We start from the raw sequence: 57,671 nt of genomic DNA on the forward strand, positions 1-57,671 counted from the left end.
ACCATTTTTGCAGACCTTGATATAAGAGCTGGTATGTGCTATACTTTAAAAAAGAACATATGTTCTTAGAAAGGGGGCTTTATGGAAAAAAAGGTATTTTTTCATGTTGATGTGAATTCAGCCTATCTCAGTTGGGAAGCTGTAAGAAGGTTGAAAATTGACCCAAAATCTCAGGATATAAGACAAATACCATCTGTTATAGGAGGGGACCCCAATAGGAGGAGCGGAATAGTTCTTGCAAAGAGTTCACCTGCCAAGGATTTTGGTATAAAGACTGGTGAAAACTTATGCACTGCTTTTAGGAAGTGTCCCCATCTAAAGGTCTATCCTGCTGACTTTGACCTTTATATAGAGTGTTCTAAAAATATGATAGGCCTACTTAAGGAATTTTCCCCAGATGTTTATCAGTACTCCATAGATGAAGCTTTCGTGGACATGACTGGTATGGAGAGGCTTTTTGGAGAGCCATGTTTTGCTGCTGATTTGATAAGACATAGGATGAAAGAAGATTTGGGATTTACAGTTAATGTAGGTGTATCAGATAGTATGGTATTGGCCAAGATGGCGGGGGATTTTTCCAAGCCTGACAAGACTCATATTATGTATAGGAATGAAATTCAAGAAAAAATGTGGCCTCTTCCTATAAATAATCTATTCTTTGTAGGCAGAAAAACTAGCAACAAGTTGAAGAGATTAGGTGTGTATACTATAGGCGATTTGGCCACTCTTGAAGAAAAATTTGTATATAGACATCTTAAAAAACAAGGCTTGATTATCCATAGACATGCTAATGGATTGGATGGATATGATTTTTTTCATATAAAGCAAAAAGACAAGTCTATAGGTAACTCAACAACGACATCCTATGATATATGCGATTATGAAAATGCCAGACACCTAATACTATCGCTTACTGAGACTGTTTGTGCTAGGCTCAGACACAAAAAGCTAAAGGCGGGCCTTGTATCCATAGAACTTGTAGATATGAATTTTAATAGGAAGTCAAGTCAGAAGAAACTAGTTTATAAGACTGATTGTGTCAGCAAGATTTATGAATGTGCCTGTCAGATATTTTTGGATATTTGGGACAATGTTCCTATTAGACACATAGGAGTAAGTCTTGCCAAGGTGTCTAAGGATGACCATATGCAGTTATCCTTGTTTGAGGAAAATAAGTCTAAAGAAATCCTCCTATATTCTGCTATAGATGATATCAGGGACAAGTATGGAGAGGATTCAATAAAAAGGGCAGGATTTTTGTGTGGGAATATATCCCATATGGAGGGTGGTACCTCCAAAAACAAAAAGAATGGCATAGTATACCTATAATTTATAGTTAGCCATATTTTTGATTACAATAAAGTCACTCTATGTTTATATTCTATCATTAATGGTATAATAATTATATAAATAGGAATAGACGTATATAGTATTATATTGACGATATGTGTATACTACTATTGAATATAGGGATCTTAGAAAATAAAGAACCAATTTAAGAATTAAGTATTAAATAGTAAAATTAAGGAGGACAAAATGAGCGAAAGACAGGTACAAGATATAGTTATAATAGGTGGTGGTCCAGGTGGTATGACAGCTGGTGTATATGGAGGTAGAGCAGAATTGAAGACTCTTATCCTAGAAAAAAACTTCCACGGTGGTCAGATGGTTTCAACTGCTGAAATAGAGAATTATCCAGCCCTACCAGACACAAACGGTGTTGAACTATCCAACTTGATGTTAGAGCATGCAAAGAAGTTTGGTGCAAAGATAGATTATAAGGGTGTAGAAAAGATAGATATTGAAGAAGACGGAATAAAGAAGCTTACTCTAACAGGAGGAGACGAGATATATACTAAGGCAGTAATCCTATCTATGGGTTCTACTCCAAGAAAGTTAGGTCTTGATAAGGAAGACAAGTTTACAGGAAGAGGTCTTGGTTATTGTGCTATCTGTGATGGTGGATTTTATAGAAACAAGGTAGTAGCGGTAAATGGTGGTGGAGATACTGCTGTTGAAGATGCCCTATACCTATCTAGAATAGCTTCAAAGGTATACCTAATCCATAGAAGAGATGAGCTAAGAGCCAACAAGACTCTTCAGACAAGGATAAAGGAGTCTAATGTTGAGATTGTTTGGAACTCTACTATCAAGGAAATACTAGGAGATGACAAGTTAACAGGAGTTATAACTGTTGATAAGACTGATGGTTCAGAGAGACAGATAGATTTAGATGGTCTGTTTGTAGCTATAGGCGGAATACCTCAGTCAAGTCTAGTTGAGGGGATGGTAGAATTAGATAAGGGATATATTGTAGCCAATGAAAACTGCGAGACTAGTCAGCCAGGTATATATGCTGTCGGTGATATAAGAGTCAAGTCTCTAAGACAGGTTATAACTGCAGCTGCAGATGGTGCCATAGCGGTACATGCTGCAGAAAAATATATATTAGAACATTAATTCTTAACATATTTAAGAAAATTTGTTGTTTAGACTATCTATAGTAGGGTATATAAACAGTAAACCAAAATTAATTAAAATTTCAAGCCCACGAATCAAACTGCAAATTGGTTCGTGGGCTTTTTACATTATTTTGAGTTGTTTGTATAAGCAATTTTTTAGCTAGAATGATTATAGATATAATGTAAGTGGTTTAGAACAATCTAAAAAACAAGTGCTGAATATTTATGATTTAAATGTAAAAATAAAAGTTACATTTAAATGTTTGAATATATTATCAAAGGGTATCTATATAGTAATATAAAAATTCGGAAAATTAAAACTAAAATTTGGTTATATTTGAATAAAGAAATTCAATTAAGATAAGGAGAAAAATTATGTCAAAAAAATTATTGTTCGTAGTAGGATCATTACGTAAGGAGTCTTTTAATAGACAGTTAGCAAATAAGGTAAAAGAAATATTGGGAGACAAGGCAAAAGTGTCTTTCCTAGAATATAGTGATGTTCCATTTTTTAATCAGGATATAGAGTATCCAGCTCCATCTAGTGTATCTAGGATTAGAGATGAAATAAAGGCTGCTGATGGAATATGGTTCTTTACACCTGAGTACAATGGAAGTTATTCATCAGTTCTAAAGAATATTATAGACTGGGCCTCTAGATCACTTGACCAGACTAACCCGGCAGGCGCTTCAGCTATAGGAGACAAGAAGGTAGCTGTATCTGGCATAGGTGGATCGGGATATGTACAGGGAGTTCTAGAAAAGACAAAAGAACTCTTAAAGTTCATTCGTACAGATGTTTTAGACAACTCAGTTGGACTTGCTGCCAATCCGGAAGCATGGGCAACAAATGTTATAACTTTTTCTGATGATCAGATAAAGCAATTGGACAAGCAGGTTGAAGACTTACTAGCCTTCTTAGTATAATAAAATAAAAAACTACAATACCTGGCCAATTTAGGCTAGGTATTTTTTCTTTGATTGTATAGTAATTGAATATGCCAAAGTAGGTATGGGATGCCAGTGGCATTATGACTTATCAAAGAGAAAGACAGTCAAACTATTATTTAAAATACTGAAAAAAACAAAAATTTTGAGAGGTTATTATATGGTTTATATTTACTATATAACTAGTATATAGCCTCTTTTTATTTTTTTTATTGAGGATATTAAAATTACTTATTTGCAAGTGAAAAATATTATTATGTAATTTATTTGATAATATTGTTGGTGTTTTTTTCTTGTGATATAATATTTTTGTGATTGGGTAAATTGTAAAAAGAGGAGTTGAAAATATGGAAGCAGTTTATGTAAAAGAAGAACAGTTAAGGTCTTATTGTGAAAGAGCCTTTAAAAAGTATGGTTTTAATGAACAAGACTCAAAGACTATTACTGATGTTTTGGTAGCAGCTGATATGTATGGTATAGAAACTCATGGTTCTCAGAGACTTGAAATGTATCGTCAGCATATACAGAAGGGATATATAGAGGTTGGTGCACAGCCATCTGTAGCATTTGAAACAGGTATATCTGCAGTTGTTGATGGAAATAGGGCTATGGGTCAGGTTGTATCAAAGTATGCGATGGACATAGCTATAGAAAAGGCAAAGAAATCTGGAATAGGAATGGTTACTGTAAGAAATTCTAACCATTATGGAATAGCAGGTTATTACAGTAATATGGCTTCTGAACAAGGAATGATAGGTATATCAATGACAAACTCATTCCCTGTTGTAGTTCCTACTTTTGGTAGAAAGCCTATGATGGGTACTAATCCTATAGCTGTATCAATACCAGCAAAGCCAAATACATTCTACTTTGATGTTGCAACATCAGTAGCAGCTTTAGGTAAGGTTGAAGTTAGAAATAAAAAAGGCGTAGATCTTCCAGTAGGTTGGGGAGTAAATGAAGAAGGTAAGGATGAGGTAAATCCTCAGCACTTATTTGATAATGTTATGAACAGAGAAGGTGGTATGCATCCAGTTGGTGGATCAAGCCAGTTATTTGGTAGTCATAAGGGATATGGATTCTCTTTATTGGTTGAGTTCTTAACTGGTGTCCTATCAAACGGTGTTACATCAAATCATACTGAAGAAGATGGTATAATGGGAGTTTGCCACTATTTCATGGCAATTGATCCAAAAGTATTCGGTGATCCAGAAGCTATCACTGAAAAGTGGTCTACTTACCTACAGGAATTGAGAGATTCTGAAAAGGCTTATGGCCAAGACAGAATATACACTCATGGTGAAAAAGAAGCTGAAAAGGAAGAAGCATATAAAAAGTCAGGTGTCCCAATATTACCAAAGACTATAGAAGAAATGAAGAACCTTGCAAATCAGTTGGGTATGGATTTTGGAATTGATGCATAGCCAGATCATTAATAGCAAAATTAATTAGAGCCTAACCTGATTAAACTATCTTGATTAAACTATTTTGATTAGTTGAATACAATTAGATAATGATATACGGGAGACCTTGCATTTTATAACATAAATGTGAGTCTCCCTTTTTATGGTATAGCATTATAAGTTTTAGTGATTTAACTATTAAAAGAGCATACTTTTATAGCAAAAGACTTATAATAATGTTATAATTATTATAATAATCTTATATAGGAATATAGTAAAAGACCTATAATAATGTTAAAATTATTATAATAATTTTATATGGGAAATATTTACCATATAGATTGATTAGTCAATATAAAATGAATGGCAGTAGGTTGGCCTATTGTAATAGAGCAGTAGCCTAATGGAAGGGAACCAAGCTCTAAGTCAAAACAATTGAGAATATAAAACATTGAAAAATCGATATTTTTATGAAAATTTTATTTGTAATTGAGAATTAAATATGCTATAATTATATATAAACATTATAAAGTATTAAATTTATTAATAACAGAGGAGGTAGTGGATATGGTATTTAATAACAGATTACACATAGTGTATTTGGGATTAATTTTAGCTAATCTGGCATCTAAGGCTGGCAAGAAAAAAAATAAAAATAGGTTGTCGCTTCCATCTTTTAAGCATGCAATAGAAGTAAAGAGCTCAATACCTGGTAGGGTTAGGTTTTATGTTCCAAGCCTAGAAAGTAATATAGAGGCAGCAAATGACCTTGTTGAACAGATGGGTAAGATACCAGTAATAAAATCTTGTAAGGTCAATCTTGTAACAGCGACTGTCTTGGTAGAGTACGACCACGAAAACTTAGATCCTAATACTTTAGAAGGTGCGATAATAAAATTATTGGGTATAGATAAGACTATACTTGAAAAGAGAGTATCACGCATGAGGGCTGAAGGTTCAAAGTTACTTGATACAGCGAATAATGCTATCTATGACTTTACAAATGGAATTTTGGACCTTAAGACACTTGTAGCCACTATATTTGTTATCTACGGTATAAAGGATTATAGGAAGAATCGTGGTAATTGTGCACCAGGAGCTGCAAATCTATTCTGGTGGGGATCACAGGTACTACTATAAAGGAGATATTTATGTTTAATATAAAAACAGCTATGTTTAATTTATTTTTTAAGTTTGACCTAGTCTCAGACCTACCAGGTAGGATGAGGTTGAAGGTTGCCCATTACAAGAAATTACCAAAGGAGACTCAACAATATCAGCAGTACGGAATTCAGGTCATAAAGAGGCTGGATGGTATTGATAAGGTGACTTTTAACTTTGTAACGGGAACTGTTCTGATAGAGTATGACAAGTACAAGTTGACGTCTTCAGAAATACTTGCTTATTTGGACCTTATAAAGAAACTTGTAAATGATAATATGGGACTAATAAAGAACTTGGACGGAAAGAGTGAGAAGGAAATAGTGGATATACTATTCTCAGTCTTAGATGCCTATAGGTCAAAACATGATTTTAAATAATTTGGCGTCAAAAATAATATGTTCTATTTGAAAGGAGGGAAGATACTTGATGAATATGGGAAACAGATCTTTCAAGTTAAAATGTGAAAACCTAGCAGCTATAAGTGGAAGAATAAGACTAAGATATAGGGGAATATGTCATATAACTAGCCATTACAATCAATTGATGGAAGATATATATGATGTATACTATGTGAAATATGTAAAGATAAATTCTATTACAGAGACGATTTTAGTAGAATATGACAGCAGTAAAAATGTAGAAATTGATGAAGTAATAGATGTAATAAATAACATAGTAGCTAAGTACTCTCTTGAGGTATATAAGGGCTATATTGAGTCTAAGATGATAGAGGGTGCAGGAAAGTATGAAAATGTAAATGAGTCATCTAGAAAGCTATTGGTTAGGCTCTTGATAAATGGAGGGGTAATACTTGGAACCAGACTCCTGCCATCTGCAAGATTACCACTATATCCTATGTCTAGGCTAGCTAACTTTACGACAGTGCCAGCATTGACATCACTAGCTCTGACGTCTCCACTCCTAAAGACATCATGGGATGGATTAGTTGAGACAAAGAGACCTAATGCTGACTTTTTGACAGTAACTTCAATTGTTGCAAGTATAATGTTGGGCAATTCAATATCAGCCCTTACAATAATAGCCCTGTCTGATATAGCGGAGTTTATGACTTCATATACTGTTGAGAGGACTAGAAACTCAATCAAGAAGCTACTGAGTGTTGAAGAAGATACTGCATGGAAACTAAATGAGGATGGAAAGATAGAACAGTGTGGAGTTGACAAGCTAAGAAAAGACGACAAGGTAGTCATCCATGCTGGTGAGAAGATATGTGTCGATGGTGAGATAGTATCAGGCGAGGCCATAGTTGACTTGAGTTCAGTGTCAGGTGAGTATATGCCTGTCATCAAAAAAGAAGGAGAGAAGGTCTTTGCAGGTGGACTGATCAAAAACGGTACTATAACTGTTAGGGCTGAAAAGGTAGGCGATGATACTGTAATATCTAGGATTATAGACCTAGTTGAAAACAGTGCCAACCAGCAAGCACCGATACAGAAGTATGCAGACAAGTTTTCAAACTATTTGGTGCCATTAAACCTACTTCTTAGTATAGTTGTCTACGGTGCTACTAGGTCTACAACAAAGGCTCTTAATATGCTTGTTATAGACTACTCATGTGGCATAAAGCTTTCTACGGCTACAGCTTTTTCTGCAGCAATTAATAACTCTGTAAAAAATGGGGTATTGATAAAGGGAGGAGCTTTTATAGAGCAGCTGAGCATGACAGATACTATTGTACTTGATAAGACTGGTACAATAACTGAAGGTAAGCCTAGGATAAAGGGCGTACATATAGAAAATGAAAACTACAGCGAAAAAGACCTAGTAAGGTTGGCGTGTGCAGCAGAGGAATCTTCTTCACATCCACTATCCTACTGTGTACTAGAATACGGTAAGCTACTAGGTGTAGATATACCTATTCACACTGCTATAGAAACAGCTGTCGGCAGGGGTACATATACAAGCGTAGATGACAAGATAGTCAGGGTAGGTAACCTTAAATTTATGAATGAAAACGGCATAGAACCAAGCTACGAATCTATAGAATTTGCAAATGGAGCAACTCCTATATTCGTATCTTATGGGGATGAATTTATAGGTGTTATCTCAGCCTATGACAAGCCTAGAAACCATATCAAGAGGTCCATAAATATGATGAGGTCTAATGGTATAAACGAGGTTGTAATCCTTACTGGAGACATGAAAAAACAGGCTCAGGAAGTAGCCAACAAGGTCAATGCAGATAGCTTTAGGTATGAACTATTGCCTGAAGATAAGGCCAATGAGATCTTAAAGATGAAGTCTGAGGGTACAGGTGTGATAATGGTTGGAGACGGTATTAATGATGCACCAGCTCTATCCTATGCAAATGTCGGTATATCTCTTGGGTCAAAGTCTACAGATGTAGCTATGGAAACATCAGACATAGTGATCAACTCAGATGACCCTCTAATGATACCAAAGGTTATAGACCTATCAAATAAGACAATGGAAGTTGTAAAACAGAATTTCGCCTTGGTTGTAGGTATAAATACAGTCGGCTTGGTCCTAGGTGCAGTCAGCAATATATCAGTATTTTGGTCAGCTGTAATGCACAATATGAGTACAATCTTTGTGGTTGGTAACTCAGTTAGGATGCTCTTCTATAATATGCAATCTAATTACTTAGAATAGTGGAGGTAGCCAATGAAAAAAATAAAGAAATCAGAGTATAGAGAAGTAGATGTAGTTTTTTCCATACCTGGTAGATTGAGGTTAAGGGTTGACGGTTCTTCTAATGACCCTCTCAAGATCTTAAACAATATAAAAAATGAGTCAAATATTACAAGTGGGTCTTATAATAGTATAACTAATACATTTGTATTGGAGTATGACCACGAGCGTACAGACCTAAACAAGTTGATATTAAACTTTTGTGGAGAATATTCAAGGGATATGTCTATAACAAGAGTAAAGGTCAATTACAAGATAGGCAAGAGGGCAGGACTTGGATATAGCTCTGCTGTATCTATGGCATTTATCATTCTAGACCTAGGAATCAATCTTATGGGAATAGGTACTGGATCTAGGTATAAGAGCTTCGTAAGATGGTCAGCCTTAGTTACTACAATGGGAGCTATATTTGAGCACGGTTACAAGGAACTTAATGAAAATGGTGCCTTTGACCCTGAAGTAATGTCTATTATGTACTTGTTTAACTCTATCAACAAGGGTACAGCTACAAATACCACTACAGGACTTTATTCACCTGCAATTGCTTGGTTGTTGACGTTTGGACGTCATATATTAACTAAGAGACGTAGGTCTGTAATGATGAACGCAGTCTCTAGAAATGGCAAGATGACTATATGCGAAGAGGAAAACAAGTCTATGTTCTATAATCAGTTTATAGAGTCTTGCTTTGATATGTACCAAAATGTAAATATGAAAAAGAGTCTATCAAGGATATAATAAAATATATAAGAGAAATAGACAGCAAAAGACATAAAAAGATAATAATTGGGCATGAGCCTAGTGATTTATATAACTAATAATTAGGAGGTAATACTATGTTTGAATGGAGAAGAAATACAGAATTAGTAAAGGGAATAGCTATAGGTGTTGGAGTGTGTGCAGCGGGATACGTAGTTTATAAGAAGAACGAGGATGCTGTAAATGCATTTTTGAATGACCACGGATTCAATATAGACACTAAGACATCAAATGACTACTACTCAATGTCATTAGAAAAGTTGATGGAAGCTAGAGAAACTATTGATGATATAATAGCTGAAAAAGACTTAACAGGTGTTGTAGTAGTATCAACTGACGACGAAGAAAATTAGTAACAAGTAATTAGGATGAATGACTTGACAATAAAAATTAAATATGTTAATTTAGTATTGTAAAAGTTAATAAAAGTCTTCAGGGCAGGGTGAGATTCCCTACCGGCGGTATAGCCCGCGAGCCATTATGGCATGATTTGGTGAGATTCCAAAGCCGACAGTAAAGTCTGGATGAAAGAAGATAGTGAATTTATGTAATATCTAAGCTCTGGAATGTTTTCATTTCAGAGCTTTAATTTTTCTGATAATAGTTTAGGATTATCAATGAGCCCTGAATCGCATATACGGTTTGGGGTTATTTTATTTTGAGAAGGTGATATTTTGCAGGAAATAGACAGGTTAGAAAAAGACCAGCACTACATGAAAATAGCCTTGGATTTAGCTAAGAGAGGGATTGCTAGAGTGAGTCCCAATCCTTTGGTAGGAGCTGTGATTGTCAAGGATGACCAGATTATAGGCAAAGGTTATCATGAAAAGTATGGAGGACTACACGCTGAGAGAAATGCCATCAAGGACTACAAAAATAGGGCGATTAATGACCCAAACCTTACAATAGAGGGGGCAACAATGTACGTTACCCTAGAGCCTTGTTGTCATTATGGTAAGACACCGCCTTGTACAGAAGCCATCATAGAAAACAAGATAAAAAGAGTTGTTGTAGCATCTCTTGATCCAAACCCACTAGTTGCCGGCAAGGGAGTCAAAATACTAGAAGAGGTTGGTATAGAGGTTGATATCGGAGTGTTGAAGGATGAAGCTGACAGGCAAAACAGGATATTTAGGCATTATATAATAAATAAAAGACCGCTAGTAACTATGAAGTATGCTATGACAATGGATGGCAAGCTAGCAACCCATACAGGAAAGTCAAAGTGGATTACAGGCCATGATGCCAGAAGGAGGGTTCACCTAGACAGGTTGAGAAATATGGCTATTATGGTGGGTGTGGGTACAGTCTTGGCTGATGACCCAAGTCTTAACTGTAGGCTTGAAGACTTTGATGGGTTTGACAAGATAAAAAAAGACTACTCTATAGAGGGTTTAAGAAATCCTATAAGGGTAGTTGTGGATTCTAGCCTAAGAACTCCATTTAATTCAAAAATAGTAACTAGTGCCAAGGATATAAAAACGATTATATTTACAATTTCTGAAGATATGGAAAAGATAAGAGCCTATGAAGACAGGGATTGTATTGTCATAAAAACCAAGAAAAAACTCTACAGGTCCATAGGGAAAAAGCAAGTACAGATAGGACAAGAAATACAGATGGACCAAGATGGTCATAAATACCAGGAGTACCAAGTATATCAAGAAAGACAGGGCGAGAGGTTTGTAGTAGACCTAGAGGACCTTGTGGAAATACTGGGACAAATGGGGATAGATTCCATACTTTTAGAGGGTGGGAGTCAGCTTAATTTTTCTGCCCTAGAGTCAGGTATAGTAGACAGGGTCCAGGCCTATATAGGACCAAAGATATTCGGTGGAGAAAAGGCCAAGAGTCCAATCGGAGGTATAGGAGTAGACTTGCCAGAAGATGCCTATATGCTTGAAAATATTGAATTTGATAGTGTAGGCAAGGATATATTGCTAGAGGGGGATTTAGTGAAATGTTCACAGGGATAGTTGAAGAAATAGGCAGCATCAAAAAGATTAGCAAGGGACAAAAGTCTGCTGTACTTACAATAGCTGCAAAAAAGATAATGGAAGATGTAAGACTAGGGGATTCAATAGCTGTCAATGGAGTATGCCTGACAGTGACTGAGTTCACTAGGAGTGAATTTTCGGTAGATGTCATGCATGAAACCCTTGATAGGTCATCATTATCATCACTTAAGATTGGCTCCAAGGTCAATATGGAAAGGGCCATGCCAGCAGATGGAAGGTTTGGAGGTCATATAGTATCTGGCCATATAGATGGAACAGGAAGGATTGTAGATATAAAAAAAGATGACAATGCCATCTGGTATAAGATTGAAGCAGGACAAAATATACTAAAGTATATAATAGAAAAAGGGTCTATAACTATAGATGGAATCAGCCTTACAGTTGCAAGGATAAGCGACAGGGACTTTTCGGTATCTATTATACCCCATACTCTGGCAAATACAATACTGGCCTACAAGGGTCTAGGGGATATCGTAAATCTAGAAAACGACTGCATAGGAAAGTATGTCGAGAAACTCTTGGGCCTAAAGAAGTTTGAAGACGAGATGGGTCAAACAGAAGGCAAGCAATCCAGAATAACAGAAGACTTTTTGTTGAAACATGGATTTTAGGAACAAAATAAAGGATGGTTTTTAGGGACAAAATAAAGTATGTTTTTTAAAACCAAAATAAAGTATGTATTTTTAGGTCCTAAAGAATGCAATTTAGAAAAAATGCACTTTTTAAGGAATAATCAAAATAAATTAATCAGTAAAGCTATAATATTTGGAGGTTTGATATGTTTAAATTTAACACAATTGAGGAAGTAGTAGAAGATTTAAGAGCAGGTAAGTTGATCCTTGTAACTGATGATGAAGATAGGGAAAATGAGGGAGACCTAATATGTGCAGCTGAATTTGCAACTACTGAAAACGTAACATTTATGGCACGTGAAGGTATGGGTCTAATATGTATGCCTATGAGCGCTGAATACTGTAAAAAGCTAGGACTTTCTCAGATGGTTACGAACAATACAGACAATCACGAAACAGCATTTACAGTGTCTATAGACCATGTTGACACAACTACTGGTATATCAGCAGTTGAAAGAGGTCTTACAGCTAGAAAGTGTGTAGAGGAAGGAGCAAGACCAGAAGACTTTAGAAGACCAGGTCATATGTTCCCCCTAAAGGCAAAGGATGCTGGTGTCTTGGTAAGAAATGGCCATACAGAGGCTACAGTAGACCTTTTGAAGATAGCTGGTCTTAAAGAGGTAGGCCTATGCTGTGAAGTGATGAAGACTGACGGTACTATGATGAGAACTCCAGACCTTATAGAGATGGCTGAAAAATACGACATAAAATTTACAACTATAAAGCATATACAGGAATATAGAAAAAGACATGACAAGCTAGTTGTGTGCTCTAGCATAGTGAGGATGCCTACTAAGTATGGTGAATCTACAGCCCATGCCTATGTAAATACCATAAATGGAGAGCACCATGTTGCCCTAGTAAAGGGTGATATAGGAGATGGAAAGGATGTACTGTGTAGGGTTCATTCAGAATGCTTGACTGGTGATGTATTTGGTTCTGAACGTTGTGACTGTGGAGACCAGTTTGCAGCGGCTATGAGACAGATTCAAGAAGAAGGAAGGGGAATCCTCCTATACATGAGACAGGAAGGAAGAGGTATAGGCCTAGTAAACAAACTAAAGGCATATGCCCTACAGGATACAGGTTTGGATACATTAGAAGCCAACCTAGCACTTGGATTTGAAGGAGATATGAGAGAGTACTACACAGGAGCTCAGATCCTAAAGGACTTGGGTGCCAAGACTCTTAGACTACTTACAAACAATCCAGACAAGATATACCAGCTAAGCGATTATGGTATGGAGATAGTAGAGAGGGTTCCTATTCAGATAGCTTGTACAGAGCATGATGAAAGATACCTACATACAAAGAAGGACAAGATGGGTCACCTACTAGACTTTGAAAAATAGACACGTATTTAGATTAGATAATATAAGAGCAATAATATATATAAAAAGATGAGGAGATAAAAAGATGAGAGTATTAGAAGGTTCATTAGTAGCAAAGCAGGCAAGAATAGGTATAGTAGCAGGAAGATTTAACGAATTTATAACATCAAAGCTAATAGCTGGTGCAGTTGATGCCCTAAAGAGACATGATGTAGATGAAGACAAGATAGACCTAGCTTGGGTACCGGGGGCATTTGAAATACCTCTTATAGCATCTAAAATGGCAAAGTCAGGAAACTATGATGCAGTATTATGCCTAGGAGCTGTAATAAGGGGCAACACTAGTCACTATGACTATGTGTGTGCAGAGGTATCAAAGGGGATTGCCCATGTTTCACTTGAAACTGGAATACCAGTTATGTTCGGTGTTGTAACTACAGAAAATATCGAACAGGCTATTGAAAGGGCTGGTACAAAGGCTGGTAACAAGGGATATGATGTAGCAGTTGGGGCAATTGAGATGATAAACCTTATAAAGGGTGAATTCTAATAAGGATCTTAAAATGGTGGTAGTATCTTTGGTCTACTACCATTTTTTTATTATTAGTGTTATTATATACTCATAAATAAGTCTTGAATTATGAAAGGATATATAGATTATGGAAGATTCAAAGAAATGGGCGATAGTGACTGGTGCCAGTTCGGGCATAGGAAGTGAGTTTGCCAAAATACTGGCTCAAAAGGGATATTCATTGATCCTCCTTGCGAGAAGGTTGGATAGACTAAGAGACCTTGAAGCAGATTTGAGGTCAAATCCTAGCAAGGGTCTAGATATCAAGATTATGAGTATGGATATAAGAAATACTAGTGATATAGCTAGGCTTATAGAAGAGACTAGTAATCTAGATGTAGAAGTTGTGATAAACAATGCGGGATTTGGAGACTTGGGAGATTTTGACCAAACCGATATAGAAAAAGAGATGGCTATGATAGATACCAACATCAAGGGTCTTCATATGCTGACCAAAGAATATCTAAAGGTCTTTCTTGAAAAGGACAAGGGTTATATCCTAAATGTGTCCTCAAGTGCTGGTCTGATGCCAGCTGGTCCTTATATGGCTACCTATTATGCTACAAAGGCCTATGTGACTAGTCTAACATCTGCTATAGCAGGTGAGCTAAGGGCCAAGAATAGCAAGGTGTATATAGGTCAGTTGTGCCCAGGACCTGTTGATACAGAATTCAATGATGTTGCAAACTGTAGCTTTTCATTGAAGGGAATACCAGCTAAGTACTGTGCAAAATACGCTATAGAATCCATGTTTAAATCTAAGGAGGTTATAGTACCGACTAGTAAAATGAAGTCAGCAGTATTCTTTTCAAAATTTTTACCTAGAAAAATCATAGTGGACATATGTGGTAGACAGCAAAAAAAGAAAAATGGTTCACCTACTGATTAGTAGGTAAACCAAAATGCTTGTCTAGTGAGTTCACATTCTATGTGGTAGCAGTCTTTTTCCTTGTCCTCACCATCCACCTGCATATATTGAGGGTCTCTTAAGACTATTTCAAACTTGTCTGAACCAAGTCTTTTGACATTATCTGTACATTCAAGATGACTTGCGTTTTTGATTAGTTTTGTAAGTAGTCTCAAAAATACAGGAAGGTTGATGTGGTGGGCAATTACAAGACCAATCTCGTGGTTATTTTGACTTGATAGGGGGTCTAGTTTGATACCAGAACCGAGGTAGGGATGGTTGGTAACAGAGGCTAGAATGATCTTGTCAAAATTATGAGCCTTTCCATTTTCAATCACAGTCATAGAAAACTTGCTATGTAGCTTAAAAGCCTCAACTACATGGTGGAGGTAGGAAAGCTTGCTAAGACCTATTTTGTTGAGCAATGCCTTTGAAGACTTAGTTGAGCTAAGGTGCACTATTAGCGAGTCAAAGCCAAAACCAAGGCTGTTGACAGCATAGTTAATAGACCCATCTTTTAGGCTTGTATATTTTATTATTTCAAGTTGGCCTGATTCCTTGCTATTAATTAGGGAATCAAGAAATGGTTCTGGTTCTGTCTGTATCTTTACAGCCCTATTAAAATCATTGCCAGTACCAGCTGAAAGATAGGCAATTGGTGTCTGAGATGATATTGACTGTAGACCGTTGATGGCTTCATGTAGGGTACCATCTCCTCCTATAACTACCAATCTTTTTTCGGGGTCATTTTCTATTTGTCTGTCTATTTCCTGTACTAGGCTAATAGCATGGCCCTTGTATTCAGTGACAAATACGCTCGTAACTATATTTTTTTTGAACAGGCATCCAATAACTTAGCTAAAACCTTAGTCCCTCTAGAAGATCCAGATCCCTTGTGGACTAGTATATATATATGCATTTGATTTTTCTCCTTGTCGATATAGATATGTATGATTTATTTCCTATCTCAAGCTATATTATATAGGACTTTTGAATATAATGCTATATATTATATTTTATAGCTACAAAGATTTTTAAAAGAGTGGTACTATTAGAATATATAATGAAATAAAATATGTTCACATATAAAGTATGTGTAACTATATATAAAGCATATATAGAGTATTCAAATTAGGCTTGTGCCGAATACTTGAATGAGGAGTGAGTGATATGATACAAAGTGACATTGAAATAAAGGTGGATAAGAGGGTGATTAGGGGGATAGTCACTAGACCACCTACAGAACAAAAAAAATATCCTATGGCCATTATCAGCCATGCCCTTATGTCGGATATGAGTAAGGATTTTTATATAGACCTTGAAAAATCCCTCAACGAGATGGGATTTGCAAGTATAAGGTTTGACTTTAATGGGCATGGGACAAGTGACGGAAGGCTTATTGATATGACCCTATACAATGAAGTTGAAGACCTAGAAGCTGTATTTGACTATGCAATAAAGCTTGATTTTGTGGATAGGCTGGGACTTATAGGTCATTCACAGGGGGGAGTTATTTCGAGTTTGCTAGCAGCCAAAAGAAATAAGCAAGTAGATTTTCTAGTGCTTTTGTCACCATCTGGAATCATGGAAGAATCTTGTAGGGCAGGTCTATTTATAAAGAAGATGTTTGACCCTGCTAATATACCACCAGTGCTTGGATATGGTAAAAAGGCAGTTGGTGGAGCCTACTTAAAATCATCCCAGGATATGGATATATATGTAAAGGCGAGAGGATATAAGGGACCTGTATGTATAATACACTCTAGAGAAGATGAGATGGTCCCAATTTACTATTCTGAAAAGTACCTTAGACTATATGAAAATTGTATGCTAAAGATAATAGATGCTGCTGACCATATGTTTTTGACTGGTGGTCAAGAAGCAATCAAAAGAATCAGTGGATTTTTAGGAGAGATGGACAAGAAGTTCGTCAAGGTAAGAAACCTACTAATAGGTAAGGGAAGGCCAAAAGTATGCATACCAATATTGGAAAATACATACTCAGAAACCCTAGCAGAGGCAAGGCGAATACTTAAGCGTTTTAAACCAGACATGATAGAGTGGAGGGTTGACTACCTAGAGGACTTATACAGTACTGATGATATGATATCCACACTCAAGGAGTTGAGAAGTATTATAGGCCATATGCCACTTATCTTTACATTGAGGACGAGGCATGAGGGTGGCATGGTAGATATTACCTATGAGAAGTATTCATCTATAAATAGGATGGTAGCAGCATCTGGATATGTTGACCTCTTGGATATTGAAATGCTAAATGATGACCAGAAGCCCAAATCTTTGGCAGGTGATATACATGAACTAGGTGGGCTTGTAGTAGGCTCTTACCACTATATTGATGGTAATGACCAGATGCTAAAGATAGACAAATTTGGTGATACTAAAGATGGACTCAGTGTAGACCAGATAAAGAGGATCATGTACAGGATGAAAGATCTAGGAGCGGACATAGGAAAGCTTGCTATTATGCCAAAGTCTAGAAAAAATGTCTTTGATTTACTAGAGGCCAACTACCAGTTGGATGAAGAGGATATAGGTATGCCTATAATTACTATGTCAATGGGTAAGGAAGGTATAGTATCTAGAATTGCTGGTCAGGTATATGGTTCATCAGTTACCTTTGCTACTGCTGGTAAAAATTCAGCACCAGGTCAGTTAGATGCCAATGATACTCTCAAGATATTGGACTATATAGATAGGAACCTATAAGATTTCCAAAAATACAAAAGAAAATACAAATAATTTTTAATTAATAACGAATATTAATATGATATACTCCTATTATATCCTAGTAAGATCTGTATGGATTTTAATATTGACTTACAAGGGTATGAGATTTGCATTAAATTATAAGATTCGAATTTTTATTAGGATAAGCTTATTAAGAATTACTATATTAAAATAGGAGGAATAGATGAGATACATATATGTAGTGTTAGGTTTTATATCACTTGGTCTTGGTATGGTTGGAATAGCCTTACCGGTTTTACCGACAGTTCCATTTTTGCTACTTGCTTCATTCTTTTTTGCCAAGGGTTCAGAAAGATTTGATAGGTGGTTTAAGGCGAGTAAAATATACAAAAACCATTTAGAATCGTTCGACAGGGACAGGTCTATGACATTAAAAACCAAGCTTACCATATTGATACCAGTATCCCTGATGCTTTTATTTGCATTTTTTAGGTATGATATTCTACCTATGAGAATTACAATTGCAGTTTTAATAGCTTTTAAATACTACTATTTCTTGAAGGTTATAAAGACAATAGAAGCTTAGAACTAAATAATATAACAATAAACAGGTATATAGTCCAAGTGATTATATACCTGTTTATTGTTATTGGTTACAAATATAAAGAAATACTAAAAATAGATGAATTTATTTTTTTATAGTGATAAAATAAAGTAAAATAGCAATTTAAAATAAAGATTGACCTTGATCACTTGTACAATTAGTTAGTCCTTTATATAAGGGTCATTGAGCGGTGATTAAAGTTATTTATTTCAGGAGAATAATATGAAAAGATACTTACATATCTTATCTTTTGATGGCCTATCAAAGGTGGATATTGAAAAAATGAAGAGTTTGCCAAATTTTGGTGAATACTATAAGAAGGCTTCTGGCTGTATATCTGTGAGCAGTGTATACCCTAGCCTTACATATTGTGCTCATACTTCGATAGCTACAGGTTGCTATCCTAGTAGGCATGGAATAATTAATAATACAAAACTACAGATGGATAGGAAGAGTCCTGATTGGTATTGGCACGACAAGGATATAAGGGTGGATACCTTCCAAAATGTAGCTGCCAAGTCCGGCTATGACATACTGTCCATATTCTGGCCTGTTACTGCAGGTGCCAAGCATATTAAATACAATATGCCTGAGATATTTGCCAATAGAAAATGGCAGTCGCAGATTCTTGTATCGCTTAAAAACGGTAGCCCATATTTCCAGTACAAGCTAAATTCGATGTTTGGCAAGCTTAGAGATGGTCACAAGGAGCCTGAATTAGACAATTTTTCTCATGAGTCTTTCTTGTATTCACTTGAAAATTTTAAGGCCCATATAAATATGGTTCATTACATAGATCTTGACTGTCAAAGACATGAGTATGGATTTGACTCTAAAGAGGCTAACGATGCTTTGGAAAGATTAGACAAAAGACTTGGTGATATAGTCAAAAAGCTTAAAAAACTTGGAATTTATGATGAATCCACAATTGTGATTCTTGGTGACCACAGCAGTATTGACGGACATTCAAATATATATCCAAACTGCCTTTTGGAGAGGGCAGGACTGCTAACAAAGAATTCTCAAGGCATGGTAAAGGATTACAAGGCTGTAGTAAAATCGGCTGACGGTGCTGCCTATGTCTATGCAGATAAAATTGTTGGGGATGACCAGATACTAGCTGCTATAGACCCTCTTGTAAAGCTTGGAACAATAGAGAAGGTGTATAGGTCTGAAGAGGCTAGGGAATTAGGGGCAGATGTGGACTGTAGGTTTATGCTTGAAGCTGCCAAAGGATATTTCTTTATGAATGATGTAAAGGATAGACCTATAATAGAAGTTGAAGAGACTAGACCATATACTAGTGGAAAAGTATGCATCAATAACCACGGATACAATCCAAGTTTAAAGAATGATTATGAAACAGTGTTTTTTGCAGCTGGTAGGGGGATTAAACCAGGTGTATTTATAGATAGTATGAGTTTGGTTGATGAAGGACCGACTTTCGCATCTATGTTGGGTCTGAAGATGCTTGACACAGATGGTAGACCTATTAAAGAGATTTTGGAGGATTTTAATGACTAAAACTACTAAAAAAGAAAAAAGCTGGATTATGTATGATTGGGCTAACTCGGCATATTCAATGACTATGTTATCGACTATATTGCCTATATACTTTACATCGGTCGTTGGTGAAGCCGGTATATCCAAAGACTTGGCTACTTCATATTGGGGCTATACAAATTCAATAGCATCCTTGATAGTAGCTGTATTGGCGCCTATTATGGGAGGACTTGCAGACTATATGGGTGTTAAAAAGAAGTTTTTTAAGATATTCACTTTTACTGGAATTATATTTACTGGCTTGATAGCCTTTGTACCTCATGGAAGATGGATACCGCTATTGGGAATATATGTAATTTCACTTATAGGTTTTTCCCTATCTAATGTATTTTACGATTCTTTCTTAACAGATGTTACATCTGATGATAGGATGGATAATGTATCATCACTTGGCTATGCCTATGGTTATATAGGTTCTACTATACCATTTATAGTCTGTATGGCCCTTATCATAGGCGCTCAAAAGGGAGTAGTACCTATAAGCGTAACTCTTGCAACAAAGGGATCATTTGTAATTACAGCGGCATGGTGGTTTTACTACACACTTCCAATGCTCAAAAATGTAGAGCAGATTCATGGCAAACCATATAAAAAGTTTGCTGTTAGAGATACAGTAGATGATTTTATAAAGTCTTTTATAAAGATAAAAAGACATAAAAAGGCATTTGTATTTTTATTGGCCTACTTCTTCTATATTGATGGTGTAGATACGATAATTAGGATGGCAGCAAGCTTTGGTACAGCTATAGGTATATCTTCAACTAATCTCTTGGTTATACTTTTAGTTACACAGTTCGTGGCCTTTCCTTTTGCAATTATATATGGAAAGTTGGCAGAAAAATTTAATGGTAAAATAATGCTTTTGGTAGGGATATGTGTTTATATATTGATATGCATAGTGGCCTTCTTTATGACTAATGCTAGACAGTTCTGGATACTTTCGCTTTTAGTTGCCAGCTCGCAGGGAGGAATTCAGGCCCTATCTAGGTCATATTTTGCCAAGATGATACCTAAGGAAAATTCAAATGAATACTTTGGTTTTTACAATATATTTGGTAAGTTTGCAGCTATAATGGGACCATTTTTAGTTGCAGCTATAACTCAGATAACTGGTGAAGTAAGGTCTGGAGTATTGAGCTTGATAGGTCTATTCCTAATAGGTGCGGTTCTATTTATTAGGGCTACAAGGATAGAAGACGACTTTCGTATGAGAAAATTAAAATAAACATAAAAAAGAGGATAAAAACCAAACATTACTATATGAGCTAGATTATAGCTATCTCTTATTTGGTATATTATCCTCTTTTAATGTTATCTATAGGATGTGCGCCTTAGTGTATATACATTATTCAGCACAACAAGCTTGGTTGTGTTTTATTATGGCTTCTACATCATTTTCTATTTTCATATGTGCATCATGACCTCCTATTAAGCCCTTGCCTAGTTCGTTTATAATTGGGTACATTTTTCTACTGAATTGATCATAGTACTTTGGTGTAGAATTAGGGAAAGGTCTATCAAGTTTTTCCATTTGTGATAAGATGAGAACTGAATTTTTAACCTTTGAATCCGTCAAAGTCTTCGAAAGAGCGTCGTTACTTGCAGGCAGCAAGCCCGTATCCTTTGAGACCATGGATTGGATGTTCTTGCTTGTGTACCATTCTATAAATTTATTTGCTATATCCTTTTTCTTTGAAAAGGCAGATATAGATAGGGCGTTTGGATATACCAAAGTCTTTTTTGATGGTCCGGATTCACCAAGCATGTCCAACATTTCTACTCCGTTAAGGTCTTTTATAGTTCCTATTGAACCTATATATAGACTGGATTTTTTGTTTTTGAAATCACTTAGGGGATTTGATTCATTATCTGAAGCTTGAGCTACAAAGCCATTTGATATTAGGTTTTCTATAAATACAAGGCTAGTGTGAAGGTTATGACCTATAAATAGATTTTTATCTGCATCAAATATTTTTCCATCTCTTGCCATGATTATCGTATAAAGGGCTTGGTTTGACTCGTCTGATCTATCAAGCGATATTGATAGTGGATAATATTCAATTTTATCTTTTTTAAGTTTTTTAAGTATTTGTTCTAAATTATTGTTTTTTGTATCTAAATTTTCGTCTTCTAATATTTTTGAGTCAGCGAAAAGCCCTGAAATTTTGTTAGTATAAGGTATTCCTAATATATTTTTTCCGAATGCAAAGTAGTTAGTTGACTTAATGTCATTTAGAACTTGATCCTTGGGTTTTAAAATTTCAAGATAGCCACGAGACCTATACTGGCCTACTTGATCCCACCTTACTGCTACTACATCGGCCTCTGCTTTTTGATTGCTTGCAGACTTGATTAGGCTATTGTCTATATCCTTAAAACTAGACTTGACTAGATTTACCTTGTATCCAGATTCCTTTTCAAATAAAGAAAGTAGATCTCTACTAGGGGCCTGATCTTCTGGCATCATCAATGTTATTGACTTATTATTATCTCCTTTATTTGTTTCCTTTTTAGAATTTTCATTGCTTCCTGAACATCCAACTATACTTACTGAGACTACTGCAGCAGTAAGCAAGTAAGCAAATTTTTTTAACTTCATAAACGTCTCCTTTTCAATAAAAATATTTTTATTTATGTAATTAAATTAGATACTTGTTTGCAGTTTGAGATAATTACATAAACATATATATTATACTACCCATTCTTTTAAATTTGAATGAAAAAATTAAATGTATATATTAATATATGAATTATTTGGTCATTAAGTTAAATATCTAGTAAATAACTAGAAATAATGGTAAAATATTTGATGTAAGGCGAGAGAAAAGAGGTGGTATAAGTATATGAAGTGGGTTGACCATAAATTGGATGTAAAGGGAAGTCTCTTAATAGTTTTGGCTATAACATCTTATTTTATACTGGGCAAGGGTCTTTTTGAGGGAGTGCTACATTTTTTAAATGAGGATAAGGTATGGATGTCTGGTATATATGTAGCTGACTTTGTCTCTTATTTGGTGATATTGGCCGGATTTTACACTATTCTTAGAAAAATGGATAGGGCTCCTAAGCCCAAGACTCTTGAAGAGGAGAACCATAAGCACCAGTTTTATAGGGTTGTAATACTATTTGTTATATTGGTGGTATTGATTATATATAGAAAATTAAACCTAAAAATTTCTATATATGAGGTTAAAACAGTGTTTTTACTTGCTATAGGTATAGCGATGGTTGCTATAGATACTCTGACTAGAAGGGTTAGAAAGAAAAAACAAATCTTAGAAGGAGAAAAGTAATTTGAAGAAAATCTTATTGATAGCTACTGGTGGAACTATCGCCTCTAAGCCTACCAAGGTGGGTTTGGTGCCCAGTATAACAAGTCAGGAAATATTGGAGTTTGTTCCATCTATTTCTGATTATTGTTGTGTTGATGCTGTTCAGTTGATGAATATTGATAGTTCAAATATGAGTCCAGAAAAGTGGATTATGATAGCTAACTGCGTAAAGGAAAACTACGACAAGTATGATGGTTTTGTAATAACTCATGGTACTGATACACTGGCATATTCGGCAGCAGCCTTGTCCTATCTGATACAGAACTCGTCAAAACCGGTTGTAATGACTGGTTCACAAAAGTCTATATATCTCCAGGATACAGACGCTAGAAAAAATTTGAAAGATTCATTTATCTATGCCTGTGATGACAAGGCTTGTGGTGTACACATAGTATTTGATTCAAAGGTCATAGTGGGTACAAGGGCTAGAAAGACCAGGACACATAGTTATAATGCATTTGATAGTGTAGATTATCCTATAGTTGCAGTTGTATTTAATGATAGGGTTGTATACTATATTGAGGAATCTTATAAAGATGAGGTCGTATTCTATGACAGGTTAAACACAAATGTCAATGTCGTAAAGTTGATACCGGGTATGAGACCAGAGATATTTGAATTTATAGGTAGTATATCGGATGTTTTGATAATAGAGGGCTTTGGTGTAGGTGGTCTTCCTAGCTATGATGAAGAAAGGGCCCTTCTTGAAACTGTCAAGAAGCTTGAAAGTGAAGGCAAAATATTTGTAATGTCCACATCAGTACCTCATGAGGGAAGCAATATAGAGGTATATCAGGTTGGAAATGAGGCAAAGTCTAACCACAATATATTGGAGACCTACAATATGACTTTGGAGTCTACTGTGTGCAAAATGATGTGGATTACATCACAGACATCTGATATTGATGAGGTTGAGAGGATGTACTACAGCCCGATAGCCAATGATATAGTCCTATAAGCAATAATCAGGGACTATCTTATATATATTTTAATTTAAAGGAGGAGTGGTCTTATGGAAAGAGTAGCAGTCATTAGTGTCATACTGGAAGATGCCAAGGTATGTCAGTCTGAATTTAATAATGTAGTTGCCCAGTACCAGGACATAGTGAGAGGTAGGATGGGCATACCATTTAAGGACATGGGCATATCAGTAGTATCAATTACAGTTCTTGCTAGCATTGACAAGATTAACAGCTTTACAGGCAAGCTAGGAAATATCGACCATATAACTGTTAAAACTGCCATATCAAGGTCTATGGAAAATGAGCAAAATTAAAGATTTAATTGACAAGTTATACCAAGAGCATGACCTAAGGGATGAAGATCTCCTATATATACTTGACAATATAGACGAAGAATCTATAGACTACCTGTTTTATATGGCAGCTAAAACCAGGGATAGGCACCATGGTAGGAAGGTATATCTAAGGGGACTGATTGAATTTACAAATTATTGTAAGAGGGAGTGTTCATACTGCGGGATCAACGCCTACAACACAAAGGCCAAGAGGTATAGGTTGACCAAGGAAGAGATTTTGGCTACCTGCCTCCATGGAAAAGAACTAGGTTTTAATACATTTGTTCTTCAGGGTGGAGAGGATATGTATTATGATGATGAGAAAATGGCAGATATAATAAGGTCTATAAAGGACTTGGCACCAGATTCTGCCATAACCATATCCATTGGTGAAAGGTCCAAGGATAGCTACAGGTTATTGAGAGAGGCTGGTGCTGATAGGTATCTTTTGAGGCATGAAACTGCCAATGAAGAAACCTACAAAAAACTCCACTCAAAGTCATATTTTAAAGACAGGCACCAATGCCTTAAAGACCTAAAGGACTTGGGATTTCAGGTTGGTTCTGGATTTATGGTAGGTCTACCGGACTACACAAATTCAGACTATGTAAAAGACCTTAGGTTTTTAAAAGAGCTTGAGCCTGCTATGGTAGGGATGGGACCCTTTATTGCCCATGAAGATACACCTATGAGGGGAAATTCTTCAGGGACTATCGAGAAGACCACGACCCTACTGGCTATAATAAGGCTACTTATGCCTAGAGTTTTGCTACCTGCTACTACAGCCCTTGCAAGCATAGGTGAATCAGGACGAAAAAGAGGTCTTGATGCAGGTGCAAATGTAATAATGCCCAACCTCACACCTATGGTCCATAGGGGAGACTATTCTCTTTATAAGAACAAGAAGTCTACAGGCTCAGAATCAGCTGAGGCTCTAAATCTTATAAAGGAAGAGTTGGAGTCATATGGATATGAGTGTGATATGGCAAGGGGCGACAGCAAGGTAATTTATCGCTAACAAAAAAGATCAATGAGTTTCTAATTTGAAAGGATGGTTTATAATGAACAGAATGAGATTTGAGGAAAATATGAAGATTGATAGAGACTATGTCCTATCATTGATTGAGGGTGCAAAGGATACTACTGATGAAGAGATAGACAGGATACTTGAAAAGGCCAAGGATAAGAAGGGCCTAGACCATAGTGAAATAGCTGCCCTACTGGAAATTACTAGAGAAGACCAGGCTCAAAAGTTATTTGAGATAGCTGGTAAGATTAAAAGAGACGTGTACGGTAACAGGGTAGTGCTTTTTGCACCTCTTTACATTAGTGACTACTGCGTAAATAACTGTGTCTATTGTGGATACAAGTGCAAGAACAAGTTCAAGAGAAGAAGACTGACTATGGACGAGATACGCAAGGAGGTTGAAATTCTTGAGCAGATGGGTCACAAGAGACTAGCCTTAGAGGCAGGTGAAGACCCAGTGAACTGTCCTATAGATTATGTGTTGGAATCTATAAAGACAATCTATGATACATATGAAAAGAATGGCGTTATAAGAAGAATAAACGTAAATATTGCAGCTACTACTGTAGAGAATTATAGAAAATTAAAAGAAGCTCAGATAGGAACATATATCCTATTCCAGGAATCATATGACGAAGAAGTATACAGAAAGATGCATCCTAACTGCATAAAGGGAGACTATGACTATCATACCACTGCCTTTGATAGGGCCATGGAGGGTGGAATAGATGACGTAGGTGCTGGAGTCTTGTTTGGTCTTGCTGATCCAAAGTTTGAGGTACTTAGTTTGATGCTCCACAACCAGCACTTAGAAAAGAAGTTTGGAGTAGGTTTCCACACTATATCTGTACCAAGGCTCCGTCCTGCAGAGGGTGTAAATCTAGAGACATTCCCTAACCTAGTTGATGATGAAATGTTCAAGAAGATAGTAGCTATTATAAGGCTAGCTGTCCCTTATACAGGTATGATACTTTCAACTAGAGAAGACGAAGAAATGAGAAAGTTTCTACTAGAGTATGGTATTTCTCAGGTGAGTGCTGGATCTTGTACTGGAGTTGGCGGTTATGAAGAGGCTGCCAATGGTAGAAATATAGACCAGTTTGAAAAGGCAGATGAAAGAACTCCAATAGAGGTCATAACTGATCTTATAGACAATGGTTATATACCAAGCTACTGTACAGCTTGTTACAGGACTGGTAGGACAGGTGAGAAATTTATGTCTATAGCCAAGTCTGAAAAGATCCACTATATGTGTAAACCTAACGCCCTTACTACCTTGATGGAGTATGCAGTTGACTACGGTGATGAGGAGTTTCTTAAGAAGGCTGAGAAGTTTGTAAGAGACCAGGCTTTTACAATAGACAGGGAAGATATAAGAGAATTTACTATATCTAATATACAGAAATTAAAAGATGGTCAGAGAGATCTTTATATATAGGTGATAAGATGAGTACACCTTTAGGAAATAGAAAGAACATAGTTCTCTTGGGTAGGAGAAATTCTGGTAAGTCCTCTATATTCAACCTGCTTATAGACCAAGATAAGTCCATAGTAGCTGATTATCTGGGAACTACAACAGATCCTGTCTACCATATGATGGAGCTATTACCATATGGACCTGTTAAGATAGTAGATACTGCTGGAATTGATGATGAAGGTCTTGTAGGTCAAAAGAGGGTTGATAAGACAAGGCTGGAAATAGAGGATGCAGACCTATTGGTATATGTCATAGATGCCAATGATTTTTGTTCGGGAGATATATACCTAGAATATGAGTCTATGGTTGCTAAGCCAACAGTATATATAGTCAATAAGTGCCACGACTCAATCGATAGGGACCATATTAAAAGCAAGATAGAAAGTTATATAGAAAAATATAAGCAAGTAAAAGAAGATAATGAAAAAAATAATAAAAAGGAAAAAAATAGCTCAAAAGAGGGGCCTAGTATAGTTTTTACCGACCTAGTGTATTCAAGGCAAGAGTCTAGAAAACTAATAATAGAGAGTCTAGTTGATATATTGTCATCCCTAGAACCTGATAGAGGACTGATTGACGGACTGATAAGACCTGGTGACAAGGCATTACTGGTTGTTCCTATAGACTCTGAGGCACCCAAGGGGAGACTTATTCTTCCTCAGGTCCAGGTCATTAGGGAGTGCTTGGACATGGGGGTCATGGTCAGCCTTGTAAGAGATTTGGAATTAAAAAGAGCCCTTGAAGAGATGGGACATATAGACCTAGTTATAACAGATTCTCAGGTATTTAAAGAGGTAGCTAGTCTAGTTAATGAGAGCATAGATTTGACAAGTTTTTCCATTTTGTTCGCTAGGCAAAAGGGAGATATAGACCATCTAGTGAGAGGGGCAAGGCATATAGAAAAATTAAGGGATGGTGATAGGATCCTGATTGCAGAATCCTGTAGCCATACTTCCAACCACGAAGATATTGGAACAGTAAAGATACCAAACCTTATAAGAAATAAAACAGGCAAGGATATAGAGTTTGACTTTAGCCATGGTAAAGACTTCAAGAGGGACCTTTCTAAATACAGCCTAATCATCCAATGTGGTGGATGTATGCTGACTAGGTCAAATATGATGGTAAGAATAAATAGGGCAAGGATGGCAGGAGTACCTATAACGAATTACGGGGTTGCACTGGCATATCTAACAGGTGCCCTAGATAGGGTGGTTTACTAATTTTGCCTCATTCATAATATTTTTAGAAAGTATACTAAAGGGTATATAGAAATATAAGAGAATAAAGGTTATAATATATAGTATAAATATAATAGAGTATGTAGTAATACCAACTATATACTCTATTATTATTAATTGAAGATTTTATATGGAGGATATCAAATATGAACACTACGATAGAAACACAGTTAAACCATAAGACGATAAGAAAGTTCAAGGACAAGCAGATTGATGGTCCTATAGTGTCTACATTATTGGAAGTAGCCAACAGGACTGCATCTAGTACAGGTATGCAGACATATTCTATAATAAGAATAACAGACCAGGACAAGAAAAATGCAATATCTAAAATATGTGGTCAAGCATATGTAGCAGAGGCTCCAGAACTATGGATATTTGTAGTTGATGCATTTAGAAATGCAAAGATTGCTTCAGAACAGGACTGCAATCTTGAATCTAGAAGGGACATGGATAGGTTCTTCCAAGGATTTACCGATGCCATTCTTGCAGCTCAGAATGTTACTGTTGCCTTAGAGTCCCTAGGTCTAGGTGGAGTATATCTTGGAAGCATACTAAATGACTCAGTTGAGATGACAAGAGTACTTAATTTACCAGAGTTCACATTCCCAGCACTAGGTCTAGGATTTGGATATCCTGACCAGGAGCCACAGCTAAAGCCTAGAATGGATCTAGACCTTAAGGTATTTGAAAATGAATATAAGATATTTGATAATTACATGGAAGAGATAAAAGATTATGATGAAGTAATGACAACATATTATGATCTTAGAAATGCAAACCAGAGGGTTGATTCATTCTCTAAGCAGGTTATAGCTAGACTAGAGGGTGCCACAGAGAATCGTTCGGGAATACTAAATACAGTTCTTAGACAGGGCTTTGATCTTTGCCTTACATATGTACCTGATACGGATATCAAGACTATGTTTAAGAAGCCACCAGCAAAGAAGGAAGAGAGTTCATTTACAAAGAGCAAGTCTGGTTTAGAATTTGATACCAAGGTAATCGACTTATTTGACCAGCACCCTTATGTAAAGGAATATCTATTAAATATAAATCCAAAATTTAATCAGTTAAAGACCCTAAGTGCATCAGAAACCCTAAGAGTTATGACATTAAACGATCTAGCAAGTCTAGCTGGTATGCCTACAGATTCAATGATATACATGATAGAGTCCAGAATAGATGAAGAGTAAGTTTTAATTAAAATACACACTGTAATGGTGTTTTTGATATATCTTAAAACAAAAATTTAAATGTATAATTAATAAGATTAGATTTAAATGGGAACTTAAAAATGAAATATGATGTTGAACTTATGAAAGGAGGTCTATATGAAGTGGAGAGATAAGGATATCAATGAACCCAATGTATTTCTAGAAGAGGATTTTTATACGAATGTGGATAAAAACTTAAAAATTGATGAAACTCTTTATGAAAATAAAAGTAACAAAAGACCCTATGATAAGTTTGATAAAAATTCTAGAATTAAGTTTTATGTTATTTTGACACTTATAGCTGCACTTGTCATAATAATATTTGCCTGTATATTTATCAAGAGCGATAGGGAAATTGTGAAATATGAAAGTATGGCTAAGGAATACTACAAGGCAGGTAATTACAAGGAGGCTGCGGTCATATACGAAAAACTATACGAAGAGACTGGTAATATAGAATACAATATTGAACGTTCAAATGTATCAAGGCATATAGAGGCTGATGAAATAATAAGGGAGGCATCTAATGAAGTAAAATTAGGTGGGTATGAAAAAGCTATTGAAATATTATTGACGGTAAATCCACTTGATGATACAACGGCCAATAGGGTATTTCAGATAAAAAGTCAGGCCAGCTCAAAATGGCTTTCTCATATAGAAAAAGATATTGAAGATAAGAAGTATCAAGATGCAAAGACTGAAATAATGAGGTTTTTAAACCTGCAACCCAATCACGAACAAGCGATTGAAATAAAAAAGAAGATAGACAATAAACTATATTAGGAGGTACTTATGGAAGTATTAGATTGTATAAGAAATAGAAGAAGTGTAAGAAGTTTTACTGATAAAAAAGTAGAATATGATACTATAAAGGAACTGTTAGAGATAAGTTCTTGTGCACCTACAGCCCAATACTGGCAACCTTGGGGATTTGTAGTTATTCAGGACAAAGAAGAACTAAAGAGATTGTCTGATAAGGGCTTAGAATACATAAGGGCAAATATTGACAATTTACCACATTTTCACAAGTACAGGGACTTGTTTGACAATCCAGACTACAACCTATTCTATGATGCGCAGACTCTGGTAATTGTGTATGGAGATAAGGACTCTCATTGGTATATGCAGGACTGTTCTTTATTTACACAGAACTTGATATTAGCTGCATTTGACAAGGGGATAGGGTCTTGTTGGATAGGATTTGCAGAAGAAATATTGGAAAATGATGAGTTTAGAAAAAAATATAATGTGCCAGACAACTATTCAATAGTTGCACCTATGATCTTAGGATATATACCAAAGGACCAGAAGCCACCTAAGAGAAGGGCTCCAATTATATTTAATGAAAGTATCTAATTAAGGAAGTGATGAAATGACTTTAACTACAACAGTATCAGTGGCCCTCATAGTATTTCTGGGCATATTTTCTCAGTGGTTGGCATGGAAGATATCTAAGCCTGCAATTGTAATAATGAGTGTTTGTGGCTTAATTGTAGGTCCTATGTTCGGTCTGATTATACCAGAAGCCATAATAGGAAACAGCCTTTACAAGTCTATAATATCTCTATCAGTGGCACTGATTTTATTTGAGGGTAGTTTGTCCCTTAATTTTGAAGAGATAAGGGATACCAAGATGACTATCAAGAGGATAGTTATATATGGAGCCTTTATAGCGTGGGTACTAGGAAGTGCCTGTGCGTATTTTGTAGGTGGACTATCAATAACTACATCACTTGTAATAGGAGCAATATTAATCGTAACAGGTCCGACCGTTATACTGCCTCTTTTGAGACAGGCAAAGCTAGATAGGAAGGTTTCCTCTATACTCAAGTGGGAAGGTATACTTGTTGATCCATTGGGGGCAATACTCGCTGTATTTTCTTTTGAACTTGCTAGAGTATTCACATCTAGTGACGCTAGTATGGCCATATTGGTCAAGTTCGGTATAGGTGTTGTGATATCTGTAATTATAGGCCTAGCAATTGGATATTTTACGGGGATTGCCTTACAGAAAAATTTCTTTCCAGAGTACCTAAAGGCGGCCATAGTAATGTGTCTTGTGATAGGAGCCTATACACTAGGTGATACGGTAGCCCATGAGACAGGTCTATTGTCTGTTACGGTCATGGGTGTTGTAATGGCAAATATGCATATTAGGTCTATAGAAGATGTGAAACACTTTAATGATAATATTTCAGTCCTGTTGACATCTTCAGTATTTATTATGTTGACAGCATCTCTATCAAGAGAACTTTTGGTAAATATATTTAGACCAGAGATACTTATGTTTGTATTGGCTATGCTATTCGTAGTAAGACCCCTATCAATATGGTTGTCAACTATAGGAGCAGATCTTAGTAAGGAAGAAAAATTACTCTTAGGTTGGATTGCGCCGAGGGGGATAGTAGCCCTTACAGTAACTGGTTATTTTTCTAATCTCTTGATAAGTGAAGGTTACGAAGATGCTAGGATGCTCCTTCCACTTACATTTGCACTTGTGGTTGTAACAGTTGTCGCCCATGGATTTTCTATACAACCTCTCGCCAAAAAGCTAGGTATAGCCCATGATGGAAAGCCAGGTCTTTTAATTGTTGGTTCAAACAAGTTTTCAGTTGCATTTGCAGACTTTTTGTCCCATCTTGAAATACCTTGCTTGATAGTAGACTATGCTGATAAAAATATAGAGCTGGCAGCTGCCAATGGCATAGACCACCACCAAGGTGAGATATTGTATGAATTAGAGAATTACAACCTAGACCTTGTAATATATAAGAAACTACTTATAAATACTCCAATACCCCTATACAATGTCCTAGTTTCAAACGAGCTTACAAATAAGTTTGGAGGCGGTAATGTATGTATAGTGAATGTATTGGGAGACAAGTTTAGGAACCAGTTTAAGGAATTAAAAAATATTAAATCACCTAGGTTGGGAGATTATAGGGCTACTCATTTGAAGCTAGTGAGTCTTATAGAAGAAGGCTATGTTTTTAAGGCTACAAAAATAGATGAAAATCTTACAGAAGAAAGCTATTACGAGAGTTCTGACTATAGACGTATAAATATATGCTCAATAGACCAGGACGGGGACATAGAGTTTTTTACTACAGCACACCATCCTAGAGTAGGAAATGGTGATTATATAGTTTCCCTATCACCAGCAGACCCTCATGATACTGGAGAGGAACAATATGTTAACATAGACAGTTCAGAGCTATATTGCCTTGTTGACACAGAATAGTTATATATAATGGCTATATAGAGTATATGTACAAAATATGTATGTAAAATATATGTATAAAATAGGTGTGTAAAATAAATATATACCTACATAGAATAGACCTAAAATAGTACATAGGTTTAAGCTTAAAAATTAAAGGGCCCTTGCAGTAATATGGCAGGGGTCCTCTTTTTATCTTGATTAATTTCTTGGATATGGTCTTGATTTAGTTTACTTATTGTGTTATCATTTAGTGTACGATATCAATATAGTATTGATTAATGCACGTTTGCAACTAGTCAACTGTAACTCTCATGGGGGTGTACCGGTTTCGACGTGGGTTTTGAACGTGAGGCTGCATGTCGTGTTACTCTGGGTCACGTAAAAACTGGGGAAATTTAAAACAAACGCAAACGAAAATAATTTATTAGCTGCCTAGTTGCAGCTCGTCCCTCTTAGACCTCCTGCCGTTTAAGAGCTGACGTCATTTATGCAGGGTACTGCTCTTGGGGTGTCTTGACCTTGAGTTGAACAATTAAGACTGGACAAATCTAAAACCTGTCAATCGGTGTTAGAGGAGTCGAGATAATAAAAGATATGACTAAACATGTAGATGCAGCATGGAATGGGCTTACGGACAGGGGTTCGACTCCCCTCATCTCCACCAATTAGATAATGCAAATGGTGAACACATTGAAATTACTAGCCTTCAAGGTTTGGTAGTTTCTTTTTTATTGTCAAAATAACACAATTGTACTGCAATCAGATTGAACCACAAAAAAAGAGGCCTATGTGTTGCAAGTACATAAGCCTATTTCGAGATATTTGTCTTTTTAATTTCTATTGAGCCGCTTTTAAATAAAAAATCTATAATTCTATCTTTTCCACAAGTTTGATAATAGCCCTATATTCTACTGTGGCATCAACAAGTTTGAATAACTTCAATTTATATCCACTTTCTTCATTATATATCTTCTTCATCATAGGTAGTACTTCAAATGCTTTTTCAAGAAGTTCTTCATTATCCTCAATAAAAACAGCCTTGCCATAGTATCTAATAAAATCATTTTTTATGGTAGCACATATTTCTGCCATTGGGTTTTCTTGAAGCTGTCTATAAACTTCTTTAAAGTCACCAACACCAAAGTAGATAGTATCGTCAATTAACATATGAAAACCTAGCGGTCTGCACTTTGGTACGTTTCCATTTACTGTTGCTAGATAATAAACTCCAGCCTTAGTTAAAAATTCACTGATTCTCTGCTCGTTGCTCATTTTACTTACCTCCATTTATATATAAATCAAAAAGTATGACAATTTCAGTATACATCGATGATTATAAAAACACAAGTAAAATAGTTATCTAAGATGGATAAATCCTTTAGTATATATAGACTATAGGTAGTTTTTTATGGTATATTATTAAGTATGTTATTAAGAAGAGAAATAATAAAAATTTGAGAAAGGGGATGAAAAATGAAAGAGATAAAAAAAACAAGGTCTTATAGCCTAGAACAGTACGCTAAATTTTTGATACCGTCAATTATAGGTATAATAATATTTATGTTGCCAGTTAAAGAGTTTGATCCTGAGATAAATCAGGACAAGGTGACTATTCCGATAGCATTTGTTGCTTCATTTATACAAAATCATATAGGCTCTATTCTTCCGGGATTTATAGTATTGGTTCTTATAGTATCAGCGGTTGGAAGTTTGTTGGTGAAATTTAATATTGTAAAACCAAAATCTGCTTATGTAAGGGGATTATTTGATCAAACGCCAGTCTGGTTTATAACTAGGATCCTTGCAATGATATTTGTTTTGATGTCCTACTTCAAAGTAGGGCCAGAATTTATAATATCTAAGGATACTGGTAACTTTATTTTAAACAATCTGCTTACAACTCTATTGGTTATATTTGTTTTTGCTGGTTTGCTACTTCCTTTGTTATTGGAGTTTGGGCTGTTAGAATTTGTTGGAACGCTACTTGTTAAATTTATGAGGCCCATTTTTACACTTCCAGGAAGATCAGCGGTTGACTGCTTTACTTCATGGTTGGGAGATGGTACTCTAGGTGTTATGCTTACAGCCAAGCAGTATGAAGATGGCTTCTATTCTGAAAGAGAGGCGGCAATAATATCCACTACATTCTCAGCTGTTTCAATAACATTTTGCCTAGTAGTATTAAAACAGGTAGATTTGGCTAACTTATTTGTACCCTACTATATTACTATATGTGCAGTGGGTGTTATATGTGCTATTATAATACCAAGAATACCACCTCTGTCAATGAAAAAAGATAAGTATATAAACGATGGTGAGGTATTGGACGAGAGTATACCTTCAGGTGAAACATATTTTTCTTGGGGACTTCACAAGGCTATATCTAAGGCTGAAGGTCATGAGGGTATTGTTAAGTTTATGGAAAATGGTGTTAAAAATGCTCTTGATATGTGGATAGGTGTGCTACCTGTAGTAATGGGATTTGGTACTATTGCCCTAGCAATATCAAATTATACTCCTATATTTGAGATAATTGGACAGCCATTTATACCACTTTTAGAGTTATTGAAATTGCCAGAGCCAGTAGCAGCTTCAAAGACTGTGCTAGTAGGATTTACTGATATGTTTATTCCGTCAATTATTGCAGGCGCAGAGATTAAGAGTGAGCTTACTAGGTTTGTTATAGCTACTTTATCTGTTACGCAGCTTATATATATGAGTGAGGTAGGGGCATTGATAATAGGTTCTAGAATACCTGTTAATGTCGCAGAGATTTTTATTATATTTATAGAGAGGACAATTTTGTCGTTAATATTTGTTACCTTGATAGCTAGGTTTGTACTACAGCTTGCTTAGGTGATAGTAAATAATATTTAATCGGCTATAAAATAATATAAAAATATGGAGGATGTATATTGATTAGAAAAAAAATGAAAAAGAAAGTATTAAACATGGCTATATCATTTGAAATGATACTGGCTATAGTGATACTATTAGTTGTTTTACTGGGAACTTTCGATACGCTTAGGGTGATTTATGCAACATATATAGTAGACTACAACCATCCGATAGACTACGGCCAGTTAAATGGTATATTCGCTCATATCTTGCTCTTGGTTATTGGGGTAGAGATAGCTATAATGCTAACCCTACACAAGCAGTCTGCCCTTCTAGAAGTTTTGATGTATGGCATAGCTAGGAAGATGCTTTTACTACCAAAAACAGATGGTATGCTTGAGATATTTTTAGGAGTAGTAGCAATAGGTGGGCTATTCCTTATAAGAAAGTATCATATAGATGAAGAGAATGAATCTAAGGAATCGGATGAAAATAATATAAACACAACAACACAAGAAAATTAGGGTATAATTCGATTTTAGAGTTAAAAAATAAAGTGAATAGATAATAAAAATACAAGAGTGCAAGTATATACAATATGTTATTACTTGCGCTTTTTATATTGATTTAAATTTATCAAGGTGGTATACTAGTATAAAAGACTAGATGGGGATGATATAATATGAGTAAGCCTAATACTGCAGAAGAAATATACATCGATCTTCTGAACAGAATAATTAGCCTTGAGCTTGAGCCTGGTCAGAAGATAAGTGAAAATGCTATTTCTGAGGTATATGGAGTGTCTAGGTCAGTTGTTAGGAATTCGTTTGCCAGACTTATGCAAAATGGATTTTTGGTAGTTTACCCTCAGAGGGGCACATATGTAAGTAAGATAGACCTTGATTATATTAGAACGGCCCTTCTCATAAGAATAGCTATCGAGAAGGAGATGCTTTATAGGTTCATGACAAAAGGCAATATGAAAGAAACTATCAAAAAGATGGAAGAAAATGTGAATGAACAGGAAAGATTTTACTATGCAAGTGAATATATATCAGAGTTCAAGGAACTTGATGAAGCATTTCATGAGTGCATAATATTGAGTGTTGAAAACAAAAACGTACTTAAAACATTAAATGAGCAGCTACTTCATATAAGTAGATGGAGAAAAGTGTACGTCAAGTCTGGGTACAGGATATCACACCTTGTAGACGAGCACAAAGAAATACTTGCAGCTATAAAGGACAACGACGTGTCTAGGGCTATGGATTGTATGTCCAAGCATATAGATACAATATCAGCCGTTATAGGATTCAATAAAGAATTTCTTCACTATGTGAAAACAGATGACTAAAAAACTAGGCCTTTAGTCTAGTTGATTATGGGATTAGTAATTTTAGTATCTAATATATAAACAGTGAAAGACTTTGTTAAAATTTTTTTAACAAAAGTCACTTAGGTTATTTACTTATCCAGATAAAAGTGGTAGAATAATCTTGTAGATATAACTGGTATACAAGTGTACTGAAACATAAAATATTTGTGTAGGTTTCTATGATTTTTTAAATATTATTGATAAAACTTATAGTAAAAACCATGTGAAAACATTTATTCTATAGATTTTTGTTATACAAGGTTATGGATTCTGATAGGAGGCAGTTGTGGAATTAACAAATAAAACAATAAGTGAGTACCTAGAAGATAGGGCTGAAATGACTCCGGAAAGTGCCTTTATTAGACATGGAGAGGAGATTTATACGTGGAAAAGTGTTAATAATATAACTAGTAAGATGGCCTTAGTCCTTCTTGAACAGGGCGTTAAAAAAGGAGATAAGGTTGGCATTTATGGTGCGAATAGCTCTAGTTGGATTATAATATTTTTTGCCCTACAGAAGATAGGCGCTGTTGCAGTTTTGATTAATTCTTGCTACAAGGAAAAAGAATTATATGACTGTATAAAAATTGCTGACATGAAGTTTCTTTTTTATACTACTTTGTGTACAGGTTATACTTGTGATCTTATAGTAGAAAAGCTAAAGAAGAGAAGCGACTTGAAAAAAGTTAATTTTTACAAAATAGAGCACACATATGAAGAGTGGATGAAAATAGAAAAGAGAGAGTGTAAAATCAAAAAAGGTATATTTGACAAACCAAGCTCTGAAGATACTGCTTGTATCCTATTTACATCAGGTACTACCAACATATGCAAGGGTGTAATATTATCACACAGATCTCTTGTTAATAATGCCAGAGAAGTATGTGAACAAATGAGATGGACAGAAAAAGACAGTATGTGTTTAGTTGTTCCTCTATTTCACTGTTTTGGAGTCAATGTGAGCTTATTGACCAGTTTGATAGCTGGAATGACTGTGACTCTTTTAGACAAGTACAAGACGGTGAGCGTATGTGAAGCGATAGAAAAATACAAATGTACAGTATTAAATGGTGTTCCGAGTATGTTTTTGGCTATGACAAAGAATCCTAAGTTTGATGAGTTTGACCTTTCAAGCTTGAAGAGTGGTATAATAGCCGGTTCACCTATATACAAGGAAGATTATATAGGAATATGTAATAAATTAAAGGGAATGAAATTACAGACGTCATATGGACTTACTGAAGCATCACCTTGTGTTTCAATATCAGACTACGAAGACAGTATTGAAAAAAAGGCGGTTTCTGCTGGCAAGGTTATAGACCATATAGATGTTAGAATAATAGACTTAGATACAGGTAAGGAATGTCCAAGGGGACAAGTCGGTGAGATATTCGTAAAGGGATACAATGTCACAAGTGGCTATCTTTCATCGGATCCTGTTGTCTGTGACGCTGTTAGGCCAGATGGTTGGTTGAAGACAGGAGACTTGGCTTATATGGATGAAGACTCATACTTATATATTGTAGGTAGAAGGAAAAATCTAATTATAAGAGGTGGGGAAAACATATCCCCTCAGGAAATAGAAGAATGCATCAAAGACTATAACAATAAACTTGATGTATTGGTTATAGGTGTAAAATCAGATGTCCTACAAGAAGAGATTGTTGCGGTAATCGAAGGTAGACAAGATGATGAAATGGTAGGGAAAATAAAGGAATATATGAGAGATAGTATAAGTTCCTACAAGATACCTAAATACTTTGTGTTTATCGAGTCTTTTCCTAGGAATGCGACAGGTAAGATAAACGAAAAGGCTTTAAAAGAGATTGTTAATGAAAAACTTAAATAAATATCATTAATTTGTTGTAATTCATTGAATATTATTTTTTGGGAGGTAATGTAATGAGCACAAGAAAGAGACCATTAGAAGGAGTAAAGGTAATAGAACTTGCAAACTTTATAGCAGCTGCAACTACAGGAAGATTTTTAGCTGACTTAGGTGCAGATGTAATAAAGATTGAAAGTGCAAAGGGAGACCCACTAAGATATACGGCTCCAACTGAAGGTAGACCGCTTGATATGCACGAAAATACAACTTGGGAATTAGAAAATGCTAATAAGAGATGTATATCTCTAAATATGAAGGATCCTAAGGGTAAAGAAGCTTTCTTTAAGCTACTTGATGATGCAGATATACTTATAACAAACTGGAGAGTACAGGCACTACAGAGAGCTGGACTTGACTATGAAACACTAAAGGTTAAGTATCCAAGCCTTGTATACGCTATTTGTACAGGTTATGGTGAATACGGTCCTGATAAGGATCTTCCAGGATTCGACTTTACAGCTTTCTTTGCTAGAGGTGGATATCTTGAAAACCTTAGACAGAAATCTGATGTTCCAATGAACGTTGTTCCAGGACTTGGTGACCACAATGTTGGTATCAACCTAGCTGCAGGTGTACTTGCTGCATTATATCACGCTAAATTAACAGGCGAAGGTGAAAAGGTTGAAACAAGTTTATTCGAATCAGCAATATTCAATATGGGTATGATGGTTCAGGCTGCTCAGTATCCTGACTACGGTACTCCATATCCAATAAATATAAGAGAAGCTAACAATCCATTTAACGCTTGTTGGATGACTAAGGACGGAAGATATGTTCAGACTTGTATGCCTGACTACAATACTTACTTCAAAAAGTTCTTAACAGCATTAGAGCTTATGGATATAGTAGAAGATGAAAGATTCTTCCCAGTGCAGAACTTACATGCAAACGACCTAGGAACTACAGTATATGATAGAGTAATGGCTAGGTTTGGAGAAAGAGACTTTAGCGAATGGTCAAAGGTACTTACAGATGCTGACATCCCATTTGCTCTAGCTAAGAATTGGGAAGAACTATTAGAAGATGAACAGGCATGGGCAAATGACTGCTTCTACAAGATGAAGTATCCAAGTGGTGAAAGAATACTTTGTAAGCACCCAGTTAAGTACCATGAAATGGGACCTACTCCATACAACAGAGGACCATACATCGGTGAACATGGTGTTGAAGTAATGAAGGAGTTAGGATACTCTGATGAAGACATCAAGCAGATGTTAGAAGACAAGACTCTATATGTTTGGGAAGACAAATAGAGATAAGAAATATAAGTGATAGTAGAGAAGGTAGAAAATATGAGTGATATATACACAATGGGTATTGACATTGGATCAACATCATCTAAATGTGTAGTGCTTAAGAATGGTAAAGATTTAGTTAGTAGCGGCGTCGTCAATCTTGGCGCCGGTACTAAAGGTGCCGATCAGGTTATAGAAAAGGTACTAGCTGACTGTGGTATCAAGTTCGAAGATCTGAATGTGATTGTTTCCACAGGATATGGTAGAAATTCTTACGACAGTGCAAAGAAGACTATGAGTGAACTTAGCTGTCATGCTAAGGGTGGTACATATATCTTCGGACCTGTAAGAACTATTATAGATATAGGCGGACAGGACATAAAGGTACTAAAACTAAATGACAAAGGGATGATGACAAATTTCTTGATGAATGATAAATGTGCAGCTGGTACAGGTAGATTCTTAGAGGTTATGGCTGGAGTACTTGATGTTAAGCTAGCAGAACTAGGTGACTTAGACAAGTTAGCAACTGAAAAAACACCAATATCTTCAACTTGTACAGTATTTGCAGAATCAGAAGTAATATCTTGTATGGCTAAGAAAATACCTATTCCTAATATAATTAGGGGTATACACGCTTCTGTTGCTACAAGAGTTGCAGGTCTTGCTAAGAGAGGTGGATTAACAACTCCAGTCGCTATGACTGGTGGTGTTACTAAGAACTCAGGAATAGTAAGGGCACTTAGCGAAGAGTTAGAAACAGATATCATGATTTCGGAAATTTCTCAGTTGGCAGGCGCAATTGGAGCGGCATTGTACGCTTACGATGAGTATCTGAAGGAAAATTAGAAAGGAGCTTTATTATGAGTAACACAGGTGCAGTTGAAGAAAAGCCGGCAAAAGTATTGTTAGGCGAGATAGTTGCAAAACATTATAAGGAAGCTTGGGAAGCTAAAGAAAGAGGCGAAAAAGTTGGTTGGTGTGCTTCTAACTTCCCACAGGAAATATTTGAAACAATGGATATCAAGGTTGTATTCCCTGAAAACCAGGCAGCAGCAATTTCTGCTAAGGGTGGTGGACAGAGAATGTGCGAAATCGCAGAAAACGAAGGATATTCAAACGACATATGTGCTTACGCTAGAATATCTCTAGCATACATGGACGTTAAAGATGCTCCAGAGTTAAATATGCCTCAGCCAGACTTTGTTGCATGCTGTAACAATATCTGTAACTGTATGATCAAGTGGTATGAAAATATAGCTAAAGAACTAAATATACCTCTAATCCTTGTTGACGTGCCATATAACAATGACTATGAAGCAGGCGATGACAGAGTAGAATACTTAAGAGGACAGTTCGATCACGCTATAAAGCAGTTAGAAGACTTAACTGGTAAAAAGTGGGATGAAAAGAAGTTCGAAGAAGTAATGGCAATATCTCAGAGAACAGGTAGAGCTTGGTTAAAGGCTACTGGATATGCTAAGTACACTCCATCACCATTCTCAGGATTTGACGTATTCAACCATATGGCAGTTGCTGTATGTGCTAGAGGTAAGGAAGAATCAGCAATAGCATTTGAAAAGCTAGCTGAAGAATTTGATGAAAATGTAAAGACTGGTAAGTCTACATTCAAGGGAGAAGAAAAGTACAGAGTACTATTTGAAGGTATAGCTTGTTGGCCACACCTAAGACATACATTTAAGCAGCTAAAGGATTCAGGAGTAAACGTTTGTGGTACTGTTTATGCAGATGCATTCGGATACATCTACGACAATACTTATGAATTAATGCAGGCTTATTGTGGAACTCCTAATGCAATATCTTATGAAAGATCATTAGATATGAGACTTAAGGTTATAGAAGAAAATAATATAGACGGTATGTTGATACATATAAACAGAAGCTGTAAGCAGTGGTCTGGTATCATGTACGAAATGGAAAGAGAAATAAGAGAAAGAACTGGTATACCAACAGCTACATTCGATGGTGATCAGGCTGACCCAAGAAACTTCTCAGAAGCACAGTACGACACAAGAGTACAGGGTCTAATAGAAGTTATGGAAGCAAACAAAGCTGCAAAGATGAAGGAGGAAAACTAGATGAGTAACTTAGAAGAACTATTTGGAAAACTTGCTGTATGTCCATTAGAGCAGATAGATAAATATGTTGCTGATGGTAAGAAAGTTATTGGTTGCGCGCCAGTATATGCTCCAGAAGAACTTGTATACGCATCAGGTATGATTCCTATGGCAATATGGGGAGCAGAGGGTGAAGTAACTCTTGCAAAAGAATATTTCCCAGCTTTCTACGTATCAATCATCTTAAGACTTTTAGACCTAGGTCTAGAAGGCAAGCTTGATAAGATGTCAGGAATGATTCTACCAGGTCTAAGTGACGGACTAAAGGGACTTAGCCAGAACTGGAAAAGAGCTGTAAAGAATGTTCCAGCATTATATATAGGATATGGACAGAACAGAAAGATAGAAGCTGGTATAGTTTACAATGCTAGACAGTATGAAAAGCTAAAAGTACAGTTAGAAGAAATAGCTGGAAAGAAGATAGAAGATGCTCAGATAGAAGAAGCAATCGTTTTATACAACAAGCACAGAAAAGCTATGCAGGCATTCTCAGACCTTGCAGCTAAACACTTAAATACAGTTACTCCTAGCCTAAGAGCTAAGGTAATGTCAAGTGCATGCCTAATGGACAAGGCTGAACATCTAAAAATAGTAGAAGCAATCAACGCTGAACTTTCAGCTATGCCAGAAGAAAAATTTGATGGCAAGAAGATTGTAACTACTGGACTACTAGCTAACAGTCCTGAAATATTAAAGATATTTGAAGAATTCAAACTTGGTATTGTTGCTGACAACATAAACCACGAATCAGGACAGTTTGATTATTTAGTTGATGAAGCTACTGGTAACCCAATAAAGGCGTTATCTAAGTGGATTTCAGATATTGAAGGAAGTACTTTGCTATACGATCCAGAAAAACTAAGAGGACAGATAATCATCGATAAGGCTAAAAAATACGATGCAGATGGTGTAGTATACCTACTATCTAAATTCTCTGATTCAGATGAATTTGACTACCCAATCATTAGAAAACAGCTAGAAGAGGCTGGATATATGCACATCTTAGTTGAAGTAGATCAGCAAATGACTAACTTCGAACAAGCAAAAACTGCATTGCAGACTTTTGCAGACATGATATAGTAAAAATTGTAAAAATTTAAGGAGGCAATCTATGATTTTCGAAAAAGAACATGAGTTAGTTCGTCAGCTAGCAAGAGAATTTGCTGAAAATGAAATTAAACCAACTGCAGAAGAAGTTGATGAAACAAGCGAATTCCCTATGGAAATTTACAAAAAAATGGCTGCTGCTGGTTTCTTAGGTATCAAAATACCTCAGGAATTTGGCGGTTCTGGTGGAGACCACCGTTCATATGCAATAGTAATGGAAGAATTATCAAAGGCATCTGGAGTATCTACAATCTGGATATCTTCTCCTAACTCTCTTCAGTCTACACCTATCCTTGTTGATGGTACACCTCAACAGAAGGAAAAGTATCTTAGACCAATGGTTACAGGAGAAAAGATGTTTGCATTTGGTCTTACTGAGCCAGGAGCTGGTTCTGACGCAGCTTCTATCCTAACAACTGCTGAAAAGGATGGAGATGATTACATACTAAACGGAAGAAAGACTTTCATAACTGGCGCTCCAGTATCTGATTATGTAATAGTATTTGCAAAGACAGACGCATCAGCAGGTGCTAAGGGTATATCTACTTTCATAGTTGATACTAAGTTAGAAGGTGTATCTTTTGGTAAGGCAGAAAACAAGATGGGTATGATAGGTTGCCCAACTAGTGATGTTGTTCTTGACAACGTTAGAGTATCTAAGGATGATATGTTAGGAAAAGAAGGCAAGGGATTCATCAATGCGATGAAGACTCTAAGCGTTGGTAGACTTGGTATTGCTTGCCAGGCTCTAGGTCTTGCAGAAGGTGCTATGGAAGAAGCTATCAAGTATGCAAAGGCTAGACATCAGTTTGGTAAATCACTAGCTAAGTTCCAGAACACTCAGTTCATGATAGCTGAAATGGAAACAAAGATAGCAGCTATGCGTCACCTTGTTTACGATGCAGCATACAAGATGGACTTAGGAAAGAAGGCAGATAAGGAAGCTTCAATGGCTAAGTTATTTGCTACTGAAGAAGCTAAGTGGGTTATAGACAAGGCTCTTCAGATACATGGTGGATATGGATACATTAAGGAATATCCAATCGAAAGAATGTACAGAGACATAAGAGTAACTTCAATCTACGAAGGTACTTCAGAAGTTCAGAAGATGGTAATAGCATCAAGTGTATTGAAATAAGGGGAGGTATAGATAGATGAAAATTGTAGCTTGCATTAAACAAGTACCAGATACAACAGAGGTAAAACTTGACCCTGTGAAGAATACTTTGATTCGTGATGGTGTACCTAGTATAATCAACCCTGACGATAAAGCAGGTCTTGAACTAGCACTACAGATAAAGGAATCAGTACCAGGATCTACTGTAACAGTAGTATCAATGGGACCTCCACAGGCAGAGCTAGCACTTAGAGAAGCATTAGCAATGGGTGCTGATGATGCAGTTCTTGTAACTGATAGAGCATTTGGTGGTGCCGATACTTGGGCAACATCTTCAACAATAGCTGGTGCACTTAGAAACTTAGAATATGACATAATAATAGCTGGTAGACAGGCAATAGATGGAGATACAGCACAGGTTGGTCCTCAGATAGCTGAACATCTACATATACCACAGGTATCTTATGTAGAATCTTTAGAAGTTGAAGGAGACAAGTTCATAGTTAAGAGACAGTTCGAAGATAGATACCATACAATCGAACTAGAAGCACCTTGTCTAATAACAACACTAGCAGAGGAAATAACTCCAAGATATATGTCAATAGCTGGTATATTCAACGCCTACAAGAAGGACATTAAGACTTGGGGACTTAAGGATATAGAAGAAAACCTTGACCTTTCAAATATCGGTTTAAAGGGTTCACCTACAAACGTTAAAAAATCATTCACAAAGCAGGCTAAGGGTAAGGGCGTTAAGTTAGAAGGCCTAACTCCTGAAGAAGCTGCAGATGCAATAGTAGCTAAGCTACAGGAAAAGTACTTTATATAATAGTACTTTAGTATTGAAAGATATTATAATAATAAATTTGAAAGGAAGATAACCTAATGAACAAAGATATTTATGTAGTAGTTGAACAGGTCGATGGCGTCGCACAAAAAGTGGGCATCGAATTAATAGGTATAGCAAACAAGCTAGCTGCAGACCTTGAACAGGACGTTGTAGCAGTTGTGCTTGGTAATAATATAAAGGGTCTATCCCAGAACCTTATAAGCCATGGAGCTAACAAGGTAATATGCGTAGATGATCCAATGTTAGAAACATATGCAACAGAACCATATACAAAGGCTCTTAATGCAGTAATAGAAGCAAAGCATCCTAATATAGTACTTTACGGTGCTACTTCAATAGGTAGAGACCTTGCTCCTAGAGTATCTGCAAGAGTACATACTGGACTTACAGCTGACTGTACTAAGTTAGAGATAGATCCAGAAACTAAGCTTCTTCTTATGACTAGACCAGCTTTCGGTGGTAACATCATGGCTACAATAGTTTGTAAGGAATTCAGGCCTCAGATGGCAACAGTAAGACCAGGTGTTATGGAAGCTCTTCCAAAGGATGACTCTAGAACTGGTGAAGTTGAAGAATTTAAGGTAGAATTCACTCCAGCTGACATGAACATAAAGATTAGAGAAGTAGTTAAAGAAACTAACGCTAAGGTTGATATAACTGAATCTAAGGTTCTTGTATCAGGTGGTAGAGGTATAGGAAGCCCAGAATACTTCGACGTATTAAAGGAACTTGCTGATGAATTAGGCGGACTAGTTACATCATCAAGAGCTAACGTTGACGCTGGATGGATAGGAAGAGAAAGACAGGTTGGACAGACTGGTAAGACAGTAAGACCAGACCTATACATGGCTTGTGGTATATCAGGAGCTATACAGCATTTGGCTGGTATGGAAGAATCTGAATTTATAGTAGCTATAAATAAGGACGCTCATGCACCAATATTTGATGTAGCTGACCTAGGTGTTGTTGGAGATCTTCATAAGATAATACCTCTAGTAATAGAAAAGGTTAAGGCTATAAAGGCTTCAAAGGCTGATATGTAATTAATACCGTTGGTAAACAATCAGTATTAAAATTGACAAAGATAAAACAGGCTGTTTAAAAAGAGTTTAAATTATTTACATAATTTTTAATATATTATAAAAAATATTTAAAATTATATAGTAAAATCTCATTTTATGTAGTATAATATACCTAGGTAATCGAACTAACCTAGGTATATTCCTACAGTCTGCTTTATAGTTAAGCTATTTAACAACAGCCATGTAGATTAGACGATGATAACTTCTTTAAAAAATTTTAATGGCGTTGTTAAAAAAATAACATTTTTAATTTAGTTTTTTTATATTTTTTATTTTTAAGGGGGCGAAGTAATGGTAAAGGTTAGAGTCACTTGTAACAAGAACATTATAGAAAGATTTGGTGTTAAGAAGCCAGAAGGTTGGGATTTCCAATATATTAATTATCCTTGCTCTGATGAAGAACTTGCTCAGCAGTGTAAGGATGCTGATATAGTGTTCTGTGGTCCAGTTGACTACTTCAGAAGAGAAGTAATTGAACAACTTGATAACTGTAAGCTTATACATTCGCTTGGAGTAGGTTTCGATAAGATAGACTTAGAAGCTGCCAAGGAAAAAGGTATTTATGTATGCAATAATAGGGCCGTTAACGCTGTTCCAGTTGCTGAATTAGCAGTAGGACACATGATAACTTCACTTAGAAGAATGCCAGAAGCTGATGCTAAGATAAAGGCAAAGGGCGTTGATGGATTTAATGAAAGCTTTAAGGAATATCAGGTAAAAGGACAGAGTGAACTTAGCTCTAGAGTTATAGGACTTGTTGGATTAGGTGCTATAGGTAAGGCCGCTGTTAAGATGTTAAAGGCTTTTGGTTGTGAAATCATGTACTATGATGTTTTCAGAGCTGATGAAGCTTACGAAATGGAAAATGATATCAAATATTGTACATATGATGAAATACTTGAAAAATGTGATATCATCTCTTACCATGTTCCAGTTCTAGATTCTACTAGAAATATGGTTCGTAAGGAAACAATAGAAAAGATGAAGCAAGATGCAATAATCATCAACGTTGCTAGAGGCGAAATAGTGAACAATGAAGATTTAGCTGAAGCTCTAAACAATGGTAGGGTATTCGCTGGACTAGATGTTATAGCTCCAGAGCCACCAAGTGCTGATCATCCTCTATTCAACTTAACAGAAGCAGGTAAGGCTAGATTATCTATTACTCCTCATATCGCTGGTACTACTGATGATGCGTTCATAAGAATGTCTAAGTGGTCATACGATGATATGGTTAAGGTAATGAACGGAGAAAGACCAAACAATGTAGTTAATGGTCTATAAGACTAGGCATTTCGCCAATTTTATGATTAGAAAAGGTGACGAGTATGGAAATTAAAAGAAAAGACGTTATAGTTTGTGGTTTTGCTTTATTCGCGATATTCTTTGGCGCTGGTAACTTAATATTCCCTCCGCATTTGGGTGTATTAGCTGGTGACCAGTGGTACAAAGCTATGTTTGGTTTCTTACTAACTGACCCGGTTTTACCAATACTAGGTGTTATAGTTACAGCTAGATTAGGTGGTAGAGCTGATGATTTAGGTAAGAGAGTTAGCCCTAAGTTTGCAAAATTAATTGGTACAATAGCAATATTGACAATTGGACCTTTCTTTTGCGTTCCTAGAACAGGTGCTACAACTCACGAAATATTTGTACATTCATTATTCCCAAGCGTACCAAGCTGGGCAACTTGTGTAGTATTCTTTGCTCTAACACTTTACCTAACACTAAATCCAGGTAAGGTTATAGATATAATAGGAAAGTATTTGACTCCTGCTCTATTGATTATACTAGCCCTAATAGTAATTATATCTATAGTTAATCCTCCAGACCCAAAGGTTGCAACTGGACAGGTTGGATTATTCACTAACGGATTCTATGAAGGTTATCAGACAATGGATGCTCTTGGATCACCTCTAATGGCTGGTATAGTTATATCAGACTTATTAAGACGTGGATATACAGACAAAGAAGTACAGTTCAAGGCCAGTGCTCAGATAGGTATAGTTGCCTTCATACTACTTGCTTTAGTATATGGTGGTTTAACATATGCTGGTGCTACAGTAGGTGGACACTTCAATGGTGAAACTGAAAGAACAGCTTTACTTATAGGAATGGTTGAATTGATGCTAGGTAACATAGGTAAGGTCTTCATGGGGGTTGCAGTTGCACTTGCTTGTTTGACTACTTCTACAGGTCTAACTTCAACTTGTGGTAACTACTTCGATACTATATCTAACGGAAAACTACCTTACAAGTATGTAGCAATGGTAGCAACAGCAATAGCATTCGTTCTTTCGCTAATCGGTGTTGAAGGACTTATAGCAATAGCAGTTCCAATACTATCAGCTATATATCCGGTAATAATAGTTCTAATAGTTATGTCAATATTTGACAAGAAGATTAAGTACAACTGGACTTATACTGGTGCAGTTATAGGTGCATTCGCAGTAGCCCTAATAGAAAGTATTAACCTTGCTTCAGTAATGAGAGGTGGTACTCTACTAGCAGGTCCTGCAGCAGCTCTAAAGGCTCTACCACTTGGTAATTTTGGATTCGAATGGATTTTACCAGCTGTTGTTTGCTCAGTAATTCTAACAGTAATAAGCATGGTAGGTAAAGTTGGAAAGACAATAAATGACCCAATCGAATAATATTGGTTGATTTCATTGTAAAAAATTTGAAAATTCATTATAAAACAAATATATCGTCTCTACTTCGGTAGGGACGGTATATTGAAAACAAAGATAAGGTTTTTATTAATTTATTTAAGGTTTAGGAGGTAATATTATGATTTCTCAGGATATGGTTAAGTTAGGAACAGCTAAGTCTGTTATTAGAGAACTTGCAGGATTTGGTGCTATGAGAGCTAAGGAAATAGGTGCGGAAAACGTATTAGACTTCTCTTTAGGTAACCCATCAGTACCTGCTCCACAGGAAGTTCAGGACGCTATCGTTGATATAATCAAAAACAATGCTCCAAGAGTATACCATAGTTACTCTTCAGGTGCAGGTCATGACGGTTGTAGAACAGCTATAGCTGACGACCTTAACAAGAGATTCGGAACAAAATATACAAAGGACAACCTATTAATGACTTGTGGTGCTGCTGCATCTCTAAACATTACATTAAAGGCTTTAATAGCATCTCCAGAAGATGAAGTAATGGTTCTTGCCCCATTCTTCCCAGAATATACAGTATTTATTAATGGACAGGGAGGAAAGCAGGTTCTAGTTCCTTGTAAAGATGATATGCAGCTAAACGTAGAAGGTGTTAAGGAAGCTCTTACTCCAAATACTAAGGCTATAATAGTTAACTCTCCTAATAACCCATCAGGTGTTGTTTATACATTAGATGAAATGAAGGCTCTAGCTGAATTACTAGAAGCTAAGGAAAAAGAATATGGTCATCCAATATACATTATAGCTGATGAGCCATATAGAGAATTAGTTCTTATAGATGGACTTGAAGTTCCATTTATACCAAACCTATATAAGAATACAGTTATATGCTATTCTTGGTCTAAGTCACTATCACTTCCTGGTGAAAGAATTGGTTATATACTAGTTCCAAGTGAAGTAGATGATGAAATGCTTATGGCTGCTGTTGGTGGAGCTGCAAGAGTACTTGGTTACGTTTGTGCACCAACTCTATTCCAGATGGTAGTTGAAAGATGTGTTGGTATAGAACCAAACCTTGATGTATACAAGAAGAACAGAGACCTTCTATATGATGGACTTATCAAACTTGGATACAATGTTGCTAAGCCAGCTGGTGCATTCTACTTATTCATAGAAGCTCCAGATGGAGATTCTGAAAAGTTCTCTGAAAAGGCTAAGGCACACGACATGCTAGTAGTACCTGGAACAGGATTCGGTTCAAAGGCTCATATGAGATTATCTTACTGTGTTGAAACTGAAAAGTGTGAAAAGTCACTTGCAGTATTTGAAGAACTAATGAAAGAATACAAGTAAGATATTTAAAACTTATAAACTCGCCGATTCGATCATCGAACTTTATCTATACTATACGTTCTCTTATAGGTAATAGGTAGAGTCTATGTTCAATTATTAAACTTCATAGATCTATCCTTATCATAAGTCGAGGTATAGATCGGGAAAAACACCGGTTTTCCGGTGTTTTTCTTTTTAAAGAAAAACAGGCTGGATATAGATTTTATAATTAAAACAAGCTATAATAAAAATGTAAAGTAAATTTTTAGGAGGATTTATGTTTTTAGGAGAACTTACAGCTCTAGCGGCATCATTTTGTTGGACGATTAGTAGTAGTATTGTAGAGAGGAAAGGAAAATCATTTTCTGCCGTTTCAATGAATTTTGCGAGACAGGTGACGGCCTTAGTAACTATAGGATTATTAGTAGTATTATTTAATGGCATAGGAGCTATTGGAAACGTAGGATTCAACAACTTGTTTTTTCTAGCAATGTCTGGTTTGATAGGATTCTCACTAGGAGATTCTTTTTTAATGAGCGCATTTACACGAATTGGAGCTCAATTGACCTTGTTGATATTTTCCATATCACCTGTTTTAGCGGCTATTTTGGGTAGGATCTTGTTTGCTGAAAGGTTGAGTAGTAAAAGTATATTTGGAATGTTAATTGTTATTTTTGCTATAATGCTTGTAATAGCAAAGGGTGGCAATTCAAATATGAAGGTAAAAGGAGACCCTAGGGGCTTGGTTTTTGCATTCTTGGCATCTATTGGACAGGCGCTAGGGGTCATATTAAGTAAAGCAGGATTAGGTGATGTACCACCACTTGCAGCTACAGAGATAAGATTACTTGGTGGACTTATAGGTATAGTCATAATATGCAGTCTAGGCAGGAAATGGATGGATGTAAGAAGGATATTTACAAGTAGGCAGGGTTTAACTGTCAACTTTGGTAATGCCATTATTGGTACGACTATGGGGGTTGTGTTATCTATGTTCGCTATAAAGTACACTAAGGTTGCAATAGCGTCTACACTTATGGCTATGTCACCAATAATGATAATACCAGTGAGTAGGTTTTATTTTAAGGAAAATATTACTAAGGTTGAGATATTTGGAGCCGTATTATCAGTTATAGGAGTTGCCTTGTTAGTTTAGACATAGACCATGTATTATCAGTTTAAATATATAGCATGTATTGTTAGTATGGAATAAATATTTAGACAGAAAGATTATTTGATGATTAATTCTACTATTAAGTAAATCATTATTTGTATATTAAAGAGCATATTAATAGAGGTTTTCAAAATATGGAAATATCGCTATTAATATGCTCTTTTTTGGTTGAAGTTTTATTTATATTGACTATTAATATTTGGATATAATAAGTGGAAAATAAGGGGGAAAATATGGATAAGATACTATCTACAATAATACCAGAGACTTATGCAAGAAAAAACCTTGTATTTCCAAAAGAAATTGACAATGACAGAATTGTCGTCTTAATGGAGAATTATGATCTGGAAAAAATCAGTGATATAAAGAAGTTTTCAAAAAGAAAGGTTGATGTCGTAAAGTCGTCTAAAACTCAAATAATAAAGTTGATAGATGATAATTATAGTCTTGATACAAGCGAGATTAATGATGAAGTAAATATTCTTATGAACTCAATACTTGAAAATGCAATAAAAATGGGAGCTAGCGACATACACATAGAACCCAATTCTAGAGAAGTTAGACTGAGATATAGGGTTAATGGAGACTTGATTTTAATAGACAGGATGGTCTTAGATGATTTGCCCAAAATAGCAACACTAATAAAATTAAAGGCCTTGTGTGATATAACAGAAAAAAGATTGCCTCAAGATGGTAGGTTCAGGTACGAAGAGGGCACTTACAAGGTGGACATAAGGCTGAGTACACTACCTACAGTTTATGGAGAAAAATTAGTTCTAAGGCTATTGGACCACAATAAATTTATCAAGACCAAGGAAGAACTAGGTTTTTCCAAAAATGCCATCAAAAAAATAGACTCTATTATAAAAAGGCAGTGTGGAATATTAATTGTGGCTGGCGCAACAGGAAGTGGTAAATCATCTACTGTCTACTCTCTGTTAAATGGACTAAGAGGACAATCGATTAACATAACTACAATCGAGGACCCAGTTGAGTACAAGCTTGATGGAATAAACCAAATTCAGGTTAACAATAAGGCAGGTTTGAGATTTGACACCGGTTTAAAGTCCATTTTAAGACAGGATCCAGACATTATTGTACTTGGAGAGATAAGGGACAAGGAAACAGCAGATTTGGCGATTAGGTCTGCAATTACAGGGCATTTTGTAATAACTACACTGCACACTAACGATGCAATATCGACCATATCTAGATTAAAGGATATGGGGATTGAACCCTACATGATAAACGCTGGTTTAATTGGTGTTATAGCTCAGAGACTAGTTAAGAAAAAACTTATTTACAATGGCTATGAGGGTGAAGAGAGGACATTGATATATGAAATTGTTGAAATAGGTCAAAAAATTAAAGATGGTATAAAGGCTGGTTATGACGATATAAGCCTAAGAAAAATTGCAATTGAAAATGGGATGATTACATATGAGGATTCTATCAAGGAAAAAAATAAATAGTAAAGAATTGAAAGTAATATCTAGTCAGTTATCAAGTATGTTGGGTTCAGGGTGCGATATAATCACCTGTTTAGAAATATTGATAACATCATCATCAAGAACGGTTGAAGAGGGTGTTAAAAGGACTCTTAGGTCTATAAAAAACGGTAAAACTTTGGCTGAATCATTTGCCTTATCAACTTATTTTACGAATTTTTTTGTTAATATGGTCAGGGCAGGTGAGATAAGTGGAAAAATAGACTATGTATTTAATAGGATGTCATTTTATTATGAGAGGCAGACCAAGTTAAAATCTAAGATTATTGGAGCCTGTCTTTATCCTATAATTTTACTAGTAGTTTCCATATTTTCTTTTGTCTTTATGCTTGTCTACGTTGTTCCTAACTTTGAACAGGCATTTGAATCCTATGACGGTATAAATATGGAAAGTATATTTATATTTAAACTATCAAGGTTCATAAGAGAATACTATTTACTTTTATTAATTTTATTAACTATAGGCATAATTTATTTGATAAAGAGTATTAGCAGTAGTGGTGAAATAAAAAACTATATTGATAGGTTGCTTTTTAAGCTTCCAAGAATAAGTAAGATAAATCAGATTTATATATGCGACCAATTTTCCAGAGCTTTATCTATACTTATAGCTAGCGGTGTCAACATAGAAGACTCTATTGATATAGCCACTAATACACTTGAGTCTAAGTATTTTCATACCAAGATGAACCTAGCTAAGTCATACATAGAGCTGGGGAGTCCGGTGAGCAAGGCCCTTGCAAAAACAGGGATTTTTCCTCAAGTATTTATATCTATGATGTTGGCTGGAGAAGAGTCTGGGTCATTTGATAGTAGTTTGGTTTCTATTAGTAAATACTATGAACAAGAATTGGATAGAGAACTTGAAAATGCAACAAGACTAATAGAACCGATTATGTTAGTAGTTATGGGGATAATGATTGGTAGTGTCTTGATATCAATCCTTAGACCTATGTTTGAGATGATATCTTCCATATCCTAGGAAGTTGGTTAAATATTATTATTTTAGATTGGAGGAGTATAGTGTTGTTTACTAAGGAAAATTGCATTAATCGAAACTTTAACTTTAAATTAGGAGAAAAAAATAATCGAAAATTATATTCTCAAGAATTAGCAAAAAACGCTGGAACTAATAATTATACTAATGATAAGAAAAAACCTGGATTTACACTGATTGAGATGATAATTGTTATTAGTATAATAGGGATATTAGCGGGTATAGTAGCTATTAGCTTTGGAGATGCACAGAAAAAGGCAAAATTAAATGCTGACTATGCAAATGCATCTAACCTAGCAATGGCTGCATATATGTCTTTGGGAGATGGTAAGTCAGAGACAGATTCTAAGGATCCTAAAAAGTTAAAGGACTCTAAATATATTCAAACTGTACCAAAACCACAATCTTTAAGTGGTGACTATGAGATTGTAATCGATAAGGGAGAAGTTACTGTAAAAGTTGACAAATCCATTTTTTATCCAAAACCAGACGCAAGTTCTGCTGAAAATCAGTAGCAATTAAAATAAGTGGTACTTAAAATAAGTAATACTTAAAATAGGTAGATCATAAGCGGTAATTTAACTAAATAAATCTTAAGCGCCGCAAAAGCTAAGTAAATCATAAGTGATACTTAGAATAGGTGGGCTTAGACAAGGAGGTTCTATAATGGACAGGAAAAAACTTAAAAAATTATATTTATTATTTGAAACCAATGGATATAGGATAATAGAAATGGAAGGTAAGAATAAGTTTTGTAAGGGAATTTTCTGTCCTTATAGATTCCTTGATATAGGAGGTAACTTCGACAAGCAGATCTCATATGAAATTGGGAAAAATATAAAAAGCAGTATTGAAAACTTAAAAGATATAGAGAGTGTAACCTTTGTATGTCAGGGGCTTGGAGAAATTTGTAAGGAGATAGATGTCCCTGTTAAGGCCAAAAGGAGGGAGATACTCGAAATTATAAACTTTGAAATGCAGCAATTTTATAATATCTATACAGAAGACTATAAGATATCATATAAGGATAAAAATTTAGGTCTTGATAAAAAAATAGGAAGGGACTTAGATGAGTTAGATCACCAAATTAAAAAAATTAATATTACCCTATTCCCTAAAGCACTTATAAAATTTATGAAGGATATAGCGGAATTTATAGGATTAAAAATCGATGAAATAATACTCGACTTGGATCTTATAGGGGCATATATAGGAGGTATTTCAGCTAATGAAGACAAGTATTCAATTTTAGAAGCAAGGGAAAGAGATATAGTTTTAGCTGTGGTTGAAAATTTCAATATAGTAAAGTCGCTAGTAATAACAGAGGAAATAGATGATAACTTACTTAGATTTCTTGAAGAAAATGGATGTATTAAGTTAATAGGAGATATTCAAAATCATCTTATTGGAAATTTAAAAAATCTAAAAATATCAGATGTCACAGATACCTCAGTTCAAGACTTGTTAGAGATATATGTTAGTAAGAAAGATGTAAATAGAAAAAAGTTTTTATCAGATTTAATTTTTATAAATAAATATAAAAATACTAGTATATATAGAGGAGATAAAGAAGTCTTGCCTTATCAAGCCATAGCAATTAACATAATTTTCATTGCCCTATTTATAGTACTACTTACGTCATTTTTAAACTACAATAGACTCCAAACTAGTTTATCAGAACTGGATAATATAGAGAAAAATAAGCTAATAAAAACATCAAAAGATGATATATATTCAGGTAAGTCTAAAGAAAATATTTACGGTGTAGATTTTGAAAAACTAGAGTCTATTATATCAATTTTAGGTGATAGGATCATATCACTAAACTCAAGTAAGGACGAAACTGAAATAGAGTTTAGGGTAGGTAGTAAAAAAGAACTAGACACTATAGTGTCTAATAAAGAATTTAAATCAGCTATATTAGTATCGGTATATGAAAAAGAGGATAAGTTACAGATAGAAGAAAGGGTAGTGGTTGAAGAAAAGGAAAACCCTGAAGAAAAGCAAAACCCTGAAGAAAAGCAAAATCCTGAAAATGCTGACGGTGAAAACAAGGAAGAGAATGAAAATACTCTTAAAAAAGAAAAAACAGTCAAAAGAGAAAAAACAATTAAAAAAGAGAAGCTAATAAATTACATCTATGTTAAGGGTAAGTTCAAGTGATTTAGGAGGATAGGATTTATAAGATTAATACAATACTGAGTGAACAATATTAGTCAATATAAGGCTAAGTAAAAAAATACTTAGTTATATAATTATGAATGAGGTGTAGATAATATGAGTATACTGGGAAAAAATAAAATTGACACCAAAAGTGAAGATAGGGCAAGATTTAAAATAAGGTTACTCGCAAAGAATAGGATAAATCAAATTATAGCCCTAATGTTAGCAGTGCTAGTGCTTATAAATATTTTTATTGCAAGGCCTATAAAAAATAAGATTCAAGATACGGAAAATATGATCAAGGAAACCCAACTTGCGGAGGAAAATCTAGGACTTAATAACTACTCTGGAAGGATAAAATATAAAAACCTAGGTGAGGATATAAATTTTTATAAGTTAATTTCAAATAATAGGTCTTTATGCAGTATGGAAGTCAAGGAAGTTGACAGAAATGTCTTGTATAAAATTAAATTTAATAAAGATAAGTTGGATTTTAAAGACTTTATAATAAACTTAAAAACTTATGGCAAGAGTGTTTGTATTCATAGGGTGAGTTATGGAGACGGGGTTTATGATATAGAAATATATAAAAAATAGGACCAGGCAAGTTAAGCTGTTTCCAAAATCCAGGATAGTAGTTGATTTAAAGCCTTTATTTTGAATAGCGAACTTGCAAGGTCCTTTATTTTATAGTGTTAGAGATTTTTAATCGTCTGACGGATATTTCTATTGGTCTTTATTTATAGATGGGTTTTCTATTTCTATATTTACATCGTATTTATTTTCTTGGTTTGTTAGAACCTCAAGTTTAGGGTCTAGATTTTGACAGATTGTACTGCAGTCGCAATCACCATCATCGTTGGGGTCTTTTGTCATGTCTTCAATAAAGTTTTCAACCCTGTCGGCAATTTTGGTTGAACCGCTATTGACCTGGTCTTTTAATATCTTGTATATTACAGCCGTTACCGGTACTCCGAAGAAAATACCAACCATATTGAATAGTCCGCCACCTACTATTACAGATACTAGGACCCACATACCAGGTAGACCTACTGAAGAACCTACAACCCTTGGATAGATTACATTGCCTTCAATCTGCTGCAATACCAACAGGAATATTATAAATACCATGGCCTTAAAAGGACTTACCGGTAGCAACATCAAAAATCCAAATATACATCCCAAATATGCTCCAACCATTGGCACTAGTGCAGTTAGTCCAACGAATGATCCAACCATGCTTGCATACGGAAGTCTAAGTGCTGCCATACCAAGTGTACATAGGACTCCCAATATAATGGCCTCTATAAACTGACCTGTAAAGAACGCCTTAAATGTAGAGTTTGACACATCAAAGAAATAATACATAGGTTTGATTATTCTCTCAGGGATAAACTTTTTAAATAGTTTATCAAATTGTCTAGTGAGAGTTTCCTTGCTAGATACTATGTATATAGCCAATATACTAGCCATTACGACACTTGCCAAAACTCCAAATACTGAATTTACAAGGGAGAATATACCACCTGCCCAAGCGCTTACAGTTTCAAACCCCTTATTTGCTATTTCCTGGACATTGAGATTTGTAGAAGATAAGTTTTCTTGAGCTGAAGGTATTATCTTAATTATTTCTTTTTTGACAATCTCATATATATCAGGTAATTGTACTACAAAAGTTGCTAAT

At 35.5% G+C, this 57,671-nt stretch carries 52 protein-coding genes, 1 other RNA gene and 1 riboswitch (1 of these 54 running past the window's edge); of the genes, 49 read left to right on the forward strand and 4 right to left on the reverse strand.

Annotated elements, in window-relative coordinates:
* The first annotated feature begins 81 nt into the window (after positions 1-81).
* The 14 genes from HMPREF0631_RS05185 (at position 82) to HMPREF0631_RS05250 (ending at position 14,850) form a co-directional block, all read left to right on the forward strand.
* Entirely contained in the window at positions 82-1,329 is a 1,248-nt protein-coding gene (locus tag HMPREF0631_RS05185; protein WP_002843946.1) for a DNA polymerase Y family protein, read from the forward strand.
* Positions 1,330-1,536: 207 nt separating this feature from the next.
* Positions 1,537-2,460, forward strand: coding sequence for a thioredoxin-disulfide reductase (gene trxB / locus HMPREF0631_RS05190; protein WP_002843916.1), 924 nt, complete (start codon positions 1,537-1,539; stop codon positions 2,458-2,460).
* A gap of 377 nt (positions 2,461-2,837) precedes the next feature.
* Positions 2,838-3,389 (forward strand): NADPH-dependent FMN reductase, encoded by a 552-nt coding sequence (locus tag HMPREF0631_RS05195; RefSeq protein ID WP_002843910.1) that lies wholly within the window; start codon positions 2,838-2,840, stop codon positions 3,387-3,389.
* Between the two features lie 368 nt (positions 3,390-3,757).
* Positions 3,758-4,834, forward strand: a complete 1,077-nt coding sequence (locus HMPREF0631_RS05200) for an Ldh family oxidoreductase (RefSeq protein ID WP_002843904.1) — start codon at positions 3,758-3,760, stop codon at positions 4,832-4,834.
* A 546-nt stretch (positions 4,835-5,380) separates the two neighbouring features.
* Positions 5,381-5,953, forward strand: a complete 573-nt coding sequence (locus HMPREF0631_RS05205) for an HMA2 domain-containing protein (protein WP_002843921.1) — start codon at positions 5,381-5,383, stop codon at positions 5,951-5,953.
* A gap of 11 nt (positions 5,954-5,964) precedes the next feature.
* On the forward strand, positions 5,965-6,354 hold the full coding sequence (locus HMPREF0631_RS05210) for an HMA2 domain-containing protein (RefSeq protein ID WP_002843931.1): 390 nt from the start codon (positions 5,965-5,967) through the stop codon (positions 6,352-6,354).
* 49 nt (positions 6,355-6,403) lie between these two features.
* Positions 6,404-8,611: a heavy metal translocating P-type ATPase gene (locus tag HMPREF0631_RS05215; RefSeq protein WP_002843934.1), complete on the forward strand. Its 2,208-nt coding sequence runs from the start codon at positions 6,404-6,406 to the stop codon at positions 8,609-8,611.
* Positions 8,612-8,623: 12 nt separating this feature from the next.
* Positions 8,624-9,388, forward strand: coding sequence for a hypothetical protein (locus tag HMPREF0631_RS05220; RefSeq protein WP_002843914.1), 765 nt, complete (start codon positions 8,624-8,626; stop codon positions 9,386-9,388).
* A 98-nt stretch (positions 9,389-9,486) separates the two neighbouring features.
* A complete protein-coding gene (locus HMPREF0631_RS05225; protein ID WP_002843939.1) occupies positions 9,487-9,762 on the forward strand; it encodes a hypothetical protein in 276 nt (91 codons plus the stop codon).
* A 71-nt stretch (positions 9,763-9,833) separates the two neighbouring features.
* Positions 9,834-9,949, forward strand: a riboswitch (FMN riboswitch).
* A 134-nt stretch (positions 9,950-10,083) separates the two neighbouring features.
* Entirely contained in the window at positions 10,084-11,385 is a 1,302-nt protein-coding gene (ribD, locus tag HMPREF0631_RS05230; protein ID WP_002843923.1) for a bifunctional diaminohydroxyphosphoribosylaminopyrimidine deaminase/5-amino-6-(5-phosphoribosylamino)uracil reductase RibD, read from the forward strand.
* Positions 11,370-12,038 (forward strand): riboflavin synthase, encoded by a 669-nt coding sequence (locus HMPREF0631_RS05235; RefSeq protein ID WP_002843922.1) that lies wholly within the window; start codon positions 11,370-11,372, stop codon positions 12,036-12,038. Before ribD ends, HMPREF0631_RS05235 begins: the two co-directional genes overlap by 16 nt.
* A gap of 167 nt (positions 12,039-12,205) precedes the next feature.
* Positions 12,206-13,411: a bifunctional 3,4-dihydroxy-2-butanone-4-phosphate synthase/GTP cyclohydrolase II gene (locus tag HMPREF0631_RS05240; protein ID WP_002843888.1), complete on the forward strand. Its 1,206-nt coding sequence runs from the start codon at positions 12,206-12,208 to the stop codon at positions 13,409-13,411.
* Positions 13,412-13,475: 64 nt separating this feature from the next.
* A complete protein-coding gene (ribH, locus tag HMPREF0631_RS05245; RefSeq protein WP_002843893.1) occupies positions 13,476-13,940 on the forward strand; it encodes a 6,7-dimethyl-8-ribityllumazine synthase in 465 nt (154 codons plus the stop codon).
* Positions 13,941-14,049: 109 nt separating this feature from the next.
* Positions 14,050-14,850, forward strand: coding sequence for an SDR family NAD(P)-dependent oxidoreductase (locus HMPREF0631_RS05250; protein ID WP_002843918.1), 801 nt, complete (start codon positions 14,050-14,052; stop codon positions 14,848-14,850).
* On the opposite strand, the gene HMPREF0631_RS05255 is transcribed toward HMPREF0631_RS05250, so the two are convergent.
* Complete coding sequence (locus tag HMPREF0631_RS05255; RefSeq protein ID WP_330360456.1) at positions 14,847-15,719, reverse strand: diacylglycerol/lipid kinase family protein; 873 nt, start codon at positions 15,717-15,719, stop codon at positions 14,847-14,849. The genes HMPREF0631_RS05250 and HMPREF0631_RS05255 overlap by 4 nt on opposite strands.
* Positions 15,720-16,038: 319 nt before the next feature.
* Here HMPREF0631_RS05255 and aroD point away from each other — a divergent pair, with 319 nt between their 5' ends.
* The 4 genes from aroD (at position 16,039) to HMPREF0631_RS05275 (ending at position 20,972) form a co-directional block, all read left to right on the forward strand.
* Positions 16,039-17,598: a type I 3-dehydroquinate dehydratase gene (gene aroD / locus HMPREF0631_RS05260; protein WP_002843938.1), complete on the forward strand. Its 1,560-nt coding sequence runs from the start codon at positions 16,039-16,041 to the stop codon at positions 17,596-17,598.
* A gap of 205 nt (positions 17,599-17,803) precedes the next feature.
* Positions 17,804-18,166 (forward strand): YbaN family protein, encoded by a 363-nt coding sequence (locus HMPREF0631_RS05265; protein ID WP_002843920.1) that lies wholly within the window; start codon positions 17,804-17,806, stop codon positions 18,164-18,166.
* A gap of 240 nt (positions 18,167-18,406) precedes the next feature.
* Complete coding sequence (locus tag HMPREF0631_RS05270) at positions 18,407-19,708, forward strand: alkaline phosphatase family protein (protein ID WP_002843933.1); 1,302 nt, start codon at positions 18,407-18,409, stop codon at positions 19,706-19,708.
* Positions 19,701-20,972: an MFS transporter gene (locus HMPREF0631_RS05275; protein ID WP_002843902.1), complete on the forward strand. Its 1,272-nt coding sequence runs from the start codon at positions 19,701-19,703 to the stop codon at positions 20,970-20,972. The genes HMPREF0631_RS05270 and HMPREF0631_RS05275 overlap by 8 nt, the downstream gene beginning before the upstream one ends.
* Positions 20,973-21,092: 120 nt before the next feature.
* Here HMPREF0631_RS05275 and HMPREF0631_RS05280 read toward each other — a convergent pair whose 3' ends face one another.
* Positions 21,093-22,346: an extracellular solute-binding protein gene (locus HMPREF0631_RS05280; protein WP_002843925.1), complete on the reverse strand. Its 1,254-nt coding sequence runs from the start codon at positions 22,344-22,346 to the stop codon at positions 21,093-21,095.
* 244 nt (positions 22,347-22,590) lie between these two features.
* Between HMPREF0631_RS05280 and HMPREF0631_RS05285 the strand changes: the two genes are divergently transcribed.
* The 11 genes from HMPREF0631_RS05285 to ssrA all read left to right on the forward strand — a co-directional run bounded on the left by HMPREF0631_RS05285 (position 22,591) and on the right by ssrA (position 33,225).
* The gene (locus tag HMPREF0631_RS05285) at positions 22,591-23,040 is read left to right on the forward strand and encodes a hypothetical protein (protein WP_002843947.1); all 450 of its coding nucleotides are present in this window, start codon (positions 22,591-22,593) and stop codon (positions 23,038-23,040) included.
* A gap of 1 nt (position 23,041) precedes the next feature.
* On the forward strand, positions 23,042-24,037 hold the full coding sequence (locus HMPREF0631_RS05290; RefSeq protein ID WP_002843943.1) for an asparaginase: 996 nt from the start codon (positions 23,042-23,044) through the stop codon (positions 24,035-24,037).
* A 54-nt stretch (positions 24,038-24,091) separates the two neighbouring features.
* The gene (locus HMPREF0631_RS05295) at positions 24,092-24,355 is read left to right on the forward strand and encodes a TM1266 family iron-only hydrogenase system putative regulator (protein WP_002843940.1); all 264 of its coding nucleotides are present in this window, start codon (positions 24,092-24,094) and stop codon (positions 24,353-24,355) included.
* A complete protein-coding gene (gene hydE, locus HMPREF0631_RS05300) occupies positions 24,342-25,394 on the forward strand; it encodes a [FeFe] hydrogenase H-cluster radical SAM maturase HydE (RefSeq protein ID WP_002843941.1) in 1,053 nt (350 codons plus the stop codon). The genes HMPREF0631_RS05295 and hydE overlap by 14 nt, the downstream gene beginning before the upstream one ends.
* Positions 25,395-25,437: 43 nt before the next feature.
* Positions 25,438-26,841, forward strand: coding sequence for a [FeFe] hydrogenase H-cluster radical SAM maturase HydG (gene hydG, locus HMPREF0631_RS05305; RefSeq protein ID WP_002843935.1), 1,404 nt, complete (start codon positions 25,438-25,440; stop codon positions 26,839-26,841).
* Positions 26,842-26,849: 8 nt separating this feature from the next.
* Complete coding sequence (hydF, locus tag HMPREF0631_RS05310) at positions 26,850-28,103, forward strand: [FeFe] hydrogenase H-cluster maturation GTPase HydF (protein WP_002843907.1); 1,254 nt, start codon at positions 26,850-26,852, stop codon at positions 28,101-28,103.
* A 164-nt stretch (positions 28,104-28,267) separates the two neighbouring features.
* Positions 28,268-29,317 (forward strand): nitroreductase family protein, encoded by a 1,050-nt coding sequence (locus HMPREF0631_RS05315; RefSeq protein ID WP_002843912.1) that lies wholly within the window; start codon positions 28,268-28,270, stop codon positions 29,315-29,317.
* A gap of 138 nt (positions 29,318-29,455) precedes the next feature.
* Entirely contained in the window at positions 29,456-30,121 is a 666-nt protein-coding gene (locus HMPREF0631_RS05320; protein WP_002843898.1) for a hypothetical protein, read from the forward strand.
* Between the two features lie 9 nt (positions 30,122-30,130).
* Positions 30,131-30,694, forward strand: coding sequence for a nitroreductase family protein (locus HMPREF0631_RS05325; protein ID WP_002843887.1), 564 nt, complete (start codon positions 30,131-30,133; stop codon positions 30,692-30,694).
* Between the two features lie 16 nt (positions 30,695-30,710).
* Positions 30,711-32,579, forward strand: coding sequence for a cation:proton antiporter (locus HMPREF0631_RS05330; protein ID WP_002843889.1), 1,869 nt, complete (start codon positions 30,711-30,713; stop codon positions 32,577-32,579).
* A gap of 295 nt (positions 32,580-32,874) precedes the next feature.
* Positions 32,875-33,225: a transfer-messenger RNA gene (gene ssrA / locus HMPREF0631_RS09720) on the forward strand.
* A 200-nt stretch (positions 33,226-33,425) separates the two neighbouring features.
* Here ssrA and HMPREF0631_RS05335 read toward each other — a convergent pair.
* Entirely contained in the window at positions 33,426-33,833 is a 408-nt protein-coding gene (locus tag HMPREF0631_RS05335; RefSeq protein WP_002843886.1) for a pyridoxamine 5'-phosphate oxidase family protein, read from the reverse strand.
* Positions 33,834-34,034: 201 nt separating this feature from the next.
* On the opposite strand from HMPREF0631_RS05335, the gene HMPREF0631_RS05340 reads away from it, so the two are divergent.
* The 20 genes from HMPREF0631_RS05340 to HMPREF0631_RS05435 all read left to right on the forward strand — a co-directional run bounded on the left by HMPREF0631_RS05340 (position 34,035) and on the right by HMPREF0631_RS05435 (position 56,584).
* Positions 34,035-35,417, forward strand: a complete 1,383-nt coding sequence (locus HMPREF0631_RS05340) for a YjiH family protein (RefSeq protein ID WP_002843890.1) — start codon at positions 34,035-34,037, stop codon at positions 35,415-35,417.
* Positions 35,418-35,476: 59 nt separating this feature from the next.
* The gene (locus HMPREF0631_RS05345) at positions 35,477-35,923 is read left to right on the forward strand and encodes a hypothetical protein (protein WP_002843905.1); all 447 of its coding nucleotides are present in this window, start codon (positions 35,477-35,479) and stop codon (positions 35,921-35,923) included.
* A 158-nt stretch (positions 35,924-36,081) separates the two neighbouring features.
* On the forward strand, positions 36,082-36,753 hold the full coding sequence (locus HMPREF0631_RS05350) for a GntR family transcriptional regulator (protein ID WP_002843928.1): 672 nt from the start codon (positions 36,082-36,084) through the stop codon (positions 36,751-36,753).
* A gap of 307 nt (positions 36,754-37,060) precedes the next feature.
* Positions 37,061-38,623: a class I adenylate-forming enzyme family protein gene (locus tag HMPREF0631_RS05355; protein WP_002843896.1), complete on the forward strand. Its 1,563-nt coding sequence runs from the start codon at positions 37,061-37,063 to the stop codon at positions 38,621-38,623.
* Positions 38,624-38,676: 53 nt separating this feature from the next.
* Positions 38,677-39,915: a CaiB/BaiF CoA transferase family protein gene (locus HMPREF0631_RS05360; RefSeq protein WP_002843885.1), complete on the forward strand. Its 1,239-nt coding sequence runs from the start codon at positions 38,677-38,679 to the stop codon at positions 39,913-39,915.
* A gap of 39 nt (positions 39,916-39,954) precedes the next feature.
* Positions 39,955-40,746, forward strand: a complete 792-nt coding sequence (locus HMPREF0631_RS05365) for an acyl-CoA dehydratase activase (protein ID WP_019595546.1) — start codon at positions 39,955-39,957, stop codon at positions 40,744-40,746.
* A 14-nt stretch (positions 40,747-40,760) separates the two neighbouring features.
* Positions 40,761-41,996, forward strand: a complete 1,236-nt coding sequence (locus HMPREF0631_RS05370) for a 2-hydroxyacyl-CoA dehydratase subunit D (protein WP_002843897.1) — start codon at positions 40,761-40,763, stop codon at positions 41,994-41,996.
* The gene (locus tag HMPREF0631_RS05375) at positions 41,997-43,115 is read left to right on the forward strand and encodes a 2-hydroxyacyl-CoA dehydratase subunit D (RefSeq protein WP_002843926.1); all 1,119 of its coding nucleotides are present in this window, start codon (positions 41,997-41,999) and stop codon (positions 43,113-43,115) included. It abuts the gene before it with no gap.
* Positions 43,116-43,146: 31 nt separating this feature from the next.
* Positions 43,147-44,280: an acyl-CoA dehydrogenase family protein gene (locus HMPREF0631_RS05380; protein ID WP_002843899.1), complete on the forward strand. Its 1,134-nt coding sequence runs from the start codon at positions 43,147-43,149 to the stop codon at positions 44,278-44,280.
* Positions 44,281-44,296: 16 nt separating this feature from the next.
* On the forward strand, positions 44,297-45,088 hold the full coding sequence (locus HMPREF0631_RS05385) for an electron transfer flavoprotein subunit beta/FixA family protein (RefSeq protein ID WP_002843945.1): 792 nt from the start codon (positions 44,297-44,299) through the stop codon (positions 45,086-45,088).
* A 56-nt stretch (positions 45,089-45,144) separates the two neighbouring features.
* Positions 45,145-46,152 carry an electron transfer flavoprotein subunit alpha/FixB family protein gene (locus HMPREF0631_RS05390; RefSeq protein WP_002843909.1) on the forward strand — a complete coding sequence of 336 codons (1,008 nt, stop codon included), beginning with the start codon at positions 45,145-45,147 and terminating at the stop codon, positions 46,150-46,152.
* A gap of 330 nt (positions 46,153-46,482) precedes the next feature.
* Positions 46,483-47,475, forward strand: coding sequence for a 2-hydroxyacid dehydrogenase (locus tag HMPREF0631_RS05395; RefSeq protein WP_002843937.1), 993 nt, complete (start codon positions 46,483-46,485; stop codon positions 47,473-47,475).
* 44 nt (positions 47,476-47,519) lie between these two features.
* Entirely contained in the window at positions 47,520-48,845 is a 1,326-nt protein-coding gene (brnQ, locus tag HMPREF0631_RS05400) for a branched-chain amino acid transport system II carrier protein (RefSeq protein ID WP_002843884.1), read from the forward strand.
* A gap of 136 nt (positions 48,846-48,981) precedes the next feature.
* Entirely contained in the window at positions 48,982-50,166 is a 1,185-nt protein-coding gene (locus HMPREF0631_RS05405; RefSeq protein ID WP_002843919.1) for a pyridoxal phosphate-dependent aminotransferase, read from the forward strand.
* A gap of 256 nt (positions 50,167-50,422) precedes the next feature.
* Positions 50,423-51,301, forward strand: coding sequence for a DMT family transporter (locus HMPREF0631_RS05410; protein WP_002843900.1), 879 nt, complete (start codon positions 50,423-50,425; stop codon positions 51,299-51,301).
* 251 nt (positions 51,302-51,552) lie between these two features.
* Positions 51,553-52,791: a GspE/PulE family protein gene (locus HMPREF0631_RS05415; protein ID WP_002843891.1), complete on the forward strand. Its 1,239-nt coding sequence runs from the start codon at positions 51,553-51,555 to the stop codon at positions 52,789-52,791.
* Positions 52,760-53,809: a type II secretion system F family protein gene (locus HMPREF0631_RS05420; protein WP_002843942.1), complete on the forward strand. Its 1,050-nt coding sequence runs from the start codon at positions 52,760-52,762 to the stop codon at positions 53,807-53,809. The genes HMPREF0631_RS05415 and HMPREF0631_RS05420 overlap by 32 nt, the downstream gene beginning before the upstream one ends.
* Before the next feature lie 41 nt (positions 53,810-53,850).
* Positions 53,851-54,339, forward strand: coding sequence for a prepilin-type N-terminal cleavage/methylation domain-containing protein (locus HMPREF0631_RS05425; protein ID WP_002844926.1), 489 nt, complete (start codon positions 53,851-53,853; stop codon positions 54,337-54,339).
* Positions 54,340-54,490: 151 nt separating this feature from the next.
* Positions 54,491-55,987 carry a hypothetical protein gene (locus HMPREF0631_RS05430; RefSeq protein ID WP_002843930.1) on the forward strand — a complete coding sequence of 499 codons (1,497 nt, stop codon included), beginning with the start codon at positions 54,491-54,493 and terminating at the stop codon, positions 55,985-55,987.
* A 114-nt stretch (positions 55,988-56,101) separates the two neighbouring features.
* Entirely contained in the window at positions 56,102-56,584 is a 483-nt protein-coding gene (locus HMPREF0631_RS05435) for a hypothetical protein (RefSeq protein WP_002843944.1), read from the forward strand.
* A 129-nt stretch (positions 56,585-56,713) separates the two neighbouring features.
* Here the strand turns inward: HMPREF0631_RS05435 and HMPREF0631_RS05440 are convergent, their stop codons facing one another.
* On the reverse strand, positions 56,714-57,671 hold the 3' portion of the coding sequence (locus tag HMPREF0631_RS05440; RefSeq protein ID WP_002843936.1) for an AI-2E family transporter. Its footprint extends 317 nt past the window's final position; the window shows 958 of its 1,275 coding nt (coding positions 318-1,275); its start codon lies off the right edge, out of view; it ends in the stop codon at positions 56,714-56,716.

Source organism: Peptostreptococcus anaerobius 653-L (assembly GCF_000178095.1).
Taxonomy (GTDB): domain Bacteria; phylum Bacillota; class Clostridia; order Peptostreptococcales; family Peptostreptococcaceae; genus Peptostreptococcus; species Peptostreptococcus anaerobius.

Excerpts from the sequence above, each read along its gene's own strand:
- HMPREF0631_RS05370 (WP_002843897.1), top strand. The coding sequence starts at position 40,761 with ATGAGTAACACAGGTGCAGTTGAAGAAAAGCCGGCAAAAGTATTGTTA.
- HMPREF0631_RS05200 (WP_002843904.1), top strand. The coding sequence starts at position 3,758 with ATGGAAGCAGTTTATGTAAAAGAAGAACAGTTAAGGTCTTATTGTGAA.
- hydE (WP_002843941.1), top strand. The coding sequence starts at position 24,342 with ATGAGCAAAATTAAAGATTTAATTGACAAGTTATACCAAGAGCATGAC.
- HMPREF0631_RS05410 (WP_002843900.1), top strand. The coding sequence starts at position 50,423 with ATGTTTTTAGGAGAACTTACAGCTCTAGCGGCATCATTTTGTTGGACG.
- HMPREF0631_RS05265 (WP_002843920.1), top strand. The coding sequence starts at position 17,804 with ATGAGATACATATATGTAGTGTTAGGTTTTATATCACTTGGTCTTGGT.
- HMPREF0631_RS05340 (WP_002843890.1), top strand. The coding sequence starts at position 34,035 with ATGAAAGAGATAAAAAAAACAAGGTCTTATAGCCTAGAACAGTACGCT.
- HMPREF0631_RS05295 (WP_002843940.1), top strand. The coding sequence starts at position 24,092 with ATGGAAAGAGTAGCAGTCATTAGTGTCATACTGGAAGATGCCAAGGTA.
- brnQ (WP_002843884.1), top strand. The coding sequence starts at position 47,520 with ATGGAAATTAAAAGAAAAGACGTTATAGTTTGTGGTTTTGCTTTATTC.
- HMPREF0631_RS05215 (WP_002843934.1), top strand. The coding sequence starts at position 6,404 with ATGAATATGGGAAACAGATCTTTCAAGTTAAAATGTGAAAACCTAGCA.
- HMPREF0631_RS05210 (WP_002843931.1), top strand. The coding sequence starts at position 5,965 with ATGTTTAATATAAAAACAGCTATGTTTAATTTATTTTTTAAGTTTGAC.
- HMPREF0631_RS05435 (WP_002843944.1), top strand. The coding sequence starts at position 56,102 with ATGAGTATACTGGGAAAAAATAAAATTGACACCAAAAGTGAAGATAGG.
- HMPREF0631_RS05205 (WP_002843921.1), top strand. The coding sequence starts at position 5,381 with ATGGTATTTAATAACAGATTACACATAGTGTATTTGGGATTAATTTTA.
- HMPREF0631_RS05395 (WP_002843937.1), top strand. The coding sequence starts at position 46,483 with ATGGTAAAGGTTAGAGTCACTTGTAACAAGAACATTATAGAAAGATTT.
- HMPREF0631_RS05185 (WP_002843946.1), top strand. The coding sequence starts at position 82 with ATGGAAAAAAAGGTATTTTTTCATGTTGATGTGAATTCAGCCTATCTC.
- hydG (WP_002843935.1), top strand. The coding sequence starts at position 25,438 with ATGAACAGAATGAGATTTGAGGAAAATATGAAGATTGATAGAGACTAT.
- HMPREF0631_RS05270 (WP_002843933.1), top strand. The coding sequence starts at position 18,407 with ATGAAAAGATACTTACATATCTTATCTTTTGATGGCCTATCAAAGGTG.
- HMPREF0631_RS05330 (WP_002843889.1), top strand. The coding sequence starts at position 30,711 with ATGACTTTAACTACAACAGTATCAGTGGCCCTCATAGTATTTCTGGGC.
- HMPREF0631_RS05315 (WP_002843912.1), top strand. The coding sequence starts at position 28,268 with ATGAACACTACGATAGAAACACAGTTAAACCATAAGACGATAAGAAAG.
- HMPREF0631_RS05365 (WP_019595546.1), top strand. The coding sequence starts at position 39,955 with ATGAGTGATATATACACAATGGGTATTGACATTGGATCAACATCATCT.
- HMPREF0631_RS05385 (WP_002843945.1), top strand. The coding sequence starts at position 44,297 with ATGAAAATTGTAGCTTGCATTAAACAAGTACCAGATACAACAGAGGTA.
- HMPREF0631_RS05325 (WP_002843887.1), top strand. The coding sequence starts at position 30,131 with ATGGAAGTATTAGATTGTATAAGAAATAGAAGAAGTGTAAGAAGTTTT.
- HMPREF0631_RS05240 (WP_002843888.1), top strand. The coding sequence starts at position 12,206 with ATGTTTAAATTTAACACAATTGAGGAAGTAGTAGAAGATTTAAGAGCA.
- HMPREF0631_RS05405 (WP_002843919.1), top strand. The coding sequence starts at position 48,982 with ATGATTTCTCAGGATATGGTTAAGTTAGGAACAGCTAAGTCTGTTATT.
- HMPREF0631_RS05195 (WP_002843910.1), top strand. The coding sequence starts at position 2,838 with ATGTCAAAAAAATTATTGTTCGTAGTAGGATCATTACGTAAGGAGTCT.
- HMPREF0631_RS05420 (WP_002843942.1), top strand. The coding sequence starts at position 52,760 with ATGAGGATTCTATCAAGGAAAAAAATAAATAGTAAAGAATTGAAAGTA.
- HMPREF0631_RS05375 (WP_002843926.1), top strand. The coding sequence starts at position 41,997 with ATGAGTAACTTAGAAGAACTATTTGGAAAACTTGCTGTATGTCCATTA.
- HMPREF0631_RS05390 (WP_002843909.1), top strand. The coding sequence starts at position 45,145 with ATGAACAAAGATATTTATGTAGTAGTTGAACAGGTCGATGGCGTCGCA.
- HMPREF0631_RS05380 (WP_002843899.1), top strand. The coding sequence starts at position 43,147 with ATGATTTTCGAAAAAGAACATGAGTTAGTTCGTCAGCTAGCAAGAGAA.
- HMPREF0631_RS05235 (WP_002843922.1), top strand. The coding sequence starts at position 11,370 with ATGTTCACAGGGATAGTTGAAGAAATAGGCAGCATCAAAAAGATTAGC.
- HMPREF0631_RS05350 (WP_002843928.1), top strand. The coding sequence starts at position 36,082 with ATGAGTAAGCCTAATACTGCAGAAGAAATATACATCGATCTTCTGAAC.
- HMPREF0631_RS05415 (WP_002843891.1), top strand. The coding sequence starts at position 51,553 with ATGGATAAGATACTATCTACAATAATACCAGAGACTTATGCAAGAAAA.
- hydF (WP_002843907.1), top strand. The coding sequence starts at position 26,850 with ATGAGTACACCTTTAGGAAATAGAAAGAACATAGTTCTCTTGGGTAGG.
- HMPREF0631_RS05220 (WP_002843914.1), top strand. The coding sequence starts at position 8,624 with ATGAAAAAAATAAAGAAATCAGAGTATAGAGAAGTAGATGTAGTTTTT.
- HMPREF0631_RS05320 (WP_002843898.1), top strand. The coding sequence starts at position 29,456 with ATGAAGTGGAGAGATAAGGATATCAATGAACCCAATGTATTTCTAGAA.
- HMPREF0631_RS05335 (WP_002843886.1), bottom strand. The coding sequence starts at position 33,833 with ATGAGCAACGAGCAGAGAATCAGTGAATTTTTAACTAAGGCTGGAGTT.
- HMPREF0631_RS05360 (WP_002843885.1), top strand. The coding sequence starts at position 38,677 with ATGAGCACAAGAAAGAGACCATTAGAAGGAGTAAAGGTAATAGAACTT.
- HMPREF0631_RS05275 (WP_002843902.1), top strand. The coding sequence starts at position 19,701 with ATGACTAAAACTACTAAAAAAGAAAAAAGCTGGATTATGTATGATTGG.
- HMPREF0631_RS05225 (WP_002843939.1), top strand. The coding sequence starts at position 9,487 with ATGTTTGAATGGAGAAGAAATACAGAATTAGTAAAGGGAATAGCTATA.
- HMPREF0631_RS05280 (WP_002843925.1), bottom strand. The coding sequence starts at position 22,346 with ATGAAGTTAAAAAAATTTGCTTACTTGCTTACTGCTGCAGTAGTCTCA.
- HMPREF0631_RS05430 (WP_002843930.1), top strand. The coding sequence starts at position 54,491 with ATGGACAGGAAAAAACTTAAAAAATTATATTTATTATTTGAAACCAAT.
- ribH (WP_002843893.1), top strand. The coding sequence starts at position 13,476 with ATGAGAGTATTAGAAGGTTCATTAGTAGCAAAGCAGGCAAGAATAGGT.
- trxB (WP_002843916.1), top strand. The coding sequence starts at position 1,537 with ATGAGCGAAAGACAGGTACAAGATATAGTTATAATAGGTGGTGGTCCA.
- HMPREF0631_RS05285 (WP_002843947.1), top strand. The coding sequence starts at position 22,591 with ATGAAGTGGGTTGACCATAAATTGGATGTAAAGGGAAGTCTCTTAATA.
- HMPREF0631_RS05250 (WP_002843918.1), top strand. The coding sequence starts at position 14,050 with ATGGAAGATTCAAAGAAATGGGCGATAGTGACTGGTGCCAGTTCGGGC.
- aroD (WP_002843938.1), top strand. The coding sequence starts at position 16,039 with ATGATACAAAGTGACATTGAAATAAAGGTGGATAAGAGGGTGATTAGG.